This is a genomic window from Citrobacter sp. Cpo015, from assembly GCF_030333035.1.
GTDB lineage: Bacteria > Pseudomonadota > Gammaproteobacteria > Enterobacterales > Enterobacteriaceae > Citrobacter > Citrobacter portucalensis.
In genome coordinates this window covers 57,672-115,342 of record NZ_JAOWGS010000024.1, presented here as the reverse complement: position 1 = coordinate 115,342, position 57,671 = coordinate 57,672, and the positions used below count along the sequence as shown (strand labels likewise).

The window sequence follows — 57,671 nt, the reverse complement described above, 5'->3', positions numbered from 1 at the left end:
CCGCTCATCCCGCCAGCCAACGCTGACCGAGGAAGGTAAGCGGGTGTTGGGCTATGTGCAGGCTATTCTGACGGCCAGCGAACGTCTCGATGAGGCGGCGATCTCGCTGTCGGGTGAAACTGAGGCGCGTCTGACCTTTGTGCTGTCTGACACGCTGCATCCGGATGTGCTGGAAGAGTTGATGGTGCAGTTTGATCGCAAGTTTCCCCATACCGAGTTTGAATGCCTGATTGGTGAAGATGAAGACGTGATCGATCTGCTGCAAAAAGGACGTGCTCAGGTGGGGTTGATCGAGGCGCGGGAAGATTACCCGACCGACATGGGCGTTACGCGTCTGCCGATGCAAACCTGGATGGGATTATACGTTGCAGCGTCGCATCCGCTCGCGGCTCAAGAAAAACTGCAGTGGGAGCAGCTACACACCTGGCGCGAGCTGCGCTTGAATACCTATCTGGAAAGCGGCACCAACGTGGCGCGCGGCCCCGTCTGGTCTGCTCCTAACTATCTGTTATTGCTAAGTATGGCTGTTCAGGGATTCGGCTGGTGCGCGCTCCCTTGTGCGCTGGTGGAGGAGTTTGCGGCAGAAAAACCACTGGTGCAATTAAAGATGCCTGGCTGGCCAAAGGCTATCTCTATCGATCTGTTGTGGAATAAGAAATCACCGCCTGGTGTGGCAGGAAGCTGGTTGCGTGACCATTTACAGCAGAGTGGCGTTCAGATGACCAATAAGTGATACGAATTTCCTTTGTGATAAAAATCACCGTTTTTAAACAACCTTGATAACTATTTTTAACAATCATCTACTATTGCGGTGTTATTTTGCGCTGAGGTAGTGATGAAAGAGGTTGTGATCGTCGGGGCATTAAGGACACCGATTGGCTGCTTCCAGGGGACGCTGGCGCGCCACTCTGCCGTTGAGTTAGGCAGCATGGTGGTCAAGGCGTTACTGGAACGCACGGGCGTGGACGTTCACGCTGTGGATGAAGTGATCCTCGGACAGGTGCTTACTGCAGGCGCCGGGCAGAACCCTGCGCGTCAGTCTGCCATCAATGGTGGGCTACCCACTACCGTTTCCGCCATCACCATTAACGATGTCTGTGGCTCGGGTCTGAAAGCGCTGCATCTGGCGACCCAGGCTATCCAGTGTGGCGAAGCCGACATTGTGATTGCGGGCGGGCAAGAGAATATGAGCCGTGCACCGCATGTCCTTACCGATAGCCGCACTGGCGCACAGCTGGGGAACAGCCAACTGGTCGACAGCCTGGTACATGACGGTCTGTGGGATGCCTTCAACGATTATCACATGGGCGTTACCGCGGAAAACCTGGCGCGAGAATACGGAATCAGCCGCGAATTGCAGGATGCCTACGCGCTGCACTCGCAGCACAAAGCGCGGATGGCAATTGATGCCGGACGCTTTAAAGATGAAATCGTGCCGGTGGTAACACAGCGTAATGGGCAATCGTTCGTGGTGGACACCGACGAACAACCGCGTACCGATGCCAGCGCCGAGGGGCTGGCGCGTCTGGATCCTACCTTTGACAGACTCGGTTCGGTAACGGCGGGTAACGCGTCATCCATCAACGACGGTGCCGCTGCGGTGATGATGATGAGCGAGGCCAAGGCGCAGGAACTTAACTTACCTGTGTTGGCCCGTATTCGCGCCTTTGCCAGCGTCGGAGTCGACCCTGCGCTCATGGGGATTGCGCCAGTGTATGCAACACGCCGCTGCCTTGAGCGCGTGGGCTGGCAACTGGCTGATGTTGATCTTATCGAAGCTAATGAAGCCTTCGCCGCGCAGGCATTATCCGTTGGGAAAATGCTGGAGTGGGATGAACGGCGGGTGAATGTGAACGGCGGGGCCATTGCGCTCGGCCATCCGATTGGCGCTTCTGGCTGTCGTATTCTGGTTTCGCTGGTACATGAAATGGTGAAGCGTCGGGCGCACAAAGGACTGGCAACGCTGTGTATTGGTGGTGGTCAGGGGGTGGCGCTCGCTATCGAACGAGACTAATCCCCGTCATACTTCAAGCTGCATGTGCGTTGGCTTTACTCGCTCACCCCAGTCACGTACTTATGTACGCTCCGGGGAATTCGCTGCGTCGCCGCCTTCCTGCAACTCGAATTATTTAGGGTATATATTTTTCTTCTCGAACAGTTTTCTGCCGTGTTATCTCTTCCTCTATAAAAAAGCCCTCCAACAGGAGGGCAAGGCCAGTTACAGAAACATACACTCTAAACCCTGCCAACATATCAAAACGTTGTTTCATTTCATGTGATTGATAGCGCACTTTGTTAGAAAAGGTGTGTGAATGACGTATGAGCCTGGCTGTATTTTCAATATCTTATCCCTGCCACTAATGATCTACTTTTTTGTGTTTTTATCTATCTAATTGTTTTAAATGATTTTATTTGAACAATTTTTGCGATTTATATGCGCTAGCGTGATCGCACTTACACTTTTGATAATAAGATGCGGAAAAAGTGAAACATCGTTTTAGTTATAATTGAAAACACATTCAGGGAGGGATATCATGAGCGCATAAGATAAAACGGAACAGCGTTTTGCTATTCGTTTAAGCATTCACGGTCAATTTATCACTGGAGGTAAATGTGGACGTAAGACAAAGTATCCATAGTGCGCATGCGAAAACCCTGGACACTCAGGGGCTGCGTAATGAGTTTTTGGTCGAAGAAGTGTTTGTCGCAGATGAATACACCATGGTCTACAGCCACATCGACCGCATCATTGTTGGCGGCATTATGCCAGTGGCCAAAACCGTCTCTGTGGGTGGCGAAGTCGGCAAACAGCTGGGCGTAACCTATTTCCTCGAACGTCGTGAGCTGGGTGTGATCAATATCGGTGGCCCGGGCACGATTACCGTTGACGGCCAGTGCTATGAAATTGGTCATCGCGACGCGCTGTACGTCGGAAAAGGGGCAAAAGAAGTGGTATTCGCCAGTATTGATACGGCGAAACCGGCGAAGTTTTACTACAACTGCGCGCCGGCACACACGACTTACCCAACTAAGAAAGTCACGCCGGCAGACGTTGCGCCAGTGACGCTGGGCGATAACCTCACCAGTAACCGTCGTACCATCAACAAATACTTTGTGCCGGATGTTCTGGAAACCTGCCAGTTGAGCATGGGTCTGACTGAACTGGCACCGGGTAATCTGTGGAACACCATGCCGTGTCATACCCATGAACGTCGTATGGAAGTCTATTTCTACTTCAATATGGAAGAAGACACCTGCGTCTTCCACATGATGGGTCAGCCTCAGGAAACGCGTCATATTGTGATGCACAACGAGCAGGCGGTGATTTCTCCAAGCTGGTCTATTCACTCCGGTGTCGGCACAAAAGCTTATACGTTCATTTGGGGCATGGTCGGCGAAAACCAGGTCTTTGATGATATGGACCATGTTGCAGTAAAAGATCTGCGCTAGTTGCGGGCGACAGCCGTGCCTGCTGCGGCGGGCATTATAAAAAATTAAGGATTTACAATGATTTTGAATGCATTCTCTCTTGAAGGTAAAGTCGCCGTTGTGACCGGTTGTGACACAGGTTTGGGTCAGGGTATGGCGCTGGGCCTGGCTGAAGCGGGCTGCGATATCGTCGGTATCAACATTGTTGAACCGACAGAAACCATCGAACGCGTGACCGCACTGGGCCGCCGTTTTTTAAGCCTGACCGCCGATCTGCGTCAAATCGATGGTATTCCGGCACTGCTGGAGCGCGCAGTGGCAGAATTCGGCCATATTGATATTCTGGTCAACAACGCGGGTCTTATCCGTCGTGACGATGCGATCGACTTCAGCGAAAAAGACTGGGATGACGTGATGAACCTGAACATTAAGAGCGTGTTCTTTATGTCTCAGGCTGCGGCGAAGCATTTTATCGCTCAGGGTAACGGCGGCAAAATTATCAACATCGCCTCTATGCTTTCCTTCCAGGGCGGGATCCGCGTGCCGTCTTACACCGCGTCTAAAAGCGGCGTAATGGGTGTTACCCGTCTGATGGCGAACGAGTGGGCAAAACATAACATCAACGTCAACGCGATTGCACCGGGTTACATGGCGACGAATAACACCCAACAGCTGCGTGCTGATGAGCAGCGTAGCGCAGAGATCCTCGATCGTATCCCGGCGGGTCGTTGGGGTTTACCGAGCGACCTGATGGGGCCTGTCGTGTTCCTGGCGTCCAGCGCATCTGACTATATCAACGGCTATACCGTTGCAGTAGATGGCGGCTGGCTGGCACGTTAATTCACTTTCCAGAACCGTTAAACCCTGCCCTCTGGCAGGGTTTTTTTATATTCGGATTAATAAAATCCATATTGTGGTTATAAATTATTCCATATTAAATTTCATACGTATAAATTTATTGTTTTTAATATCCTTTAATATCAACAAATTAAATTTAATTGAGTGATTGTCGGTAAATTTTAAAATTGGAATATCCATCACATAACCATGTGGTGTAGCTATTTAATCCATATTTTTGCCGTTTCCCGCCTGACGCTTCCTGCAAGGGATCCCTTACTTTCAATGGCATGGTTACTCTGTATCTGGCAGGAAAAAATGGTCTCAATAAATAATGATGCTGCTTTAGCGCCGCGCCCAGTGCGCGATACGCGACGTATGAATATGTTTGTTTCTATCTCTGCGGCCGTCGCAGGGTTGTTATTCGGCCTGGATATTGGCGTGATTGCTGGTGCGTTGCCTTTTATCACCGATCACTTTGTGTTGACCAGCCGCCTGCAGGAGTGGGTGGTAAGCAGCATGATGCTGGGTGCGGCAATTGGTGCGCTGTTTAACGGTTGGTTGTCATTCCGCCTGGGGCGCAAATACAGCCTGATGGCGGGCGCGATCCTTTTCGTCGTCGGATCTCTGGGCTCGGCGTTTGCCTCCAGCGTAGAAATGCTCATTTTTGCCCGCGTGGTGCTGGGCGTTGCGGTGGGGATCGCGTCTTACACCGCACCGCTCTATCTCTCCGAAATGGCCAGCGAAAACGTGCGTGGCAAGATGATCAGTATGTATCAGTTGATGGTGACGCTGGGCATCGTTCTGGCCTTTTTGTCCGATACCGCGTTCAGCTACAGCGGTAACTGGCGCGCTATGCTTGGCGTGCTGGCGCTTCCGGCTGTATTGCTGATTATTCTGGTTGTTTTCTTGCCCAACAGCCCGCGCTGGCTGGCGGAGAAAGGTCGCCACATCGAAGCTGAAGAAGTACTGCGCATGTTGCGCGATACGTCAGAGAAAGCCCGCGATGAGCTGAACGAAATCCGTGAAAGCCTGAAGCTGAAGCAGGGTGGTTGGGCGCTGTTTAAAATTAACCGTAACGTGCGTCGCGCGGTTTTCCTCGGAATGTTACTGCAGGCGATGCAGCAGTTCACCGGGATGAACATCATCATGTACTACGCGCCGCGCATTTTTAAAATGGCGGGTTTTACTACCACAGAGCAGCAGATGATTGCCACGCTGGTAGTTGGCTTAACGTTTATGTTCGCCACTTTTATTGCCGTCTTCACGGTCGACAAAGCAGGACGTAAACCGGCGCTGAAAATTGGTTTCAGCGTAATGGCTATCGGGACGCTGGTGCTTGGTTATTGCCTGATGCAGTTTGATAACGGCACGGCTTCCAGTGGGCTATCCTGGCTGTCAGTTGGCATGACGATGATGTGTATTGCAGGCTATGCGATGAGCGCCGCGCCGGTGGTGTGGATCCTGTGTTCGGAAATTCAGCCACTGAAATGCCGTGATTTTGGTATTACCTGCTCCACCACCACCAACTGGGTGTCGAACATGATCATTGGCGCAACGTTCCTGACGCTGCTCGACAGCATTGGCGCCGCCGGTACGTTCTGGCTCTATACTGCGCTGAACGTCGTGTTTATTGGCATCACGTTCTGGCTGATTCCAGAAACCAAAAACGTCACGCTGGAGCATATCGAACGTAAGCTGATGGCAGGCGAGAAGTTAAGAGATATTGGGGTGTAAGTCAGACAAGCATGCCGGATAGCGGTTCAGCCTTATCCGGCCTGCGAGTGGAGTCTCTTATAGGCCGGGAAAGCGTCAACGCGACCCGGTTTTTTTATTTAGCGCCTTACCCGTGCAGAAAATCTTCGCGAATTGGGGTAAAGGTATCCAGCAGCGTTCCCGGTTTTAAGCAGACGCAGCCATGCATAATGTTGGGCTGTTTATACAGGGTATCGCCCGCCCTAACGATATGCTTTTCTTCGCCGATGGTAAATTCAAACTCACCGGACAACACGTAAGTCAGCTGCTCGTGCGGATGATTGTGCATCGGGCCGATTGCGCCTTGCTCGAAGTTCACCTCAACCGCCATCATGTTACCGTCGTGAGCAAGAATACGCCGGGTAACGCCATTGCCCAGATCGTCAAGCGTGGTCTCTTTATGAAAAATAAACATCCGGCCTTCCTGTAATTAATTAAAACAATGTTTCATTAAAGCTATATCAGAAAATTAAAAAAAGAAATGCACGCCAACAGATGTGGAAAGTTGATCACATCTTTGGTTCACTGGAGAGACAACAACGAGTCAGGGGAAATGATGAAAACGATCGGTCTGTTAGGCGGTATGAGCTGGGAATCTACCATTCCTTATTATCGACTCATTAATGAAGGGGTAAAACAGCGTCTGGGTGGTCTGCATTCTGCGCAGATTCTGTTGCACAGCGTGGATTTTCACGAGATTGAAGTCTGCCAGTCAAGCGGTGACTGGCAGCGAGCCGGTGAGATCCTCGCGCAGGCCGCCACAGGGCTACAGCAAGCCGGGGCGCAAGGAATTGTTTTGTGTACCAATACCATGCACAAAGTTGCAGAGGCGATTGAAAGCGCCTGTGATGTGCCGTTTCTGCATATTGCTGACGCGACGGGGCGGGCGATACAAAAGCAGCAGATGAACAACGTGGCGCTACTGGGTACGCGTTACACCATGGAGCAGGATTTTTACCGCGGGCGTTTACAGACTGAATTCGGCATTAGCACGTTGATCCCTGAAGCTGATGATCGTCAGAAAATAAACCAGATTATTTTCGATGAGCTGTGTCTCGGTGAATTCAGCGAGGCTTCCCGCGATTATTACCTGGGCGTCATCGACCAACTGGCGAAACAGGGGGCGCAAGGGGTGATCTTTGGCTGTACCGAGATTGGTCTGCTGGTTCCCACCGAGCTAAGCCCACTACCGGTTTTCGACACCGCGGCAATCCATGCGCAAGATGCGGTGGCGTTTATGCTTTCGGCTGTGGATGCAAAATAGCCTCCAGCGGGTCAATAAGCCTCGGTAGATGGGCCTGCAGATGCGCCGTAAAAGCATCAACCAGCGCCGAGGCGGGGCGATGAAGCGGGTGAATCAGGCTGACTGTAAAGGGTACCGAAATACTGAAGCGGCGGATAACGACTCCGCTGCTGGCGTAATCCAGCGCGGTAAGTGGGTTCACCACCGAGATCCCCACGCCTGCCCGTACCATTGCACAAATTGAAGCGGCGCTATGGGTTTCAATCACCATGCGGCGCTTCACCTGGTGCTCATTAAACAGGGTATCCAGTAGCTGACGGTAGCTGTCGGTGCGCGACAGGCTGATGTAGTTTTCTCCCTGAAAATCCTGCGGCGTTAACACCGCTTTCTTAGTCAGCGGATGGCCCTGCGGCAGCACGCACACTTCATCCAGCGCCAGCAATTCGGTGCGTTTCGTTCCGGCAGGCGTATGCAGCGTTTCCGTTAACCCCAGATCGTGGCGCTGCGCCGACAGCCACTCTTCCAGCAGCGGTGACTCCTGCGGCACTATCTGAATATTGACTTGTGGATAGCGTGCGAGGAATGGCTGCAGCAGCGGCGGTAAAAAAGACTGTGAGAATACCGGCAGGCAAACAATCGACAATTCGCCCTGGCGAAACTCGCGCAGGCTTTCGGCGGCGCTCACAATTCTGTCCAGGCCATACCACGAACGTTGCACCTCTTCAAACAGACGTAACCCTTGCACGGTTGGGTGCAGTCGGCCACGCGTACGTTCAAACAGCGTTAATCCCAGCACTTTCTCGAATCGGGCCAGTTCCCGGCTGACGGTGGGCTGCGAGGTATGTAGCATGCGCGCGGCTTCTGTCAGATTGCCTGCCGTCATGATGGCGTGAAAAATTTCGATGTGTCGCAGGTTAACGGCGGGCATGGGCAATCCTCAAATGAATCAATCCATATCATTTTTGCATAGACTCACGATAAAACGATATTTTTTATTCTTTTCGGGCTGTGGCGTAATCATAAAAAAGCCAATACCGGAGCACACCATGCCACGCCCACTCAATAGTACTGACACTGACCTGACCGCCGACAACCTGCTGCGCCTGCCTGCCGAATTCGGCTGCCCGGTGTGGGTCTATGATGCGCAGATTATCCGCGCGCAGATTGCCAAATTGAGTCAGTTTGACGTGGTGCGTTTCGCCCAGAAGGCATGTTCGAATATTCATATTTTGCGCCTGATGCGCGAGCAGGGCGTGAAGGTTGATTCCGTCTCGCTTGGCGAAATTGAACGTGCGTTGGCGGCAGGCTTCGTACCGGGGAAAGATGAAATCGTCTTTACCGCCGATATGATTGATGAAGCGACGCTCGCGCGGGTGCATGAATTGAGCATTCCGGTAAATGCCGGGTCGGTGGATATGTTGGAACAACTGGGCCAGGTCTCGCCGGGCCATCGCGTGTGGCTACGCGTAAACCCTGGCTTTGGGCATGGGCACAGTCAGAAAACCAATACCGGCGGCGAAAACAGCAAGCACGGGATCTGGTATAGCGATCTTCCCGCGGCGCTGGAGGTGATTCAGCGCTATAAGCTGAAGCTGGTGGGGATTCATATGCATATCGGCTCCGGCGTGGACTATGCGCATCTGGAGCAGGTGTGCGGTGCGATGGTGCGCCAGGTGGTTGAATTTGGCCAGGATCTGGAGGCGATCTCCGCAGGTGGCGGTTTATCAATCCCGTATCACGAAGGCGAAGAGGCGATCGATACCGATCACTACTTTGGATTGTGGAACGCTGCGCGTGAACAGATTGCTAAACACCTGGGTCACCCGGTCGCGCTTGAGATAGAGCCAGGTCGTTTTCTGGTCGCGGAAGCTGGCGTGTTAGTGGCGCAGGTGCGTAGCGTTAAAGAGATGGGTAGCCGCCACTTTGTGCTGATCGATGCGGGCTTCAACGATCTAATGCGCCCGGCCATGTACGGTAGTTATCACCATATCTCCGCGCTGGCAGGGGATGGTCGCTCTCTGGAACACACCCCACATCGGGAAACCGTGGTAGCCGGGCCGCTGTGCGAATCTGGCGACGTGTTTACCCAGCAGGAGGGCGGAAATGTGGAAACCCGTCTGTTGCCTGCGGTGGTGCCGGGCGATTATCTGGTGCTGCATGATACCGGGGCGTACGGCGCGTCAATGTCGTCAAACTACAATAGCCGTCCGCTGCTGCCGGAGGTTTTGTTTGATAACGGCGTGGCGCGGCTAATTCGCCGTCGCCAGACCATTGATGAGCTGTTAGCGCTGGAATTAATCTGATTACAGCGTTGTGAAATGCCGGATGACGCTACGCTTATCCGGCCTACGAGATTAACTGCGGGGCCTGTAGGCCGGATAAGGCGCTTGCGCCGCCATCCGGCATTTGATTACTTAAAGTATGGCCCGAGCGTTACTGAGTCACGTAGTACCAGTTTGCCGGTAAACGGTGGGATTGGCTCGACGCTCTCGCCGTTGGCCAGCCGAATAGCCTGGTCGATTGCCGTGGTTATCATGGTATCAATCGGTAGATAAACGGTAGACAGCCCCGGCTCCAGCCATTTGGCGCTGGGCGCATCATCAAAACCAAACAGTGAGACGTCCGTTGGGATCCTCAGCCCGGCCTGATGTAACGCTTTTGATGCGCCTAATGCCATGTCATCGTTACAGGCGAACAGGGCGCTAAATTTTACCCCTTCCTCCAGCAGTTCACGGCAGGCCTCATAGCCTCGCGTCATCGTGGAGTCGCCGTATTTGACCTTATCGGGATCCCAGGGAATACCGTTTTTTTCCAGCGCCTTACGATACCCCATCAGGCGGGATTTACCGGTAGGCGTATGACCAGGCACAGTGATACAAGCAATATCGCTATGGCCCTGGGAGATCAGGTAATTGACCGCCTGATAGGCCGCGTCTTCCTGTTCAAAGAAAATTGCGCGATCGCGGGCCTGGCTGACATCACGGTTGATGACCAGCAAGGGCATAGCAATGCTGTTCATCAACGACATAATCGCCTTTTCACTCATATAGCGTGTATAGAGAATAATGGCGTCGCACTGCCTGTCCGCCAGCATTTGCACGGCTTCCTGCTCACGCTCTGGTGTGTCGTGTCCGTCGGTGACGATCAACTGCTTGCCGTGAGATTCCGTCTGGCGTGAAGCCTGTTGCAGCAGGCGGCCAAAGTAGAATCCATCAAATGTGGAAACTACCAGACCAATGCTGTTGCTGGTGCGGTTTGCCAAAGAGCGCGCTAAAAAATTAGGCCGATAATCAAGTGCCTGCATGGCCTTAAACACTTTCTGGCGCGTGCTCTCTTTTACCTGACCCGTGCCATTCAGTACGCGCGAAACGGTCGCTTTTGAGACGCCTGCGTGTCGTGAAACGTCCAACATCGTAGTCATAACGCTATCCTGGTTATTCGTTTGACGATGAATTCCCCGGCTCTGTCAGCGTCGAAACGGAATGGCGACGCACCAGAGTTGGGTTAAAAACGTGGGTAATTTCAGGCACGGGACGCTTCTCCGCCAGCGCGAGCGCCAGTTCGGCTGCCTGGGTTGCCATCGTCACGATCGGGTAGCGCACCGTGGTCAGACGCGGGCGCACGTAGCGGGAAACCAGCACATCATCAAAACCAATCAGCGAGATTTCTCCCGGCACATCAATGCCGTTATCATTCAATACGCCCATGGCACCAGCCGCCATTGAGTCGTTGTAGCAGGCTACCGCAGTGAAGTTTTTGCCACGGCCAAGTAACTCGGTCATGGCCTGCTCACCGCCACTTTCATCCGGTTCACCAAACGTTACTAGTCGATCGCTGACAGGAATATTGCTCTCTGCCAGCGCGTCGTAATAGCCTTGCAGACGATCTTCCGCATCTGAAATCGTGTGATTGGAGCACAGATAGCCAATGCGCGTATGGCCCTGCTGAATGAGGTGTCGGGTTGCGAGCCATGCGCCGAAACGGTCATCAAGGGCAACGCAGCGTTGTTCGAATCCCGGCAGAATTCGGTTAATCAATACCATGCCGGGGATTTGCTTCATGAGTGATGCCAGCTCAGCATCCGGGATAATTTTTGCGTGGACAACAAGGGCTGCGCAGCGGTGGCGAATGAGCTGTTCAATCGCCTGTCGTTCCTTCTGTTCGTTATGGTAGCCGTTACCAATCAGTAAAAAATTACCGGTGTTATACGCCACCTGCTCGACAGCTTTAACCATTGCCCCAAAAAATGGATCGGACACATCACCTACCACCAGACCGATGGTTTCAGTGGATTGTTGTGCCAGCGCACGCGCATTGGCGTTGGGGTGGTAGCTGAGTGATTCCATTGCACTCGTTACGGCCAGGCGCGATGCTTCGCTGGCTTTAGGGGAATCATTAATCACTCGAGAAACGGTGGCGACTGATACACCAGCTAGTCGGGCTACATCCTTTATGGTCGCCATGATAGTACCTGTTGTGGGTAAACGCTTACATTCCGTCAGTGTTACGGAAAATGGCTGGCTGTTCAAGCAGATTGCCCGTCAGAACGTCGCAAATGTGAGCGCACACGAGCGAAGTAAGACAGAAAATAGAAAATGCTAATTTTTGCTTACACTTTGCGATGTGCTGTTGCGATTGTTCGCTGGTGAGGGAACTGAGCAGATTGCTAGAGTTGAGATCCCAGAGGTATTGATAGGTGAAATCAACTTTCGGGTTGATCACTAGAATTACACCAGCCTGCGCAGATGCGCAGGTTTTTTTTTACCTTCAGCCTATCTGTAACAGTAACCGATAATTTACACAACTCGTTGCATTTGGGTTCATTCCTTTGCGTTTTCGCACTGGCGTATCTGGCTGCTGACGACCACAATCAAGATCCCAGAGGTATTGATTGGTGAGATTATTCGGTACGCACTTCGTACCTGTCTCTTGCACCAACCTGCGCGGATGCGCAGGTTTTTTTTCGGATTGTATTTACCAGTTACCTGTCGCGCCCATTCCCCAACTCGTATACTCTCCCACCATTGATGTTTATATAATTAATGGCACAGGGAGTTGAGATGCTATTTGGCTTTTTTCGTAATCTGTTTCGCGTGCTTTTCCGCGTTCGCGTCACGGGCGATGTCAGCGCGCTACAGGGAGAACGCGTTCTAATCACTCCCAACCATGTCTCATTTATAGACGGCATCCTGTTGGCGCTCTTTTTACCGATTCGTCCCGTCTTCGCTGTTTACACCTCGATCAGCCAGCAATGGTATATGCGCTGGCTAACCCCGTTGATTGATTTCGTACCGTTAGATCCAACCAAACCGATGTCGATTAAACATCTGGTTCGTCTGGTCGAACAGGGCCGTCCGGTGGTTATTTTCCCGGAAGGACGTATTTCGACCTCCGGCTCGTTAATGAAAATTTATGACGGCGCGGGGTTTGTCGCCGCAAAGTCGGGGGCGACGGTGGTTCCTGTGCGCATTGAAGGCGCAGAGCTTTCCCGCTTTAGCCGCCTGAAAGGTTTGGTTAAACAGCGATTCTTCCCGCGCATCCGCTTACACATCCTACCGCCCACACAACTGCCGATGCCGGAAGCTCCGCGTGCTCGCGATCGCCGCAAAATTGCCGGAGAGATGCTGCATCAAATTATGATGGAAGCACGCATGGCGGTTCGTCCGCGTGAAACGCTATACGAGTCGCTGCTGGCGGCGAAATACCGTTTTGGCGCAGGCAAAAACTGCATTGAAGATGTTAACTTTACCCCGGACAGCTACCGCAAACTGCTGACAAAGACGCTCTTTGTGGCCCGTATTCTGGAAAAATACAGCGTCGAAGGTGAAAAAATCGGCCTGATGCTGCCAAACGCGGGGATCAGCGCGGCGGTTATTTTTGGCGCCATTGCGCGTCGACGCATTCCGGCCATGATGAACTACACCGCGGGCGTGAAAGGATTAACCAGCGCCATTACTGCGTCTGAAATTAAAACGATCTTCACATCCCGACAGTTTCTCGATAAAGGCAAACTCTGGCATTTACCGGAACAGCTCACCCAGGTGCGTTGGGTTTATCTGGAAGACTTAAAAGCTGATGTGACCTTCAGCGATAAGCTGTGGATTTTCTCACATCTGCTGGCACCTCATCTAGCGCAGGTGAAGCAGCAGCCGGAAGACGCTGCGGTGATCCTCTTTACTTCTGGTTCAGAAGGCCATCCGAAAGGCGTGGTTCACAGTCATAAAAGCATTCTGGCGAACGTTGAGCAGATCAAAACGATTGCCGATTTCACCGCCGATGACCGTTTTATGTCGGCGCTGCCGCTGTTCCACTCCTTTGGCCTGACGGTGGGATTATTCACGCCGCTACTGACTGGCGCAGAAGTGTTTCTTTATCCCAGCCCGCTGCATTACCGCATTGTGCCAGAGATGGTATACGACCGGAACTGCACCGTGTTGTTTGGTACTTCAACGTTCCTCGGCAACTATGCGCGTTTTGCGCATCCGTACGATTTCCACCGCCTGCGCTATGTGGTGGCGGGAGCGGAAAAACTTCAGGACAGCACAAAGCAGCTGTGGCAGGAGAAATTTGGCCTGCGCGTTCTTGAAGGCTATGGCGTGACGGAATGTGCGCCGGTTGTGTCGATTAACGTACCAATGGCGGCAAAATCGGGAACGGTAGGGCGCATCTTGCCTGGTATGGATGCTCGACTGTTGGCCGTTCCGGGAATTGAGGACGGTGGGCGTTTACAGCTGAAAGGTCCTAATATTATGAGCGGCTATTTGCGCGTCGAAAAACCTGGCGTGCTGGAAGTGCCGACAGCAGAGAATGCGCAAGGTGAGATTGAGCGCGGCTGGTATGACACCGGAGACATCGTGCGCTTTGATGAAAACGGCTTTGTACAGATTCAGGGGCGCGCTAAGCGTTTCGCTAAAATTGCCGGAGAGATGGTTTCGCTGGAAATGGTTGAGCAACTTGCGTTGGCGGTATCTGCAGACAAAATGCACGCCACGGCGATCAAGAGTGATGCCAGCAAAGGTGAGGCGCTGGTGCTGTTCACTACCGATAGCGAACTCACGCGTGAAAAACTACAGCAGTATGCGCGGGCGCACGGTGTACCTGAACTCGCCGTACCGCGTGATATTCGCCATCTGAAGCAACTCCCCTTACTCGGCAGTGGTAAGCCGGATTTTGTTACGCTGAAAAGCTGGGTCGATGAGCCGGAAAAACAACATGAGTGAGTCAGTGCACACTAACACTTCAATCTGGTCCAAAGGGATGATGTCCGTTATCGCCGCGCAGTTCCTGTCGGCGTTTGGCGATAACGCGTTGCTGTTTGCTACGCTGGCGTTGCTGAAAGAACAATTCTATCCGGACTGGAGTCAGCCAATCCTGCAAATGGTGTTTGTGGGCGCTTACATCCTTTTTGCCCCCTTTGTGGGACAGGTGGCGGATAGCTTTGCCAAAGGCAGGGTGATGATGTTCGCGAACGCTCTGAAACTGCTGGGCGCGGCGAGTATTTGCTTCGGCATTAATCCGTTTCTTGGGTATACCCTGGTGGGGATCGGCGCGGCGGCATATTCACCGGCCAAGTACGGCATTCTCGGTGAACTGACTACCGGCGACAAACTGGTGAAGGCTAACGGCCTGATGGAAGCCTCCACCATTGCCGCGATTTTGCTCGGTTCTGTCGCCGGCGGCGTTCTGGCCGACTGGCACGTGATTGCCGCGCTTTCTGCCTGTGCCCTGGCCTATGCTGGCGCGGTGGTGGCTAACCTGTATATCCCGAAACTGGCCGCGGCTCGTCCTGGCCAGTCCTGGAATCTGGGGAAAATGACGCGCAGTTTCTTCTGTGCGGCTTCATCGTTGTGGCGCAACGGTGAAACACGCTTCTCGTTGGTGGGAACCAGCCTTTTTTGGGGCGCGGGCGTTACGCTGCGTTTTCTGCTGGTGCTGTGGGTCCCGGTGGCGCTCGGCATCACCGATAACGCCACGCCGACCTACCTCAATGCCATGGTAGCGATCGGGATTGTGGTCGGTGCGGGTGCGGCAGCGAAGCTCGTAACGCTGGAAACCGTGTCGCGCTGTATGCCTGCGGGGATCCTGATTGGCGTCGTGGTGCTGATTTTCTCTCTTCAACATTCGCTGCTTCCGGCCTACGCATTGCTGATGCTTATCGGCGTGTCGGGTGGCTTCTTTGTGGTGCCGCTGAATGCGTTGCTGCAGGAACGGGGTAAGAAAAGCGTCGGCGCGGGTAATGCGATAGCGGTGCAAAACCTGGGCGAAAACAGTGCGATGCTGTTGATGCTCGGTATTTACTCACTGGCGGTGCTGGTGGGGATCCCGGCTGTTGCGATTGGTATTGGATTTGGTGCGCTGTTTGCGCTGGCGATTGCGGCGCTGTGGATTTGGCAGCGCCGCCATTAGTCTGTTGTATGCTGATGCCGGATGGCGGCGTTGCTTTATCCGGCCTACAGGATGCTCACTTTGTAGGCCTGATAAGCGTAGCGCCATCAGGCGCTAACTGTTACGGTGCAGGATAGGTATACACCTGATGCACCGCTTCAATCTCCGCCAGTACTTCTTCGCTCAACTCCAGATGCAGACTTTCAACGTTGGTTTTTAGCTGCTCCATCGTCGTGGCGCCCAGCAAAGTGCTGGCGACAAACGGCTGACGACGCACGAATGCCAGCGCCATTTGCGCAGGATCCAGATTATGGCGCTTCGCGATATCCACATAGGCCGCAACGGCTTTCTGCGTCTGCTCGCCGCTGTAGCGCGTGAAACGACTAAACAACGTATTGCGTGCACCGGCAGGTTTCGCGCCGTTCAGGTATTTCCCGGTTAACGTACCGAAGCCCAGGCAAGAGTAGGCCAGCAGCTCAACGCCTTCATACTGGCTCACTTCAGCCAGTCCAACCTCAAAGCTGCGGTTCAGCAGGCTGTAGGGGTTCTGGATGGTGGCGATGCGTGGCAGATCGTGTTTGTCCGCCAGGTGCAGATAGCGCATCACGCCAAACGCGGTTTCATTAGAAACGCCGATGTAGCGAATTTTCCCGGCGCGCTGAAACTCGGCCAGTGCGTCCAGCGTATCGAGAAGGGAAACGACCGGCGCGGAGTCTGTCCAACTGTAGCCTAACTTACCAAAACAGTTAGTCGGGCGCTGCGGCCAGTGAACCTGATACAGATCCAGATAATCGGTTTTCAGTCTTTTCAGGCTGTCGTGCAGCGCTTCACGGATATTTTTACGGTCAAGCGCCTGATTCGGTCGAATGCCGCTGTCGTTGTTACGTGATGGTCCGCTGACCTTAGACGCAACGATCAGCTTTTCGCGGCTGCCGTGTTTGGCGAGCCAGTTACCTACGTAGGTTTCGGTGAGACCCTGGGTTTCAGGACGCGGCGGTACCGGATACATCTCGGCAACGTCGATCAAATTAATGCCCTGTGCTACGGCATAATCGAGCTGTGCATGTGCGTCGGCTTCGCTGTTTTGTTCACCAAACGTCATTGTGCCCAGCCCCAGTGTACTGACTTCCAGCGAGCTGTGGGGTATACGGTGATATTGCATAGCCGTTTCCTTTTTATAATCACGACATAAGGATTATAAAAATGGCTGAGGGAAGAGAAAAAGGGAAGTAAAATTGTTAAGGCCAGCGCGCTGCTGACCTCAACCATCAGCGTTCAATGATTTGAGACACATCATCACGGTTAATCTGCATCGCATTGCCCTGCTGGTCGTGATAGCTCACCAGACCGGTATCATCGTCAATTTCTGGTTTTCCATCGGTCAGGATCATTCGACCATCTTTTGTCGCCATTACATAATCGCTGCTGCATCCGGAAACGGCAAAAGCCAGTCCTACGGCGGAAATCAAAACTGCCCATTTTTTCATCTGCTTATCCTCACATGGCCTGCGTCTGACAATAGTTTAGTAATAACGCGAAGTTGTGCAGGGTGAAAGCAGTAAAATCTTAAACTGTGAGAAGGGGTAGGTGTGGCTGGCATTCGCTCCCCTTGCGGGGAGCGATGGATTTCATCAGAGCGGATTTTTTTTATTACGCCACAGGTTCAGGGTCTCTACCGCGATAGAGAAGAACATGGCGAAATAGATATATCCCTTCGGAACGTGGACGTCGAAACTTTCCAGAATCAGCGTAAAACCGACCAGAATCAGAAACGAGAGCGCCAGCATTTTCACCGAAGGGTGGCGATCGACAAACTCGCCAATTGGGCGCGCGGCAAACATCATCACGCCTACGGCAATCACCACCGCCGCCATCATAATAAACAGATGATCGGACAAGCCAACCGCAGTAATCACGGAATCCAGACTGAAGATAATGTCTAACAACATGATCTGCACAATCGCGCCCAGGAAAGAAGATACGCGGGTTTTTAACCCCTCTTCCTCACCTTCAATGGATTCGTGGATCTCCTTGCTGGCTTTCCAGATCAGGAACAATCCCCCCAGCAGAAGGATCAGGTCACGTGCTGATATCGCCTCGCCAAACAGCTCGAATAACGGGTTTGTCAGCCGCGTTACCCAGGCGATAGAAGCCAGCAGTGCCAGACGCATGATCATCGCCGCCGCCAGCCCAATACGTCGGGCATGATTGCGTTGCGCTGTCGGGAGTTTGGCTACAACCAGAGAAAGGAAAATAATATTGTCGATCCCAAGAACGATCTCCAGCAGCGTCAGCGTACCGAGCGCAAGCCAGGCGTTAGGATCGGTTATCCATGCAAATAACATCGAACAAAGTCCTGCCAAAAAAAAGAAGCGGTAATTATAGGCCCGTAACGCGGCGGGTGAAAGGCCGGACGGTGCCTATTGCGCCTGGAACAAGAAATGTCGCTCAAGCAATGCGCGGGTGAAGTTCTTTTTCAGGTAAAAGCCGCGTGGCAGGGTCAGGATGGGTTCGCCGTTGGCGCCAATGGCCTCGGTAAGCGCGCGGGCGTTGGCGGCTTTAGGACGCAGTTGCAGTACTTCCCCATGGCGAGCGGTGATGCGTTCGACATGTCCTAACACAATCATGTCCATTAACTCTTCCCAGTCCAGACGCAATTGCCGGTCTTCTTCTTCATTCGGGCTCCACAGCAGGGGAGAGCCGACGCGGCGCTCAGCCAGAGGGATGCTGCGTTCGCCTTCTACCGGGATCCACAGAACACGTTTGAGTTTGTGCCGTACATGGCTGGTTTCCCAGGTGACGCCGGTATTGCCGGTTAACGGCGCCACACACACAAAGGTGGTTTCCAGCGGTCTGCCAAGACTGTCCACAGGGATCGTTTTCAGCTCCACGCCCAGCGCCGCAAAATCCTGCTCTGGTTTACTGCCCGCGATGGCACCGAGCCAGATTTCCAGCAGGACGCCAATCCAGCCTTTATCGCGCTTAAGATCCTTCGGCGTAACGATTCCCGCCATTGCCGCTAATTCTCCTAACGCGTAGCCCGAAAGCTGCCGTGCCTGGCTCAGCAACTGGGCTTCAGATTCAGGGGGAGAAAGCAACGGACGGAGTTCTGGCATCGGGTTAACCCTTAGGTGAAAAAATGAGCAATGATTTTATACCGTGTGGACAGAGTTTATCTTTTTCCACATGCTTTATTCAATTCTATGATTTATATTGGTTTTTAGATTCACGTTCGCAGAGTTGCGCAACAGCGAAGCGGGTTTTCCAATTCTGGTCACTGACAATGAACAGGATCTTACACCATGTTATCCACAGAAAGATGGGATAACTGTGAAAAACCCCCACTACTGTTTCAATTTACAGCCTTGACGTGCGACGAAAATCGAATTTTCACACAAATTGTGCCTAACTTATTGGCATAATCTGTGGATAAAACCAACGCTGGTCGATCTTTCATCAGCGTGAAGATCGTATGCGTGATGCACATCACATTTCTGTGTGTTTATCTGCGTGGATCGGTTTTAACTTTATGAATGTATAAGAGTATTTTTGATATGTGACGAATGTCTTATTCGGACTGTTCTGGGTTTTCCCATAGTAATTCCGTACTTCTTCACAACTATATCCACAGAAAAGGTGAATAAAATCGCCTTGCTTGCCCTTCTTCTGTTTATAACTCGGCCTTTAACTGTGAGTTATTCAATTGTTATTAGAATATCGCACCCTTAACAGAGTGGTTTACCGCCCCTCAGGAGTGTGAAACAATCGTTTGTATATAAGGTTTATGTTGAGGTAGTCCGGTGATTGATGACGATGGCTACCGCCCGAATGTAGGGATAGTAATTTGTAACCGCCAGGGGCAGGTCATGTGGGCCCGGCGATTTGGTCAGCACTCCTGGCAATTCCCACAAGGTGGGATCAACGCAGGAGAGACAGCAGAGCAGGCGATGTACCGGGAACTCTTTGAAGAAGTGGGTCTCAGTCGTAAAGATGTACGGATCCTTGCTTCTACTCGTAACTGGTTGCGTTACAAGTTACCGAAACGTTTGGTGCGTTGGGACACGAAGCCGGTTTGTATCGGCCAGAAACAAAAATGGTTTCTTCTGCAATTGGTCAGCAGCGATGCTGAAATCAATATGCAAACCAGCAGTACACCTGAGTTCGACGGCTGGCGCTGGGTGAGTTACTGGTATCCGGTTCGACAGGTGGTGTCATTTAAACGCGATGTCTATCGCAGGGTGATGAAAGAATTCGCAAGTGTTGTCATGGCGCTTCAGGAGAGCACTCCTAAGCCACAAAGCGCACCTGCGTACAGACGTAAAAGAGGTTAAGCTACGCAAATTATGCTCACCCGCCTGCGCGAAATAGTCGAAAAGGTGGCCAGTGCTCCGCGTCTGAACGAAGCGCTGAATATACTGGTTACCGACATCTGTCTTGCGATGGATACAGAGGTCTGTTCGGTTTATCTGGCCGATCACGATCGACGTTGTTATTACCTCATGGCGACCCGGGGACTAAAAAAACCACGTGGTCGCACTGTCGCACTCGCGTTTGATGAAGGTATCGTTGGCCTGGTTGGCAGGCTGGCGGAACCTATCAACCTCGCCGATGCGCAAAAACATCCCAGCTTTAAATACATTCCTTCGGTAAAAGAAGAGCGTTTTCGTGCATTCTTAGGCGTACCGATCATTCAGCGTCGCCAGCTTTTAGGTGTGCTGGTGGTGCAGCAGCGTGAACTGCGTCAGTACGATGAAAGTGAAGAGTCTTTCCTCGTCACGCTCGCCACGCAAATGGCGGCCATACTTTCGCAGTCGCAGCTAAACGCGCTGTTCGGCCAGTACCGTCAAACGCGCATCCGTGCGCTGCCTGCCGCTCCCGGTGTGGCGATAGCCGAAGGTTGGCAGGATGCGACGCTGCCGTTGATGGAACAGGTCTACCAGGCTTCAACGCTGGATCCTGTGCTTGAACGCGAGCGACTGACCGGTGCGCTGGAAGAGGCGGCGAACGAATTCCGCCGCTACAGCAAGCGTTTTACCGCTGGGGCGCAGAAAGAAACGGCGGCGATCTTTGATCTTTACTCGCACTTGCTTTCCGATACCCGTCTGCGCCGCGAGCTGTTTGCGGAAGTGGATAACGGTTCGGTGGCCGAGTGGGCGGTTAAAACGATCATCGAAAAGTTTGCCGAACAGTTCGCTGCGCTGAGCGATAACTACCTCAAAGAGCGGGCCGGAGATTTACGCGCGCTGGGCCAGCGTCTGCTGTTCCACCTTGATGACTCTATCCAGGGGCCAAATGCCTGGCCGGAACGCTTTGTGCTGGTGGCGGACGAACTTTCGGCGACCACGCTGGCGGAGCTTCCTCAGGACCGGTTAGTTGGCGTGGTTGTCCGGGACGGCGCAGCCAACTCTCATGCGGCAATTATGGTGCGTGCGCTGGGTATCCCTACCGTCATGGGGGCCGATATCCAGCCGTCGGTACTGCATCGCCGTACGCTGGTGGTGGACGGTTATCGCGGTGAACTGCTGGTCGATCCGGAACCGGTATTGATCCAGGAATACCAGCGTCTTATCAGTGAAGAAATTGAGCTGAGCCGCCTGGCGGAAGACGACGTCAACCAGCCAGCACAGTTGAAAAGCGGCGAGCGCGTGAAGGTGATGCTCAATGCGGGTCTCAGCCCGGAACATGAAGAAAAGCTGGGTAGCCGAATCGACGGCATTGGCCTCTATCGCACCGAAATCCCGTTCATGCTGCAAAGTGGTTTTCCTTCGGAAGAAGAACAGGTTGCGCAGTATCAGGGTATGCTGCAAATGTTTAACGACAAGCCGGTGACCCTGCGTACGCTGGATGTCGGTGCCGATAAACAGCTGCCCTACATGCCGATCAGCGAAGAGAACCCGTGCCTCGGCTGGCGCGGGATCCGCATAACGCTCGATCAGCCGGAGATCTTTTTGATCCAGGTTCGCGCCATGCTGCGTGCGAATGCGGCAACCGGAAACCTGAGCATTTTGCTGCCGATGGTAACCAGCATCGATGAAGTGGACGAAGCGCGACGTTTGATTGAACGCGCCGGACGCGAAGTGGAGGAGATGATCGGTTATGAGATCCCTAAACCGCGCATTGGCATCATGCTGGAAGTTCCGTCGATGGTGTTCATGCTGCCGCATCTGGCAAACCGGATAGACTTTATCTCGGTCGGAACCAACGACCTTACCCAGTACATACTGGCCGTCGATCGTAACAACACACGGGTAGCCAGCATTTATGACAGCCTGCATCCGGGGATGTTGCGTGCGCTGGCGATGATTGCGCAGGAAGCCGAAAGAAGCGGTATTGATTTGCGCTTATGCGGTGAAATGGCGGGTGACCCGATGTGTGTAGCCATTCTGATCGGCTTGGGCTTCCGTCATTTGTCGATGAACGGTCGTTCTGTCGCTCGCGTAAAATATCTGCTGCGTCATATCGATTTTGATGAGGCGCAAACGCTGGCGCAGCGCAGCCTGGAGGCACAGATGGCAACGGAAGTACGCCATCAGGTAGCGGCCTTCATGGAGCGTCGTGGCATGGGGGGCTTGATTCGCGGGGGATTGTAGGTCTGATAAGCGTAGCGCTATCAGGTATTACGGGGGAGAGAGATTACCTATACAGATCTTTTACATCTTCCCGGCATCCGCTTCTAACCCCTTGTGCTATCATTCGCACCTTTGGAGCGCCTGCATTATGCAGGCGCGCTTATCAATTGCTGTCTGACTTCAGCGAAATAACAAGAACTTGTGGTGACAGATGACCAGTAGCTATCTGCATTTTCCGGATTTCGATCCGGTCATTTTCTCAATCGGCCCCGTCGCGCTTCACTGGTACGGCTTAATGTATTTGGTGGGGTTTATTTTCGCGATGTGGCTGGCGACGCGCCGCGCGAATCGTCCGGGCAGTGGCTGGACCAAAAATGAAGTAGAAAACTTACTGTATGCGGGCTTCCTCGGGGTTTTCCTCGGTGGGCGTATTGGTTACGTACTGTTCTATAACTTCTCGTTATTCCTCGATAATCCCCTGTATCTGTTCCGCGTCTGGGACGGCGGTATGTCCTTCCACGGTGGACTTATCGGTGTGATCCTGGTGATGATCATCTTCGCCAAACGCACTAAGCGTTCGTTCTTCCAGGTTTCTGATTTCATTGCCCCGCTGATTCCGTTTGGCTTGGGTGCAGGGCGTCTGGGCAACTTTATCAACGGTGAGCTGTGGGGACGCGTTGACCCGAACTTCAAGTACGCCATGCTGTTCCCCGGCTCCCGTACCGAAGATATTTTACTGCTGCAAACTAACCCGCAATGGCAGTCTATTTTTGATACCTACGGCTCGCTGCCACGCCACGCCTCACAGCTTTATGAGATGGCGTTGGAAGGCGTTGTGCTGTTTATCATTCTGAACTTGTACATTCGCAAACCGCGCCCGATGGGTTCGGTATCCGGTCTGTTCCTGATTGGTTATGGCGCGTTTCGTATTATTGTTGAATTCTTCCGCCAGCCGGATGCGCAGTTTACCGGCACCTGGGTACAGTACATCAGCATGGGGCAGATCCTCTCTATCCCGATGATTGTCGCAGGCATTATTATGATGGTTTGGGCGTACCGCCGCAGCCCACAGCAACACGTTTCCTGAGGAACCATGAAACAGTATTTAGAACTGATGCAAAAAGTGCTGGATGAAGGCACACAGAAAAACGACCGTACCGGAACCGGAACGCTTTCCATTTTTGGTCATCAGATGCGTTTTAATCTGCAGGAAGGGTTCCCGCTGGTTACGACTAAACGCTGCCATTTACGCTCGATCATTCATGAGCTGCTGTGGTTCTTGCAGGGCGATACTAACGTTGCCTACCTGCATGAAAACAACGTCTCAATCTGGGACGAATGGGCGGATGAAAACGGTAATTTAGGCCCGGTTTACGGCAAACAATGGCGCGCGTGGCCTACGCCAGATGGTCGCCATATCGACCAGATCACCACCGTGCTAAACCAGCTGAAAAATGATCCGGACTCTCGCCGCATCATCGTTTCAGCATGGAACGTCGGTGAGCTGGATAAAATGGCGCTGGCACCGTGCCATGCGTTCTTCCAGTTCTACGTGGCGGATGGCAAGCTCTCCTGCCAGCTGTATCAGCGTTCGTGCGATGTGTTCCTCGGCCTGCCGTTTAACATTGCCAGCTACGCTTTGCTGGTACACATGATGGCGCAGCAGTGCGATCTGGAAGTGGGTGATTTTGTCTGGACCGGCGGCGACACGCACCTGTACAGCAACCATATGGATCAAACGCATCTGCAGCTTAGCCGTGAACCGCGCGCGCTGCCGAAACTGGTTATCAAACGTAAGCCTGAATCAATCTTTGACTATCGCTTCGAAGACTTCGAAATTGAAGGCTACGATCCGCACCCGGGTATTAAAGCACCGGTAGCTATCTAACCTGTTTCATGCTGTCACAACCGACGCCCATGTGCGTCGGTTTTTTTTGTCTCAAATCGCGTTCTTCGGCGCGGATTCCTGAAATATTGCAACGGCCTGTAACGCGCTAAATATTCCCCATAGCTCGCCGTAGAAACCGAATTTCCCGCTCGTTATTCATTTTCCTCACGCCATACTGGCGACATGAAAAAACAACAAGGTTACACGCTTCTCGAAACCCTGATTGCGATGCTGATTGTCGCGGCGCTTGGTGCATCTGGGCTGTATGGTTGGCAGCGCTGGCAGCAGCAACAGCGGCTGTGGCAGACCGCCTGCCAGGTGCGGGACTACCTGCTGCAACTGCGTGAAGATGCTAACTGGCGTAACCGCGATCACGTGATAAGCGTGATTCGGGATGGCACATCATGGTGTTTTGTCAGCTCTGCGGCTTCGCAAACCACGTGCCGACCCGTTTCGTCTTTGGTTTTTACACCACCCTGGGACGACGTCGAAATGGCAGAGATAACACCTTCACTGGCCTTTTTTGGACTGCGCAATACGGCATGGGCCGGACATATACGCCTGAAAAATGCGACTGGGGAATGGCGCGTGGTGGTGTCTGGCTGGGGGCGAATCAGGCTTTGCGAGCGTGATGAGGCCAGATTATGTCAGTAAATGAACGGGGATTTTCACTGCTGGAGATGCTCATTGCCATGGCGATTAGCAGTATTTTATTGCTTAGCTCAGCACGATTTTTACCGGCGCTACAGCGAGAGATTCTGCGTAACACGCGCCAGTTAGTACTGGAAGATGAAATATGGCAGCGGGTCTACACCGTGGCGAAGCATCTTCAGCGGGCGGGGTATTGCCGGGGAAACTGTGTCGGAGAGGGACTGGTGATATCGGCTAAGGGAGACTGTGTTATTGCCCGCTGGGATGCCAACAGCAATGGCGTTTGGGAAAGCGGTCCCGTGAAAGAGGCTGATTCTATTGGGTTTCGTTTACAGGACAAGGTGTTGGAAACCGTGCGTGGAGCCACCGGCTGCACTGGCAAAGGATGGGACAAAATGACCGATCCGGCCACGATACAGATTGAGGCATTTCAGGTTGAAAGGCTGAATTTCAGCGGATATTCCCCGCTTCTTACGCTGCGTTTGCGTGGAGTGAGCAATGACGAACCACAAAAAGTTGTTGAAGCGGTCTACAGCGTTACGGGATTCAACCTGTGAACCGTGAGCGAGGCGTATCTTCTCTGGCAATGGTCCTGTTGCTGCTGGTGCTCGGTAGTCTGCTGCTGCAAGGCGTTAGCAGACAGGAGGCCAGTTTTGCTGCGCGTGTGGTCACACAAAGTCAGGCGCTGCAGCGTCAGGCGGTAGTGCAATCCGCGATGGAATGGGGGCGTACGCAGCCCTGGCGCTTACAACCCGCCGTACAGTGTCGGCGAGATCCCACGCAGGATGCCGCGGTTTGCCTGCGCCGGCTTACCAATAATTATGTGCTGCTTATTGCCCACTATGAAGGGATATCGTTATGGCGTCAGGGGGGGGTTATTGATGGCAACATAGAATTCTCGGCGCGTGGCTGGAGCGATTTTTGTCCACTAAAGGAGCAGACGTTATGCCAGATCCCCTGAACAGACAGCGTGGCTTTAGTCTGCCGGAAGTGATGCTGGCAATGGTACTAATGATCATGATTGTGACCGCGTTGTCAGGATACCAGCGGGTGCTAATGAACAGCTTTATCATCAGAAACCAGTATCAGCAACTCTGGCGCCACGCCTGGCAGCAAACCCAGCTGTACCCGTTTTCATCGCCTGTGAACTGGCAGGCTAACCGAATGCAGACAACGAGAGCGGGATGTGTCAGCATCAACGTTATAATTTCTTCACCCCTCGGCAGGCAGGGTCAGATGACGCGTCTGCATTGCCCGAATCGTCAGTAGTCAGGAGTCGCTATGTTAAGGGTCTACCACTCCAACCGTCTGGATGTGCTGGAAGCGTTAATGGAATTTATCGTTGAGCGCGAGCGGCTGGACGACCCCTTTGAGCCTGAGATGATCCTGGTTCAAAGTACCGGTATGGCGCAGTGGCTACAAATGACTCTTGCACAGAAGTTTAGTATTGCCGCCAATATCGATTTTCCGCTGCCCGCGAGTTTTATCTGGGATATGTTTGTGCGCGTGCTGCCGGATATCCCGAAAGAGAGTGCGTTCAGCAAACAGAGCATGAGCTGGAAGTTGATGACGCTGTTGCCACAATTGCTGGATAGCGATGACTTCGCATTGCTACGCCACTATCTGACGGACGACACTGATAAACGTAAGCTTTTTCAGCTTTCCTCGCGCGCGGCTGACCTTTTCGATCAGTATTTAGTCTACCGCCCTGACTGGTTGACCCAGTGGGAAGCGGGGCGACAGGTTGAGGGACTTGGCGAGTCTCAGGCCTGGCAGGCACCGTTGTGGAAAGCGCTGGTGGAATACACCGCGGAATTGGGTCTGCCGCGCTGGCATCGTGCCAATTTATACCAGCGATTTATTCAGACCCTGGAAAATGCGTCTGAATGTCCGCAGGGGCTGCCTTCTCGTGTCTTTATTTGCGGTATTTCGGCGCTGCCGCCGGTTTATTTGCAGGCATTGCAGGCGCTGGGTAAGCACATTGATATTCATCTGCTGTTTACCAACCCTTGTCGCTACTACTGGGGGGATATTAAAGATCCGGCCTGGCTGGCGAAGCTGATGGCACGTCAGCGTCGGCACAGCTTTGAAGAACGGCATCTGCCGCTGTTTCGTGATAATCAGAAAGCCGAAGGATTATTTAACAGCGATGGCGAACAGGATGTGGGCAACCCGATGCTGGCCTCGTGGGGCAAGCTGGGGCGTGATTACATTTATTTGCTTTCGGAGCTGGAAAACAGTCAGGAACTGGATGCGTTTGTCGACATTACGCCTGACAACCTTTTGCATAATATTCAATCAGATATTCTGGAACTTGAAAGTCATGCCGTGGCGGGCGTTACGCTGGAAGAATATTCCCGTAGCGACAATAAACGCCGGCTTGAGCTGAACGACACCAGCGTGACTTTCCATGTCTGCCATAGCCCACAGCGCGAGGTGGAAATTCTTCATGACCGGCTGTTGGCCATGCTGGAAGCGGACCCAACGCTGACGCCGCGCGATATTATCGTGATGGTGGCGGACATCGACAGCTACAGCCCATTCATTCAGTCGGTCTTTGGTAGCGCGCCAGCCGAGCGTTACTTACCTTATGCAATATCTGACCGTCGGGCACGCCAGTCTCATCCCGTCTTACAGGCCTTTATCAGCCTGCTGTCGCTGCCGGATAGCCGTTTTGTCTCAGAGGATGTCCTGGCGTTACTGGATGTTCCCGTGCTGGCGGCGCGTTTCAACATTGATGAAGAAGGGTTGCGCTATCTTCGCTTATGGGTCAATGAATCCGGGATTCGTTGGGGAATTGACGACGATAACGTGCGTGAACTGGAACTTCCACCTACAGGTCAGCATACATGGCAATTTGGTTTAACGCGTATGCTGCTCGGCTACGCGATGGAAAGCTCGCAGGGCGAGTGGCAATCGGTATTGCCTTACGATGAGTCCAGCGGCCTGATTGCCGAGCTGGTAGGGCATCTGGCCTCGTTGCTGATGCAGCTTAATCTCTGGCGTAGAGGGTTAGCGCAGGAACGTCCGCTGGAAGAGTGGCTACCCGTTTGTCGGGAAATGCTTAATGATTTCTTCCTACCGGACGCGGACACCGAAGCGGCAATGACGCTGATTGAACAGCAGTGGCAGGCCATTATTACCGAAGGTTTAGGGGCTGAGTACGGCGATGCTATACCGCTCTCTCTGTTGCGTGATGAGCTAGCCCAGCGCCTTGACCAGGAACGCATCAGCCAGCGCTTCCTGGCGGGGCCCGTTAACATTTGTACGCTGATGCCGATGCGCTCCATTCCGTTCAAAGTGGTGTGCCTGCTGGGTATGAACGATGGGGTTTATCCGCGTCAGCTTGCGCCGCTGGGCTTTGATTTAATGAGCCAAAAACCGATGCGGGGTGACCGCAGTCGTCGCGATGATGACCGCTATTTGTTCCTCGAAGCATTAATCTCGGCACAGCAGACGCTCTACATCAGCTACATTGGCCGCTCTATTCAGGATAACAGCGAGCGCTTCCCGTCGGTGCTGGTGCAAGAACTGATGGACTACATTGGACAAAGCCATTATCTGCCGGGCGATGAATCGTTGACCTGTGATCAAAGCGAGGCAAGGGTAAAAGCGCATATAACCCGTTTGCATACCCGTATGCCCTTTGATGCACAAAACTATTTGCCGGGCGAACAGCAAAGCTATGCCCGGGAATGGCTGCCTGCGGCGAGTCTGTCAGGAAAAGCGCACACGGATTTTGTGCAGCCTCTTCCCTTTGAAATGCCAGAAACGCTAACGCTGGAAACGCTGCAGCGATTTTGGGCACATCCGGTACGCGCCTTTTTCCAGATGCGTTTAAGGGTCAACTTCCGCTCTGAAGAGAGTGAGATCCCGGATACGGAACCTTTCACTCTTGAAGGGTTAACCCGCTACCAGCTTAATCAGCAATTGCTTAATACGCTGGTTGAAGAGAACGATGCTGAACGACTGTTCCGCCGTTTTCGTGCGGCGGGCGCGCTACCCTATGGGCCGTTTGGCGAAATTCTGTGGGATACGCAGCGTCAGGAAATGCAGTCGCTGGCTGAACGCATTATCGCCTGTCGTCAGCCCTGTCAGAGCATGGAAATCGATCTTAACTGTCACGGCGTGCAAATCACCGGCTGGCTGCCGCAGGTGCAAGAGGACGGTTTGTTGCGCTGGCGCCCATCTTTGATAAGCATTGCGCAGGGTGTGCAACTTTGGCTGGAACATCTTGTCTATTGTGCCAGTGGCGGTAGGGGAGAGAGCCGATTGTTCCTGCGTAAAGACGGTGAATGGCGTTTTCCGCCGCTGGATGCAGAACAGGCGTTGCTGTACCTGTCGCAACTCATTGAGGGGTATCGGGAAGGCATGTCGTCACCGTTGCTGGTATTGCCCGAAAGCGGTGGTGCATGGATAAAAACCTGTTATGACACCGCAAATGATGCCATGTTAGATGACGATGCAACGTTGCAAAAAGCGCGCAGTAAGTTTCTGCAAGCCTATGAAGGCAACATGATGGTACGTGGCGAAGGTGATGATATCTGGTATCAGCGTCTTTGGCGTCAACTGGATGCTGATACGCAGGAGGCTATTGTTTTACAGTCTCAGCGCTACCTGTTACCGATTTTTCGCTTTAATCAGTCATGATGATTGTATAAAAATTGCGCAATTCGATGGCTTCCACTATGATGCGCATTCTGTCACGGACTGATTCTTACAAAGAGAAGATGCTGGCTCGTTCAGCACATAGTCTTGCCCTGTTCAGATCATGTATTTATGCGTGGTTTGTAGTGAACAGGTGAATACGTTAATGATGAGGTTTGTGAATGCCCCGCAGCACCTGGTTCAGCGCATTACTGTTGTTCGTCGCCCTTTGGGTTCCCGTAAGTCAGGCAGATACCGGTTGGCAGCCTTTAGCTGAAACCATCCGTAAAAGCGATAAAGACACCCGTCAGTATCAGGCCGTGCGCCTTGATAACGGCATGGTTGTGCTGCTGGTATCCGATCCTCAGGCCGTGAAATCCCTTTCTGCACTGGTAGTCCCCGTGGGCTCGCTGGAAGATCCGGACGATCATCAGGGGCTGGCGCACTATCTCGAACACATGTGTCTGATGGGCTCGAAAAAATACCCACAGCCGGACAGCCTGGCTGAATTCCTGAAAATGCACGGCGGTAGCCACAATGCCAGCACTGCGCCTTATCGTACGGCCTTCTATCTTGAAGTCGAAAACGACGCGCTGGTGGGGGCGGTGGATCGCCTGGCGGATGCTATTGCCGATCCATTGCTGGATAAAAAATATGCCGACCGCGAGCGTAACGCGGTTAACTCCGAGCTGACACTGGCGCGTACCCGAGACGGGATGCGTATGGCGCAGGTGAGCGCTGAGACGATCAACCCGGCGCACCCAGGTTCGCGTTTCTCTGGCGGGAATCTTGAGACATTAAGCGATAAACCGGGCAACCCGGTGCTGCAGGCATTACAAAAATTTCATGAAAAGTACTACTCTGCGAACCTGATGAAGGCGGTGATTTATAGCAATAAACCGCTGCCAGAGCTGGCGTGGATAGCGGCTGACACCTTTGGGCGCGTACCGAACAGGAATATCGCAAAGCCTGAGATTACCGTCCCGGTCGTCACTGATGCGCAAAAGGGCATCATCATCCACTATGTTCCGGCAATGCCGCGTAAAGTATTGCGCGTCGAGTTTCGTATCGATAACAACAGCGCGCAGTTCCGCAGTAAAACCGATGAACTGGTGACCTACCTGATTGGCAATCGTAGCCCGGGCACGTTGTCTGACTGGCTGCAAAAGCAGGGCCTGGTTGAAGGTATTCGCGCAGACTCCGATCCGGTGGTCAACGGGAACAGCGGCGTATTAGCCATTTCCGCGACGTTAACCGACAAGGGGCTGGCGAACCGCGATGAAGTTGTCGCGGCAATCTTTAGCTACCTCAATTTGTTACGCGAGAAAGGTGTCGATAAACGCTATTTTGACGAGCTGGCGCACGTGCTGGATCTCGATTTCCGTTATCCCTCCATCACCCGTGATATGGACTACGTGGAATGGCTGGCTGATACCATGATTCGCGTTCCCGTCGAGCATACGCTGGATGCGGTGAATATTGCTGACCAGTACGATGCGAAAGCCGTTGAGCAACGTCTGGCAATGATGACGCCGCAGAATGCGCGTATCTGGTATATCAGCGCGAAAGAGCCACATAATAAAATCGCTTATTTTGTCGATGCGCCTTACCAGGTGGATAAAATCAGCGACAAAACCTTTGCCGACTGGCAGCAAAAAGCGCAGGGCATTGCGCTGTCGTTACCGGAGTTGAACCCCTACATTCCGGATGATTTCACGCTGATTAAGACGGATAAAAAATACGCTCACCCAGAGCTGATTGTTGATGAGCCGGATTTACGCGTGGTGTATGCCCCGAGCCAGTATTTTGCCAGCGAGCCGAAGGCTGACGTCAGCGTGATCCTGCGTAACCCGAAAGCCATGGACAGCGCCCGCAACCAGGTCTTATTCGCCCTGAACGATTACCTGGCAGGGATTGCGCTCGATCAGTTAAGTAACCAGGCATCGGTAGGTGGAATTGGTTTCTCTACCAACGCTAACAATGGGTTGATGCTTAACGCCAACGGCTACACCCAACGTTTGCCGCAGCTTTTTCAGGCGCTGCTGAGCGGCTATTTCAGCTATACCTCAACGGACGAACAGCTGGAACAGGCGAAATCCTGGTATGCCCAGATGATGGATTCCGCAGAAAAGGGTAAAGCTTACGATCAGGCTATTATGCCGGTGCAGATGCTTTCTCAGGTGCCGTACTTCTCCCGCGACGAGCGCCGTAAGCTGCTGCCTTCCATCACCCTGAAAGAGGTGATGACCTACCGCGACGCCTTAAAAACCGGTGCGCGACCTGAATTCCTGGTCATTGGCAATATGAGCGAAGCTCAGACGACGAGCATGGCGCGGGATATCCAAAAACAGCTTGGTGCGAACGGATCACAGTGGTGTCGCAACAAAGATGTGGTTGTGGACAAGAAGCAGTCCGTCATCTTCGAAAAAGCAGGCAGCAGCACGGATTCAGCGCTGGCCGCGGTATTTGTGCCAACCGGATACGATGAATACGCCAGTTCAGCCTACAGCGCTATGTTAGGTCAGATTGTTCAGCCGTGGTTCTACAATCAGCTGCGTACTGAAGAACAGCTAGGCTACGCCGTATTTGCTTTCCCGATGAGCGTTGGTCGTCAGTGGGGAATGGGGTTCCTGCTGCAAAGCAGTGATAAGCAGCCGTCTTACCTCTGGGAGCGTTATAAAGCGTTCTTCCCGACGGCGGAAGCGAAGCTGCGGGCGATGAAACCTGAAGAGTTCGCGCAAATTCAGCAGGCGATTATTGCGCAAATGCTGCAGGCGCCGCAAACGCTGGGGGCAGAAGCCTCACAGTTAAGCAAAGATTTTGATCGCGGCAATATGCGCTTCGATTCACGTGATAAAATAGTGGCTCAGATTAAACTGCTGACGCCGCAAAAACTTGCCGACTTCTTCCATCAGGCGGTGGTTGAGCCGCAAGGCATGGCGATATTGTCACAGGTTTCCGGCAGTCAGAATGGGAAAGCAGAATATGTGCACCCGGAAGGCTGGAAAGTGTGGCAGACCGTCAGCGCGTTGCAGCAAACCTTACCCCTGATGAGTGATAAGAATGAATGATGCCGCTGAGTCCCTTGATCCACTGCGCTTGCCCCTGACGGGCGAGCGTCTGATTGAAGCCTCTGCGGGCACCGGTAAAACCTTTACCATCGCCGCCCTGTATTTACGTTTACTGCTTGGACTGGGCGGCTCTGCCGCCTTTCCTCGTCCTCTGACCGTCGAAGAACTACTGGTGGTCACCTTCACCGAGGCGGCTACCGAAGAGTTGCGCGGTCGAATTCGTAGCAATATTCATGAACTGCGAATTGCCTGCCTGCGTGAAACCACCGACAACCCGCTATATGCCCGTTTGTTAGATGAAATTGCCGATAAAAAACAGGCCGCGCAGTGGCTGCTATTGGCTGAAAGACAGATGGATGAAGCGGCGGTGTTTACCATCCACGGCTTTTGTCAGCGTATGCTCAGTCTCAATGCCTTTGAGTCAGGCATGCTGTTCGAACAGCAGCTGATAGAAGATGAATCGCTGCTGCGCTATCAGGCCTGCGCGGACTTCTGGCGTCGGCACTGCTACCCGCTGCCCCGCGACATTGCGCAGGTGGTTTTTGAAACGTGGAAAGGACCGCAAGCGCTGCTGAGAGATATCGATCGCTATCTGCAGGGGGAAGCGCCGGTTATCAAGGCGCCACCGTCTGATGACGAAACGCTGGCCTCCCGGCATGAACAAATTCTCGCGCGCATTAACCAGATCAAGCAGCAATGGCGTGATTCTGTTGATGAGCTGGATGGCCTGATGGAAGCCTCCGGAATTGACCGGCGTAAATTTAATCGCGGTAATCAGGGCAAGTGGATCGAAAAGATCAGCGCGTGGGCGCAGGAAGAAACACAAAGTTACCAGCTTCCTGACGCGCTGGAGAAATTCTCACAGCGTTTTCTGGAAGAGCGAACCAAAGCGGGCGGGATAACCCCTCAGCACCCGCTGTTTGTCGCTATTGATGAACTGCTTAGCGAACCGTTAACTCTCCGCGATCTGGTGATCACCCGGGCGCTGGCGGAGATCCGCTCGGCAGTTGTCGAGGAAAAACGTCGCCGCGGCGAGCTGGGTTTTGACGATATGCTCAGCCGGCTGGATGCGGCGTTGCGCAGTGAAAGCGGCGATGCGCTGGCGACGGCTATTCGTACTCGTTTTCCGGTCGCCATGATCGATGAATTCCAGGATACCGATCCACAGCAGTACCGTATTTTTCGTCGGATCTGGCAGCATCAGCCGGATACCGCACTGCTGCTAATTGGTGATCCGAAACAGGCAATTTACGCGTTTCGCGGCGCGGATATCTTCACCTATATGAAGGCGCGCAGCGAAGTCAGCGCACACTATACGCTCGATACCAACTGGCGTTCGGCCCCCGGCATGGTCAATAGCGTGAATACGCTTTTCAGCCAGATGGACGACGCCTTTATGTTCCGCGAAATCCCTTTCAGCCCGGTAAAATCCGCAGAAAAAAACCAGGCGTTACGGTTTGTTTTGCACGGCGAAACGCAGCCAGCTATGAGTATGTGGCTGATGGAAGGAGAAAGTTGCGGCGTAGGCGATTATCAGAGCTACATGGCCCAGGTGTGCGCCACACAAATTCGCGACTGGCTTAAGGCTGGGCATTCTGGCGCTGCGCAACTGGTCAGTGGCAAAGCATCCAGCCCGGTACTCGCGTCGGACATCAGCGTACTGGTGCGTAGCCGCCAGGAGGCGGCGCTGGTCCGTGATGCATTGACGCAACTGGTCATTCCCTCTGTCTACCTCTCCAACCGTGACAGCGTATTTGAAACGCTGGAAGCGCAGGAGTTGCTATGGGTGCTGCAGGCGGTGATGACGCCGGAACGTGAGAACACGTTGCGTAGCGCGCTGGCGACCTCAATGATGGGTCTGAATGCGCAGGATATTGAAGCGTTAAATACCGACGAGAATGCCTGGGATGCGGTGGTCGAAGAATTCGCCGGCTATCGTCAGATCTGGCATAAACGCGGCGTGATGCCGATGCTACGTGCGCTGATGACGGCTCGACAGATTGCAGAGAACCTGCTGGCGACGGCGGGAGGCGAACGTCGACTGACCGACATTTTACATATCAGCGAACTGTTGCAGGAAGCGGGCTCGCAGCTGGAAAGCGAGCATGCGCTGGTGCGCTGGTTGTCCCAGCATATTCTTGAACCCGACAGCAACGCGTCCAGCCAGCAGCTCAGGCTGGAAAGCGACAAGCATCTGGTCAAAATCGTCACCATCCATAAATCGAAAGGGCTGGAGTATCCGCTGGTCTGGCTGCCGTTTATCACCAATTTCCGCGTTCAGGATCAGGCTTTCTACCACGATCGTAGCTCTTTTGAAGCCGTGCTGGATCTCAGCGATGCTGAGGAGAGCGTTGAGCTAGCCGAAGCAGAGCGTCTGGCGGAAGATCTGCGTTTGCTGTATGTCGCGCTAACCCGTTCGGTATGGCACTGCAGCCTTGGCGTTGCGCCGTTGGTACGACGTCGGGGCGATAAAAAAGGGGATACCGATGTGCATCAGAGCGCGCTTGGTCGCCTGTTGCAAAAAGGTGAGCCGATGGATGCCGTGGGTCTGCGTAGCGCGATTGAAGCGCTTTGTAGCAACGATATTGCTTGCCAGACTCCCGCGCAGCCTGACGGTGAACCCTGGCAGGTTGCGCAGGCTGTTAGCAGCGAACTGAGTGCGAAAATACTGCAGCGTAAGCCCGGCGATAGCTGGCGCGTGACCAGTTATTCCGGTCTGCAACAGCGTGGACAGGGTATCGCGCAGGATCTGATCCCAAGACTGGATATCGATGCCGCAGGCGTCGGTGAGGTTATTGAAGAACTAGGACTCACACCGCACCAGTTCCCGCGTGGCGCTTCGCCGGGTACGTTCTTGCATAGCCTGTTTGAAAATCTCGATTTTACGCAACCGGTGGATCCGCATTGGGTCGAGGAGCAACTGGCGTTGGGCGGTTATGACGCGCACTGGACGCCGGTTTTGACCGAATGGCTGGACGCCATTTTGCAGGCGCCTCTCAACGAGACGGGCGTGAGTTTGAGCCAGCTATCCGCGCGTGAAAAACAGGTGGAGATGGAGTTTTATCTGCCGATTTCGCAGCCGTTGATGGCCAATCAGCTTGATGCGTTAATTCGCCAATACGATCCGCTCTCGGCGGGGTGCCCTGCGTTGGACTTTATGCAGGTTCGCGGCATGCTGAAAGGTTTTATTGACCTGGTATTCCGCCACCAGGGGCGTTATTACCTGCTCGATTACAAATCGAACTGGCTGGGCGAAGACAGCTCCGCCTATACGCAGCAGGCGATGGCCTCTGCCATGCAGGCGCATCGCTACGACCTTCAATACCAACTTTATACCCTCGCGCTGCATCGCTACTTACGCCATCGCATTGCTGATTACGATTATGAACGCCATTTTGGCGGCGTTATCTATCTCTTCCTGCGCGGCGTTGACAGTGAAAATCCGCAGCAGGGAATTTACGCGACCCGACCTGACGGAGAGTTGATTGCGTTGATGGACGAGATGTTTGCCGGTGCGGTGCAGGAGACGATGTTATGACAATCCAGAAACGATTTCTGGAGGCTGTTGAGCAAAAACAGCTCCGGCCTCTGGATGCTCAGTTCGCGCTGGCGGTTGCCGGAAGTGACAACCCTGCCGTTGCGCTGGCTGCGGCGTTGCTCAGTCGTGAAGCGGGAGAAGGGCACGTCTGCTTACCGCTTTCACGGTTATCTCTGAGCGAGGACGCGCATCCTCTGTTAAGCGCCTGGCTCGCTGAAACGGGCGAACCAGAAGACTGGGCGGAATGTCTGCTGGCTTCCAGTGCGGTAAGCCGTGGCGAGCAACCCACGCCGCTGGTGCTGTACGGCGATCGCTTGTATCTGAACCGGATGTGGCACAACGAACGTACGGTGGCTCGCTTTTTCAGTGAAGTGAACCACGCCATTGAAGTGGATGAACAACGGCTGACCCACACGCTGGCGGCGCTGTTTCCGCCATCGGAGGGGGTTAACTGGCAAAAAGTAGCCGCTGCTGTTGCGCTCACCCGCCGGATATCGGTGGTCTCCGGCGGACCGGGGACGGGAAAAACGACAACGGTCGCAAGGCTGCTGGCGGCGTTGATTCAAATGGCCGACGGTGAGCGCTGTCGTATTCGACTGGCGGCGCCAACGGGAAAAGCGGCTGCGCGCCTGACCGCCTCACTGGGAGCGGCGTTACGAGAGCTACCGCTAACCGATGAGCAAAAGAAACGCATCCCCGATGACGCCAGTACGCTGCATCGATTATTAGGCGCTCAGCCTGGCAGTCAGCGCCTGCGTCATCATGCGGGAAACCCGTTGCATTTGGATGTGCTGGTGGTGGATGAAGCCTCGATGATTGATTTGCCGATGATGTCGCGCCTTATCGATGCGCTGCCGCCGCACGGACGGGTGATTTTTCTGGGCGATCGCGACCAGCTCGCTTCCGTCGAAGCGGGGGCCGTGCTGGGGGATATCTGTGCTTTCGTCGGTGACGGGTTTACCCCGGAACGCGCCCGCCAGCTCAGTCGCCTGACCGGGAGTGCTATTCCTGCCGGTTCGGGAATTCAGGCAGCAGCGTTGCGCGACAGTCTGTGCCTGCTGCAAAAAAGCTACCGTTTCGGCAGCGATTCCGGAATCGGTCAGTTGGCTGCGGCGATTAATCGCGGCGACAAAACTGCGATAAAAACGGTGTTCCAGCAGGGATTTAGCGACATCGAAAAACGCACTCTACACAGCAGCGAGGATTATGCCGCGATGCTGGATGAGGCGCTGGCGGGATATGGGCACTACCTGGATTTGTTGCACGAGGGTGCCGAGCCGGGGGCTGTCATTCAGGCCTTCAATGAGTATCAACTGCTATGCGCCCTGCGGGAAGGTCCGTTTGGCGTTAGTGGTTTGAATGAACGCATTGAGCAGGTGATGGCGCAAAAACGTAAAATTCATCGTTCGACGCATAGCCGCTGGTATGAGGGAAGGCCGGTGATGATCGCGCGCAATGACAGTTCGCTGGGATTATTTAACGGTGATATCGGCATTGCCCTTGACCGTGGACAGGGCCTGAGGGTGTGGTTTGCGTTGCCGGATGGTTCTATCAAATCGGTGCAGCCCAGCCGCTTGCCTGAACATGAAACCACCTGGGCGATGACGGTGCACAAATCGCAGGGATCTGAGTTTGACCACGCGGCGTTGATTTTACCCAGCCAGCATTCACCCGTGGTTACCCGCGAGCTGGTCTATACCGCCGTTACCCGCGCGCGCCGCCGCCTGTCGCTGTATGCCGATGAGCGGATACTGAGCCGCGCCATTGCCACCCGTACCGAACGTCGCAGCGGACTGTCAGCATTATTTAATGACGGCATGATGTAGATGTAGGCCGGATAAGCGTCAGCGCCATCCGGCCTAAAAAAGATGTGCCAGCGACGTAGGCCGGATAAGGCAGTTATGCCGCATCCGGCAACGACTCTTACCCCAAATCCGCCATCAGCACTTTTGACCGCCGCTGATAGTTGTACATCTCTTTCTTGCTTTCCGGCAGCAGGTCGATATCCACTGGCGTGAAGCCGCGCTCCTGGAACCAGTGGATGCTGCGTGTGGTTAACACAAACAGCTTGCTCAACCCCATTTGCCGGGCCTGCGCGGCGATTCGTTCCAGCAACACTTCCCCGCGTGACGAGCTACGGTAGTCCGGATGCACTGCTACACACGCCATTTCGCCAATCCTCTCTTCCGGGAAAGGGTACAGAGCGGCACAGGCGATGGTCAGGTTATCACGCTGAATAATGGTGAATTTGTCGATCTCCATTTCCAACTGCTCGCGCGAGCGGCGCACCAGAATACCTTGCTGCTCCAGCGGGCGGATAAGCTCCAGAATCCCGCCGATATCGTTAATGGTAGCGCGACGGATCTGCTCGGCGCTTTCCATTACGATCTGCGTACCGATCCCGTCGCGGGAGAACAGTTCCTGCAGCAATGCACCATCTTCCTGATAGCTGATCAGATGGCAACGGCGTACGCCACTGCGACAGGCCTTCACTGCCCCACGCAGGAAGCGCACCGTGCCGGAGCTGTAATCGCCTTTCTCTTCCTGCAACTCAACGCGAGCCTGAGCTTCGTTAGGAAACAGCTCGGAAATAATATCGCCGTCATCGTTGGTGACACCCTGAGAGGAGCAAAAGCCGATCATTTTCTCGGCCTTCAGTTTGATAGCCAACTGCGTGGCGACCTCTTCTGACGTCAGGTTAAAACTCTCACCGGTGACGGAAACGGCGACCGGGCCCATCAGCACAATTGCGCCGCTGTCTAACTGGCGGTGAATGGCATCTTCATCAATACGACGAATACGCCCGCTATGGCAGTAATCTACGCCGTCATCAACGCCCAGCGGCTGGGAGATAATAAAATTACCGCTGACCACATTGATGTGAGCACCCTGCAATGGCGTATTATTCAGGCTCATCGACAGGCGGGCGGTAATATCAAGCTGAAGTAAACCCGCAGCCTGTTTGACCAGCTCCAGCGTTTTAGCGTCGGTAACGCGCGTATTTTTGTGGTACACCGGCTCATGATGATGCGCCGCAAGATTGGCATCAATCTGCGGTCGTGCGCCATAGACCACGACCAGGCGGATGCCGAGGCTATGAAGAAGACCAATGTCATTGACGATACTGGAAAAGTTTTCATGCTCGATGGCTTCGCCGCCCAGCATAATGACAAACGTTTTTCCCCGATGGGTATTGATATAGGGAACAGAATGGCGGAATCCCTGTACCAGTTCGGTTCTACGCTCCTTCACCACGGCACACCCTCATTGCATGATTATTCGTAATTTGTGTATTTTTATTCTGTTTTGGCGCTGTGCGCAAGCGTAATTTTTACCCATGCCGAAGATTTTTCTCAGTAATGCCGTGAATATAAAAAGAATGTTTACCCTTTTATAGATGACAGATTATGCGTCATTCGCTAAAGTTTCCGGTCAATTCGGACGTTTTACGTATTACCTCTTAAAAAGATTTCTTTTGCTCGGGAGAAGCATGTCGGGATCCAATTCAGCAATCAGTCGCCGCCGTTTATTGAAAGGTGCGGGTGCTATGTGGCTTTTGAGCGTCAGCCAGGTGGGTCTGGCGGCCGTGAGTCAGGTCGTTGCCGTACGTATCTGGCCTGCGTCCAGCTACACTCGCGTCACGGTAGAATCTAACCGTCTGCTGAAATACAAACAGTTTGCCCTGAGTAATCCTGAGCGTGTGGTTGTGGATATTGAAGACGTTAATTTGAACTCGGTGCTCAAGGGCATTGGGACGCAGATTCGTCCTGACGATCCGTATATTAAGTCGGCGCGCGTTGGCCAGTTTGATCCAAAGACCGTGCGGATGGTGTTCGAGCTGAAACAGAATGTGAAGCCGCAACTTTTTGCTCTGGCTCCGGTGGCAGGCTTTAAAGAACGTCTGGTGATGGATCTCTATCCCGCGAATGCCCAGGACGTTCAGGATCCGCTGCTGGCATTGCTGGAAGATTACAACAAGGGCGATCTGGATAAACAGGTGCCACCTGCACAAAGTGGCCCGCAGCCGGGTAAAGCGGGGCGCGATCGTCCCATTGTCATTATGCTCGATCCAGGCCACGGCGGAGAAGACTCCGGTGCGGTGGGGAAATACAAGACGCGTGAAAAGGATGTGGTGCTGCAGATTGCCCGCCGCCTGCGAGCCCTCATAGAGAAAGAGGGCAATATGAAGGTCTTTATGACACGAAATGAAGATATCTTCATTCCGCTTAAAGTCCGCGTGGCGAAAGCGCAGAAGCAGCGTGCTGACCTGTTTGTCTCTATTCACGCCGATGCCTTTACCAGTCGACAACCCAGCGGTTCGTCGGTGTTTGCGCTCTCGACCAAAGGCGCGACAAGTACCGCCGCGAAATATCTGGCGCAGACCCAGAACGCCTCGGATCTCATTGGTGGCGTCAGTAAGAGCGGTGACCGCTACGTCGACCACACCATGTTCGACATGGTGCAGTCGCTGACCATCGCCGACAGCCTGAAGTTTGGTAAAGCGGTATTGAACAAGCTTGGCAAAATCAACAATCTGCACAAGAACCAGGTTGAACAGGCCGGGTTTGCGGTACTAAAAGCGCCGGATATCCCGTCTATTCTGGTCGAAACGGCTTTTATCAGTAACGTTGAGGAAGAGCGCAAACTCAAAACGGCGACCTTCCAGCAGGAAGTTGCAGAGTCGATTCTGGCAGGGATTAAAGCCTACTTTGCCGATGGGGCGACGCTGGCGAGAAGGGGATAACAAAAAAGCGCTGAAAAGCGCTTTTTTTATGGGCGACAGAAACAAAAAAACACCCGTTAAGGTGTTTAATGTGTTGGTTGCGGGGGCCGGATTTGAACCGACGACCTTCGGGTTATGAGCCCGACGAGCTACCAGGCTGCTCCACCCCGCGTCACCGTACTGCTTATATTTTATCAAATTTGATTGGTTGCGGGGGCCAGATTTGAACTGACGACCTTCGGGTTATGAGCCCGACGAGCTACCAGGCTGCTCCACCCCGCGTCCGTCTTTTTGCTTCGTATTTCAAACCACATCAGCGTTGGCTTTCCTCGTTCACCTCAGTCACTTACTGGAGTAAGCTCCTAAGGATTCACTGCGTCGCCGCCTTGCTGTGATTCGAACTACTTTGCAAAAATCTTACATCAAATTTTAATTGGTTGCGGGGGCCAGATTTGAACTGACGACCTTCGGGTTATGAGCCCGACGAGCTACCAGGCTGCTCCACCCCGCGTCCGTGGATGCGCACTATACTCTGCTCGCATTTTCATGCAACCCTTTTTTCACCTTGATCACGTTTTTAGGGTGAAAATGAACAAAAACAACGCATTCTGGATTATTTTTTGCTCAAAATTTGCGTTCGGGTATGTATACGCATTTCATTAGGTTCGGGGGTTTGTTATCTTCGTCTCGCATTCAGGCAACATAAGACGAGAACAATGAAAGGACGTTGGGCAAAATATCTTCTGGCGGGAGCTGTAGTCGCGATGCTCGCCGCGTGTTCCTCAAAACCCACCGATCGTGGGCAGCAGTATAAAGACGGGAAATTTACCCAACCTTTCTCACTGGTGAACCAGCCTGATGCGGTTGGCGCGCCAATCAATGCCGGTGATTTCGCCGAGCAGGTTAATCAAATTCGCAGCGCTTCGCCACGTTTGTACGGCAACCAGAGCGACGTCTATAACGCTATCCAGCAATGGTTACGTGCGGGCGGTGATACGCGCAGTATGCGCCAGTTTGGTATTGATGCCTGGCAAATGGAAGGGGCGGACAACTACGGTAACGTCCAGTTTACCGGTTACTACACACCGGTTATCCAGGCGCGCCATACGCGCCAGGGCGAGTTTCAGTATCCTATCTATCGCATGCCGCCAAAACGTGGGCGCTTACCCTCTCGTGCCGAGATCTACGCGGGCGCGCTAAGCGACAATTATATTCTGGCATACAGCAACTCCCTGATGGATAACTTCATTATGGATGTTCAGGGCAGTGGCTACATCGATTTTGGCGATGGCAGCCCGCTCAACTTCTTTAGCTATGCCGGGAAAAACGGCCACGCCTATCGCAGTATCGGTAAAGTGCTTATCGACCGTGGCGAAGTGAAAAAAGAAGATATGTCGATGCAGGCTATTCGCCACTGGGGTGAAACGCACAGCGAAGCCGAAGTGCGTGAGCTGCTGGAGCAGAACCCATCATTTGTCTTCTTTAAACCGCAATCTTTTGCTCCGGTGAAAGGGGCCAGCGCGGTGCCGCTGATTGGCCGCGCGTCCGTAGCTTCTGACCGTAGTATCATTCCTGCGGGCACAACGTTACTGGCGGAAGTCCCGTTACTGGACAATAACGGCAAGTTTACCGGCCAGTACGAACTGCGCCTGATGGTGGCGTTAGATGTGGGTGGGGCTATTAAAGGGCAACACTTCGACATCTATCAGGGTATTGGCGCTGACGCCGGACACCGTGCCGGGTGGTATAATCACTACGGTCGCGTATGGGTACTAAAAACAGCGCCGGGTGCGGGTAACGTGTTCAGCGGTTAATGACCGGATGGCGCTTCGCTTATCAAGCCTACATTATTGAGTAGGCCTGATAAGGCGTAGCCGGCATCAGGCAGTCAGACTGCTCGGTATTAATGAATTTGAGGTTCTATGTCTGTGGTTATTAGCGATGCCTGGCGCCAACGTTTTGGCGGTACGGCACGTCTGTATGGCGAAAATGCGTTGCAGCTGTTTGCCCAATCGCACGTTTGCGTGGTTGGGATTGGCGGAGTAGGGTCATGGGCGGCGGAAGCGCTGGCGAGAACCGGTATTGGCGCTATCACACTCATTGATATGGATGATGTGTGCGTCACCAATACAAACCGCCAGATCCATGCGCTGCGTGATAACGTCGGTCTGGCAAAAGCTGAAGTGATGGCGGAGCGTATCCGACAGATTAACCCGGAGTGCCGGGTGAACGTGGTCGATGATTTTGTTACCCCAGATAACGTTGCTGAATATATGAATGCGGGATTTTCGTACGTCATCGATGCGATTGATAGCGTGCGCCCAAAAGCGGCACTGATCGCGTACTGTCGGCGTAACACAATTCCGCTGGTGACCACCGGTGGTGCGGGCGGACAGATCGATCCTACGCAGATTCAGGTCGTTGATTTGGCAAAAACCATCCAGGATCCGCTGGCGGCCAAGCTACGTGAGCGGCTGAAAAGCGATTTTGGCGTGGTGAAAAACAGCAAAGGCAAGCTGGGCGTGGACTGCGTGTTCTCGACCGAAGCGCTGGTTTACCCGCAGGCGGATGGCTCGGTATGTGCGATGAAAGCGACGGCGGAAGGGCCGAAGCGTATGGATTGCGCGTCCGGGTTTGGCGCGGCCACCATGGTGACAGCCACCTTTGGCTTTGTTGCTGTCTCCCATGCGCTGAAGAAGATGATGGCGAAGGCCGCGCGTCAGGCCTGATTGTGTCGGATGTCGCTACGCTTATCCGACCTACAGTTCGTGCAGTGTTGTAGGCCGGATAAGACATACCAGCGTCGTCATCCAGCTTTCTGGGCCGCCTCGAGAATCGCCTCGTTCAGAGCATGTAGTCCCTGGCTACGCGAGGCGCTGAGCTGAGCGCGTAAACCCAGTTCGTCAAATAACGCCATCGGAGAACGCGCCAGTAACTCGGCTGCCGTTTTACCTTCAACCGCGGTGAGTAATACCGCCAACAGTCCACGTACTATTCGACCTTCGCTGTCGCCGAAGAAATGCAGAGTGCCATTCTCATGAAGAGTATGCCCCAGCCAGACGCGGTTTTCGCAGCCCGCAATTTCTTTGGCCTGCGCCTTTAGCGCATCCGGGAGTGCCGGCAACTGCTTACCCAGCAGAATCAGCTGGCGATATTTATCTTCCCACTGAGTAAGCGGGATAAAGGTATTGCGTAACGTCTCTTCGGTTACGGTTGTGCCAAACGGGTGTCCGGCGAACTGAGGGCTTGTCATTAATCCACCAATATTTCCAGCGCGCGGTCGACGGCTGCGACCAACGCATCCACATCGCTTTGGGTATTATAAGGGGCAAATGAGGCGCGTAGTGTTCCGGATACGCCAAGTTCCGCCAGCAGCGGTTGTGCGCAGTGTTGCCCCGCGCGCAGCGCAATGCCATATTCGGCCAATAGAGTGACCATATCGCTGTGATGAACACCCGCGAAATCAAAGGCTAACAGACTGGAGTCCTGGCAGCGGAAGGAACGAAAGCCAGGGCGTTTCGCGAGGGCATCTTCTGCCAGCGTCGCCAGACCCCGGCTCCAGTTTTCGGCCTGCGCAACGTCGACGTCCGCCAGCCATTCGAGCGCCGCGCTTAGCCCGATAACGCCTGCAACGTTAGGCGTACCGGCTTCCAGCTTCCATGGTGCGGGCTGAGTGGTGAAACCGTCAAAACTGACTTCGCTAATCATCTTACCGCCCCCAAGCCAGGGATACATGGCTTCCAGCAGTTCCGGCTTACCGTACAGTACGCCAATACCGGTGGGGCCATATAGCTTGTGGCCTGAAAACGCATAGAAATCAATATCCAACTGCTGTACATCGGCAGGGTAATGCACAATCCCCTGGGCACCATCAACCATCACCACCATGCCAGCCGCATGGGCGAGCGTAATGGCGCGGGTAAGATCCGGGCAGCCACCGGTGACGTTCGACATTTGCCCGAGCGCCAGAATGCGGCTGCGCGGGGTGATGAGCTGTGTGAGGCGCTCAACGTCTGGCAATAAATGGGGGGTGAGTGGGAGTTTGACAACCTTAGCCCCCGTTTGCTCCGCGACCATCAGCCAGGGAACGAGGTTGGCGTGATGTTCCGCTGCGCTAACGATAATCTCATCACCCGGTTGAAGGCGTGGACGCGCATAGCTTTGGGCAACCATGTTGATCGCTTCCGTTGTGCCGCGGGTCCAGACGATGGTTTTGTCATCCGACGCATTAATCAGGTGTGCGACTTTTTCCCGCGCGGCTTCATAGCGTGCGGTCAGGCGCTGGGCTTCAGCAAACTGGCTGCGATGGACGTTCCCGGCACTCAGGCTATAAAACTGATGGGTAGCTTCAATGACCGCCTGTGGCTTCAGCGCCGTAGCAGCACTGTCGAGATAGACGCCAGCATCGTTGAGTGCGGGAAATTGTGCGCGAAACTGCGCGGGGTTAAAAGCGTTCATGGTATTCCTCAGTTCAGTAAACCGATCGTGGCGCAAAAAGGGCATTGATACAAGGGTTGCGCTAACCATCGGAATACTCTGGATATCCTGGCAAAGCCCGTTCAGTGTCTTATGCTAAATAGCGTTAGGCGAACAATTTTGCCTGTTACGGAGTATGTTTTTAATAGCATAAATCGCTTTAAGGAGAAGAAGATGAAAAAGACTGCCGCCATTATTTCTGCCTGTATGCTGACTTTTGCCCTGAGCGCCTGTTCTGGTTCGAATTACGTGATGCACACCAATGATGGTCGATCAATCGTAGCTGATGGTAAACCACAGACCGATAATGAGACGGGGATGATTTCGTATAAAGACGCTAACGGCAACAAACAGCAGATTAACCGCACTGACGTGAAAGAGATGGTAGAACTGGAGCAATAATAGCCGGTCGGCCATCGACGAAATGTGGACAAAAAAAAGCACCGCAATTTGGCGGTGCTACATTAATCACTATGGACAGACAGGGTAAATGTACAGGAAGTGAAAAAGGGTAGCTTTGCTACCATGGTCTGAATCGCAGACCAATTGCAAACACAACAACACAACATCACAACCGTAAGCCAAAAGCCCACCAGAACACGCATTCCGATAAAACTTTTCGTTCCGGCTTCAGGAAGTGCCGCCACTATAGGTATTTGCTGGTAGAACCTCAACGGACAATTTATAATGGCTCAGATAAAAAAAACTAATAGGTTACAGCCTGTTAGCTAATTGTTAAATTCATTTAACATCAAAGCCTAAAAGTCATGTCAAAACGATTACCACCCTTAAATGCGTTACGTGTTTTTGATGCTGCAGCGCGTCATTTAAGCTTTACTCGCGCAGCAGAAGAGCTTTTTGTGACGCAGGCCGCAGTAAGTCACCAAATCAAGTCACTTGAGGATTTTTTGGGGCTAAAACTGTTTCGTCGACGCAATCGATCTTTGCTGTTAACGGAAGAAGGTCAAAGCTACTTTCTCGACATTAAAGAGATTTTTTCGCAATTAACCGACGCGACGCGTAAACTTCAGGCACGCAGTGCAAAAGGTGCGCTTACCGTTAGTTTATTGCCCAGTTTTGCGATCCAATGGCTGGTGCCCAGACTCTCTAGCTTTAACTCAGCTTATCCGGGAATCGATGTCAGGATCCAGGCGGTAGACCGTCAGGAAGACAAACTGGCTGATGATGTTGATGTGGCGATTTTCTACGGACGCGGCAACTGGCCGGGTCTGCGCGTTGAAAAATTGTACGCAGAATATTTATTGCCGGTCTGCTCTCCGCTGTTGCTTACCGGTGATAAACCGCTAAAGACACCGGACGACCTGGCAAAACACACTTTATTGCATGATGCGTCGCGACGAGACTGGCAAGCCTATACGCGCCAGCTTGGCCTGAATCATATCAACGTGCAGCAGGGACCTATCTTCAGCCATAGCGCCATGGTGCTACAGGCTGCAATCCATGGTCAGGGGATCGCACTGGCTAACAACGTCATGGCGCAGTCCGAAATTGAAGCCGGACGTCTGGTCTGTCCGTTTAACGATGTTCTGGTCAGCAAAAACGCATTTTATCTGGTTTGTCATGACAGTCAGGCAGAACTGGGTAAAATAGCCGCCTTCCGTCAGTGGATTCTGGCGAGAGCGGCCACGGAACAAGAAAAATTCCGCTTTCGTTATGAACAATAATTTACGTAGGGTATTCAAATGACCAGCCGTTTTATGCTGATTTTTGCCGCCGTAAGTGGCTTTATCTTTGTGGCGTTGGGAGCCTTTGGGGCACATGTTCTGAGCAAAACCCTCGGTGTTGTTGAAATGGGGTGGATTCAGACCGGCCTTGAGTATCAGGCGTTTCATACGCTGGCTATCTTTGGTCTGGCCGTCGCCATGCAACGGCGCATTAGTATTTGGTTTTACTGGAGTAGCGTGTTTCTGGCATTAGGTACAGTGCTGTTTAGCGGCAGCCTGTATTGTCTCGCGCTCTCTCATTTACGCCTGTGGGCGTTTGTTACCCCTGTCGGCGGCTTCAGCTTCCTCGTAGGCTGGGCGCTGATGTTAGTGGGCGCTATTCGATTGAAACGTAAGGGCGTTAGCCATGAATAAGGTTGTATTGTTGTGTCGCCCAGGTTTTGAAAAAGAGTGCGCCGCAGAAATTACGGATAAAGCAGGACGCCGGGAAATCTTCGGTTTTGCCCGCGTGAAAGACAATGCGGGTTACGTCATCTTCGAATGCTATCAGCAGGACGATGCTGAAAAGTTAGTGAAAGAGCTGCCGTTTAGTTCGCTGATTTTTGCTCGTCAAATGTTTGTGGTGGGCGAGCTGCTGCAATACTTACCGCCGGAAGATCGTATTACACCGATCGTTGGCATGTTGCAGGGCGTGGTGGAAAAGGGTGGCGATCTGCGAGTAGAAGTTGCCGACACCAATGAAAGCAAAGAGCTGGTTAAATTTTGCCGTAAATTTACCGTACCGTTGCGTGCAGCGCTGCGCGAAGCGGGCGTACTGGCAAAGTATGAAACGCCAAAGCGTCCGGTGGTTCACGTCTTCTTTATCGCCCCTGGCTGTTGTTATACCGGCTATTCCTGGCCTGACAATAACTCACCGTTTTACATGGGGATTCCGCGTCTGAAGTTTCCAGCCGATGCGCCGAGCCGTTCAACGCTCAAGCTGGAAGAAGCGCTGCACGTGTTTATCCCTGCCGATGAATGGGATGAGCGTCTGGCGAACGGAATGTATGCGGTGGATTTAGGCGCCTGCCCGGGCGGATGGACCTATCAGCTGGTTAAACGCAATATGTGGGTTTACTCCGTGGATAACGGTCCGATGGCGCAAAGCCTGATGGATACCGGACAGGTCACCTGGCTACGTGAAGACGGATTTAAGTACCGTCCGAATCGCAATAACATTTCGTGGATGGTCTGTGACATGGTGGAGAAGCCGGCGAAGGTTGCCGCGCTGATGGCACAATGGCTGGTCAACGGCTGGTGTCGTGAGACGATCTTCAACCTCAAGCTGCCGATGAAAAAACGCTACGAAGAGGTATCACAGAACCTGGCTTACATTCAGGCCCAGCTTGATGAACATGGTGTAAATGCCCAGATTCAGGCGCGTCAGCTGTATCATGACCGTGAAGAAGTAACCGTTCACGTACGTCGTCTGTGGGCTGCCGTCGGCGGTCGTCGCGACGAGCGATAAGGCTACAATCCTGGCCGGATGGCGGCGTAATCGCCCTATTCGGCCTGGATTGCTTCAATCAGCTGTGTATCTGAAACAATATGCGTCACATCATCCAGATGCCCAATTCTGGCCTCTCCCGAACGATTAAATTTACTTTTATCGATCAGTAATAAAGACTGCGATGCACGCTTAAGCAGAATGGATTTGAAGTCTGCGTTGGTTGCATTTGAGTCCCAGAGCGCACCGTCGCTGTCGATCCCTTCGCAGGAAAAAATAAACAGGTCAATCTCGAGTGGTTTTAGCTGCGAGATAAGCGAGGGATTAACGTAGCAACCGTATTTGCGCTCAAGGCGACCGCCGGAGCTGATAAGCTGAATATGTTCACGTTTAGCCAATTCCTGGCAGATGGGCTGGCTGTTGGTAAAAACGTGAATGTTGATGTCCGGTAACTGTCGCGCCAGATACCAGCAGGTAGAGCTGGCGTCTAAGGCAATCACCATACCTTCTTCGATCCATGCCAACGCTTCACGGGCGATATCCGCTTTGTGCGCATAGTGGCTTTTGAGTCGAATATGAAATGGGTCACCGCTGTCCTGATTTTCCCGGTGAATAACTTTGGCCCGACCGTGATTGCGTAACACTTTTCCCTGGGTCTGTAACTCGCTGAGATCGCGGCGGATGGTCTCTTTGCTGACGTTAAGCTGCAAAGCCAGGGCTTCGGTTGTCAGGCTTTTGTGGTTAGTAAGCAGATCTACGATTGCCTGCTGGCGCGCCGCTTTCATGTTCTGATCCTCATCTAATGATGAATGCCCGTACCTGACGGGCATTCTGACCAGAGATTACGGCGTTACCCCTTTTTTTAAAAGAATATTCCCGTACTTTGCCCGCTCTCCTGTGATAACGATCGCAAACGCCTTTTGTGCTCGTTCGTAAAAGGCATAGCGGTCAATACGCGTGATGTCCGGGCAGGGGGTCTGTAATGAAAGCGCCTGACGATAGCGAGTCTCAACGTCAGGATCGAGAGTGTCGCCTTCAACCGCAGCCATCATCACCAGCGGTGGGGCGTAGCTGTCCAGTTCAAATAGCGGAATAAGCGCCTGCAGCAGATCGCTGACCAGCAGACCGTCAGCGCGGATGACCTGTGGCCCCATGCTGTTGGCCGGGAAGTGGGCATCGGAAAAGATAATCTCATCGCCGTGTCCCATTTCGGCCAGCACTTTCAGTAAGTCGGGGGAAATTAAGGGAGATATCGTTTTAAGCATGTTACTCGACTCCTGTGAGTTCGGATTCGGTTTGCGGATAGAAGTAACGGTACTGATAGCGCACCTGTTCGCGCGCCTGCTCCGGGGAGGTAAATTCCCCGATGCCTGACCAGGCAAACATTGCGGCGCCTGCCACGGTGGTTTCGGCATCATCCAGCACTTTGACAGGGATCCCGAGAACGTTCGCTTTGATTTGGTTCCACAAGATGTTGCGGCTGCCCCCGCCAACTAATAGCAGTTCAGTGGCCTGGAAATGGCCGATTTTTTCCAGCGTTTGCAGATTCCGCTGCAGCTGTTCTGTCAGTCCTTCCAGCGCGGCGCGATAAAAGTGTCCACGGGTAGTATTGAGGGTAACCCCTTGCCAGCCCGCATTCTGACAGGCCAGCAGGTCGCAGTGCATCTTCACCCCTTCGGCACCAGCGGGAATATCCCGAGCTTCATCAATCAACGTTTGCCAGGGCGTGTCCGCGGTCCATAACAGCTTACGAACCCATTCAAGCACGCCGGAGGCCAGCCACTGCATACCGGGATTGTTAAGCCCAGCCTGACTATCCAGCTCACAGGTGGAGCCCGCATAATGACTGAGCAGGGAGGTATTTACCTGCGCACTGCGTACCATCAGAATTTCCCATGTGCCGGAAGAGAGTACCGGTTCATCCTGTTGGGCTCCTGCGCCAAATAGCGCAAACTGTGTGTCGTGTCCGGCAGAGATGACTGGAATACCCTCTGGAAGTCCGAGCTGGCTGGCGGCCTCGCGTTGCAGTACCCCAATTTGTTCGCCTGCTTCAACCAGGCGCGGAAACAGGCGACGCGGTATGCCTGTTGCTTGCAAAATGTCCTGGCTGAAATCACGTTGCTGGATATCCAGCATCTGGCTGGTTCCCGCCATGGTGATGTCAGTTGTGAACTCGCCGGTTAAACGTTGGTTGATAAGCGACGAGATAAACAGCCAGGCGTGCGCCTGTTCCAGTAATTGTGGGTGGTTCTCTTTCAGCCACACCAGTTTGTACAGCGTATTGAAGCTAAACGCCCCAACGCCGGAGATTTCCTGCAGTTGCTGCGGTGACATGTAGCGATGGATATTCTCCATTACCGCTGCGGTACGTGGGCATTTCCAGCTGATCACCGGATACAGTTGTTTGCCGTTCTTATCCACCAGCGCGCCGTCCACGCCGAAGGTGGTGACGGCGATCCCGCGAATTTGGCAGGCGGCCAATTGTGAGGAGAGCCGCTGACAGCAGTCGGCAAAGCGTTGCAGAATGGCCTCCAGCGACCATTGGTGCCAGGCACTGTTTTCTGCGGCGATGTCACTGGCGTTCGGGGTCGCTGCGCGGGCGACAATCTTTCCCTGTCGGTCAACGGCAATGGCCCGTACGTTGGTCGCGCCACAGTCGAGAACCAGAATAACCTCTTGTTTCATAATTGCTCCTGGGAGATTACCTATTGCCGGATGGCGGCTTCGCCTTATCCGGCCTACAAAACCGTGTGCTTCGTAGGCCGCGCCGCCATCAGGCAATCGCTCGATGTTTAACGCTTATACAGCGGACCGTAGTTCTGACAAGCGCGGTAATCCTGACCTTCCGTATCCATACCGTGGGCGGCCCAGGAGGAAGGACGATAAATTTTCTCGTCTTCCACGTTGTGCATGCACACCGGGATACGCAGCATGGCAGCTAGAGTGATAAAGTCCGCACCTACGTGACCAATCGTCAGCACCCCGTGGTTAGCGCCCCAGTTAGCCATGACGGAATAGACGTCGCTGAACGGGCCCTTGCCGGTTAAGCGCGGAGCAAACCAGGTGGTTGGCCATGTGGAGTTGGTACGCGCATCAAGCTGGTCGTGCATATCTTTCGGCAACTCCACGCTCCAGCCTTCCGCGATTTGTAGCACCGGCCCCAACCCTTTGATGATGTTGATACGGCTCATGGTGAACGGCACACCGCCTTCAGTCAGGAAGCGAGATGAGTAACCGCCCCCGCGGAAGTATTCGTGAATAGCCGGGCACCATTCGGTTGCCGCCAGGCATTCATCCGCCTCTTTCTGCGAGATTTCCCAGTGTGGTTTCATGGTCGGTTTACCTTCGCTGTCGCGCTGTTTGCAGGAACCGTCCAGTGCCGCAGAACCGGAGTTAATCAAGTGAATAATGCCGTGCTCAGCAAGACCGGTCAGCGGTTTACCCGTGACGCGTTCAACCGCCTCTGGCGACCAGTAGGTACGCACATCGGCAAAGACCTGGGCCGTGCCGGTGAGTTGATGGCCGAACAGCATCGCCACGCCGTTCAGGCTGTCGTTTTCGGTTGCGACAACGAACGGTTCACGAACGCCATTCCAGTCAAAGGAGCTGTTGAGCAACGCTTCGGCGGTATCGCCATTTGGGTATTGATCGGTCCAGTGACGTTGCCCCTGGAAGCCCGCGGCGATCGCGTTATAGCCCAGGGATTCTTCGACCAGACCTTTGTCTGCCAGCTTTTTGTTACCCTGCATCATGTCGCGAATACACATCGCCATCAGCAGGCTTTCTTTCAGCACCGCGCGGCTTTGTTCAGCGTTACGCTTATATTGCTGCGCGTTCTGATCTTCGCCGTAGCGGAAGTTTTTGTCCGCCCACGCCAGCGCCATTTCCAGCTCGGTTTCATCATAGATTTTCTGGTCAATGCGACGACGCAGCTCGGTCATATCAACCGCCTGCACCTTCATACCCAGCCAGGATTCAAAGAAGTTATGGTCGACGATAGAACCGGCGATGCCCATTGATACACCACCGACAGACAGGTAGCTTTTCCCTTTCATACTGGCGACCGCTAAGCCGGCACGGGCAAAGCGCAGCAGTTTTTCTTCAACATCGGCAGGGATAGATGTGTCGTCTGCATCCTGTACGTCATGACCATAGATGGAGAAGGCAGGAAGGCCTTTTTGGCTGTGAGCTGCCAGTGCGGCGGCCAGGTAAACCGCCCCCGGACGTTCCGTGCCGTTGAAGCCCCAGATCGCTTTCGGGCGCATCGGATCCATGTCGATGGTTTCACTGCCGTAGCACCAACATGGGGTAACGGTAATCGTCACGCCAACATTCTGGCTGCTGAATTTTTCTTCACAGGCTGCGGATTCCGCCATGCCGGCGATACAGGTATCGGCAATCACACATTCAATTTGTGCGCCGCAGGCATGACGAAGTTTTTCAGTGATAAGCGCTGCGGTAGCTTTAGCCATATTCATGGTTTGCTCTTCGAGCGACTCACGTACACCCATACGACGTCCGTCAATAACCGGGCGAATACCAATTTTTGGTAAGCTGATTTTTTTCATCACAGATTCCTCACGTTATTCGGATAAATATTCAGTTGGCTGCCGTTTGTGAACGGAAGCGGGCAAAAATAAAGATGATGGCGAAGCAAAGCGCCGGGACCAGTTCAGCGGTCGGGATATTGCCAGCGGCATCGCTGACAAAGCCCATCACCGGGGTCACAATGCCGCCGCCAATGATGGTCATGACGATAAAAGACGAGCCGTATTTGGTGTCTTGTCCCAGATTTTTGATCCCCAGAGAAAAAATGGTTGGGTACTGAATCGACATAAATGCGCTGCACAACGTCAGGGCCAGCAGGCCGATCTGGCCACCGGTGAAGGCGGAAATCAGGCACAGAATCATGGCAAGCAGGGCATATGCGGCCAGCACTTTATGCGGCGCAAAGCGACTGATAAGCCAGGTGCCGGAGAAACGACCGATAAAGAAGCACACCATGGTGCCGGTCAGGTAGTTGGCGGCGAAACCTGGCGTCATGCCTGGGATCTCTTCGATTGCGTAGCGAATCAGGTAGCTCCAGCAGGCAGTTTGTGCACCGACGTAGCAGAACTGCGCCAGTACCGCCCAACGCCAGTGGCGAATGCGCACCAGGCGGGAAAGGGACGCGGAGAATGAACTCTGAGCGTTGTCACTGTGATCGTCACTTTGCAGGGTCGGAAACTTGGTAAACATGATCAGCAGGGCGACCAGCAAAACGACCGCGACGATGATCATATAAGGGGTTTGAACCGATAACACCAGGCTGTGCTTGTAGGCGCTTAGCTGTTCTGGCGCCATCTTATCGAGTACGTCTTGAGATTGATGTGGCACATTAGACAAAATAAGACTTTGCCCAAAAACAACCGCAATAATGGCACCAAATGAGTTAAAAGTTTGCGCGAGATTTAATCGGAAGTGACCGCCGCTTTCCGGGCCCAGTACGGTTACAAAGGGGTTGGCAGCCGTTTCCAGACAACCTAAGCCCGCCGCAATAATAAATAGGCCGATCAGGAATAAGGTGTAATTCATTACCTCAGCCGCTGGCCAGAATAATGCTGCACCGATGGCATATAAAAATAATCCGGTAATAATGCCTGCTTTATAACTAAGTTTTTTCATCAGGATCCCGGCTGGGATTGGAATGACGAAATAACCAAAATAAAAAGCAGATTGAATCAGACCAGCCTGAAAGTTTGTTAATGTAAAAGCTTGCTGAAATTGTGGTAATAAAATGTCATTAAGATTATTGGCAACCGCCCAAAGAAAAAACAGTGAACAGAGTAACGCGAAGGGAATGACATAATTTTTTGTCTGCCCCCGCTCTACCGCATGAAAACTTTGTGTTTGTATTGATGTGTTTCCCATAGCATCCTCATCAGTTCATAAGCATGTTCAACAGCTTAAGAGTACGATTGGTGATTTTCACCAACCTGCTAATCCAGGTGAGTTCCGGTAACCTGCCAGATAAAATTGGCCTTCATGAATGAACTCATGAATTCATTTTCAAATAAAAACCGGCCATTAATATGATGGTGGTCACATTTATGCTCAGGGGGTGGGTTTATGTGATTATCATCACTTTAATTTCTTTAAAACAATGACCGTTTGAGAAAAATAAATTAAAAAGCCACAGGGATAATGCCCGAATTAATTAGTTAAGTGGAAAACGGGCAATGGTAACAATTTATTCGCAAATGACCGTTTTACAATGGTTTTATTAAGAACGGACATTTTGCAATTTTAATATTATGCCTGCATGTTTTTATTCAGCGTTATTAGTTGATGAACATCACAAAATCCAGTGCTAAAAATTCCCTTCTCTTTATTCAGCATGATGATAGTTAGCAAATACCCGCTTAAATCAACAGAGCGTCGAGGTATTAGCAATGTTCTGTTGTCGCATTTTGACTCACTGAGAGAGGTAAGTAATGGAACGAAATACGCTGGCACGGCAGATTATCAATACCTGCCTGGAAATGACCCGTCTGGGGTTGAATCAGGGGACTGCGGGTAATGTAAGTGTGCGTTACCAGGACGGGATGTTAATTACCCCGACGGGTATTCCGTATGACAAACTCACCGAATCCCACATTGTGTACATCAACGCTGAGGGGCAGCACGAAGAAGGGAAATTACCTTCCAGCGAGTGGCGGTTCCATATGGCCGCTTATCAGACGCGTCCCGATGCTCAGGCGGTGGTCCATAATCATGCCGTGCATTGTACTGCTGTTTCTATTCTCAATCGGCCAATCCCGGCAATCCATTACATGATTGCGGCGGCTGGCGGTAACTCAATTCCCTGTGCGCCATATGCGACGTTTGGTACGCGTGAGCTTTCCGAGCACGTTGCGGTAGCGCTGAAAAACCGAAAAGCAACGCTGTTGCAGCATCATGGGCTGATCGCCTGCGAGGAAAATCTGGAAAAAGCCCTGTGGTTAGCGCATGAAGTGGAAGTGCTGGCGCAGCTTTATCTCAGCACGCTGGCGATTACCGATCCGGTTCCGGTACTGGACGATGAGGCTATTGCTATTGTGCTGGAAAAATTCAAAACATATGGATTGCGTATTGAGGAATAGGAGATAAAACGATGGCGAACAGAATGATTCTGAACGAAACGGCATGGTTTGGCCGGGGAGCTGTTGGCGCATTAACCGATGAAGTTATTCGTCGTGGTTATCGCAAAGCATTGATTGTGACTGATAAAAATCTGGTGCAGTGCGGCGTTGTTGAGAAGGTGACTTCCCGAATGGATGCTGCAGGTCTGGCATGGGAAATCTATTCAGGCGTTGTTCCTAATCCAACCATTGCGGTAGTGCAGGAAGGATTGAGTGTCTTTCAGCAAAGCGGCGCAGACTATCTGGTCGCCATTGGCGGCGGCTCCCCGCAGGATACCTGTAAAGCGATTGGCATTATTAACAATAACCCGGAGTTTGCGGATGTACGCAGCCTTGAAGGGTTATCGCCGACACGCTTCCCGAGCGTGCCAGTTATGGCTATACCAACCACTGCGGGAACGGCGGCGGAAGTGACCATTAACTACGTTATCACTGACGAAGAGAATCGGCGTAAGTTTGTTTGTGTCGATCCACATGACATCCCGCAGGTGGCGTTCATTGATGCTGACATGATGGACGGCATGCCTGCTGCATTAAAAGCGGCTACTGGCGTAGATGCACTGACTCATGCCATTGAAGGCTACATCACGCGGGCTGCGTGGGCGCTTACCGATGCGCTGCACATTAAAGCCATCGAAATTATTGCCGGGTCATTACGCGGTTCCGTTGCGGGCGACAGCCAGGCGGGGGAAGCGATGGCCCTGGGCCAGTACGTTGCCGGGATGGGTTTCTCCAACGTAGGTCTGGGATTAGTGCATGGCATGGCACACCCGTTAGGCGCGTTCTACAACACGCCGCACGGCGTCGCGAATGCCATTTTGCTGCCACACGTGATGCACTATAACGCCGAATTCACCGGGGAAAAATTCCGCGATATCGCCCGGGTAATGGGGGTTAAGGTTGAAGGACTGACGCTGGCAGAGGCACGCAAAGCGGCGGTGGATGCCGTCTTCGCCCTTAATCGCGATGTAGGTATCCCACTGCATCTACGCGATGTTGGCGTCCGTAAAGAGGATATTCCTGCGCTGGCGCAAGCCGCATTTGACGATGTTTGTACCGGGGGAAATCCGCGTGAAGCGAGCCTTGGGGATATCGTTGAGCTGTACCATACCGCCTGGTAATCACCTGGCGCTTATCCGGCCTACAGGGTTGTACAATAAGTAGGCCGGATAAGCGCAGTGCCATCAGGAAATAAGGCTACCGCGCCAGTCGTAGCTGCTGTAGGTTTCCGTCGATATGTAAGTCTGTTTGCAGCCGCGCGATATCGCGGCACAAAAATGCCATCTCCCGATGTTCTTCGAGTTTCTTGCGCCATTTCTCCGGTACATCATCCAGGTGTTCATACAGCGCTTCCAGCGTTGGAAACTGTGCCAGCAGTTGTGTGGCGCTTTTAGGACCAATACCGGCAACCCCCGGTATTTTAGAACTGCTGATCCCGGCCAGTCCCCAGTAATCAGGCAGCAGTTGCGGCAGTACGCCAAACTCTTTCTCGATAAACGGCGCATCCAGCCAGCGTTTCTGGAAATAATCACGAATACGCAGCGTCGGGGAGAGTAGCTGACAGTAGCCTTTATCGGTTGAGACGATAGTCGCCTGGTGTCCCGCCTGGCTAACTTTCACCGCCAGAGTGGCGGCTAAATCATCGGCTTCATTCCCGCTGGATACCCAGCAGCAGACGCCGCGCTGTTCAAAAGCGGCGCGTAAGGCGGGCATTTCCTGGTGTAAATCGTCAGGCATCGGCGGGCGACCGGCTTTGTAGTCAGGTAACCGTTGGTGACGCCAGCCGCTGTTACGCGCTTCGTCATCAAATACCGCCACGGCGTGCGTGGGCTGACTGTGCACAATCAGCTGATCGAGCGCGTGCTGGCATGTCTCCACGCAGGGGGAGCCCTGTACGGCGTGAATACGGCGGATGAGATTCAGTGCATCAACAATGAGCAGGTGGACGGCCACGGTGTTCTCCCTAACAAATTAGTCTGTAGGGTAACATTCACGACGAGTGGAGACGAGCATTGCGAAAGAGCGCTATCCGTAAGCCTGATAAGCGAAGCGCCATCAGGCAATAAAAGCCGGATGCGGCGAGCGCCTTATCCGGCCTACAGATACGAAAATGTGCTGAGAATTAATC

The 57,671-nt window shown here is 53.2% G+C and carries 48 protein-coding genes and 3 tRNA genes (2 of these 51 cut by a window edge); 30 read left to right on the top strand and 21 right to left on the bottom strand.

Going from position 1 to position 57,671, the window contains the following annotated elements; translation table 11 throughout:
- The 5 genes from OGY67_RS08125 to araE all read left to right on the top strand — a co-directional run.
- Nucleotides 1-733: the 3' portion of a LysR family transcriptional regulator gene (locus OGY67_RS08125; protein ID WP_008785722.1), read on the top strand. It extends 152 nt beyond the left edge of the window; 733 of the gene's 885 nt are visible here — the last part of the coding sequence; its start codon lies off the left edge, out of view; the stop codon is at nucleotides 731-733.
- Nucleotides 734-835: 102 nt separating this feature from the next.
- Complete coding sequence (locus tag OGY67_RS08120) at nucleotides 836-2,014, top strand: acetyl-CoA C-acetyltransferase (RefSeq protein WP_286573851.1); 1,179 nt, start codon at nucleotides 836-838, stop codon at nucleotides 2,012-2,014.
- Nucleotides 2,015-2,613: 599 nt separating this feature from the next.
- Nucleotides 2,614-3,450: a 5-dehydro-4-deoxy-D-glucuronate isomerase gene (gene kduI / locus OGY67_RS08115; RefSeq protein WP_008785720.1), complete on the top strand. Its 837-nt coding sequence runs from the start codon at nucleotides 2,614-2,616 to the stop codon at nucleotides 3,448-3,450.
- 57 nt (nucleotides 3,451-3,507) lie between these two features.
- Nucleotides 3,508-4,269 carry a 2-dehydro-3-deoxy-D-gluconate 5-dehydrogenase KduD gene (gene kduD / locus OGY67_RS08110; protein ID WP_003033923.1) on the top strand — a complete coding sequence of 254 codons (762 nt, stop codon included), beginning with the start codon at nucleotides 3,508-3,510 and terminating at the stop codon, nucleotides 4,267-4,269.
- A gap of 315 nt (nucleotides 4,270-4,584) precedes the next feature.
- Nucleotides 4,585-6,003 (top strand): arabinose-proton symporter AraE, encoded by a 1,419-nt coding sequence (gene araE, locus OGY67_RS08105; RefSeq protein WP_003033926.1) that lies wholly within the window; start codon nucleotides 4,585-4,587, stop codon nucleotides 6,001-6,003.
- Nucleotides 6,004-6,109: 106 nt separating this feature from the next.
- Here the strand turns inward: araE and OGY67_RS08100 are convergent, their stop codons facing one another.
- Nucleotides 6,110-6,436: a cupin domain-containing protein gene (locus OGY67_RS08100; protein ID WP_048225407.1), complete on the bottom strand. Its 327-nt coding sequence runs from the start codon at nucleotides 6,434-6,436 to the stop codon at nucleotides 6,110-6,112.
- Nucleotides 6,437-6,577: 141 nt separating this feature from the next.
- On the opposite strand from OGY67_RS08100, the gene OGY67_RS08095 reads away from it, so the two are divergent.
- Complete coding sequence (locus OGY67_RS08095; protein WP_032944864.1) at nucleotides 6,578-7,285, top strand: aspartate/glutamate racemase; 708 nt, start codon at nucleotides 6,578-6,580, stop codon at nucleotides 7,283-7,285.
- On the opposite strand, the gene OGY67_RS08090 is transcribed toward OGY67_RS08095, so the two are convergent.
- Nucleotides 7,257-8,192: a LysR family transcriptional regulator gene (locus tag OGY67_RS08090; protein ID WP_008785717.1), complete on the bottom strand. Its 936-nt coding sequence runs from the start codon at nucleotides 8,190-8,192 to the stop codon at nucleotides 7,257-7,259. The two genes, OGY67_RS08095 and OGY67_RS08090, sit on opposite strands and share 29 nt — an antisense overlap.
- 118 nt (nucleotides 8,193-8,310) lie before the next feature.
- On the opposite strand from OGY67_RS08090, the gene lysA reads away from it, so the two are divergent.
- A complete protein-coding gene (lysA, locus tag OGY67_RS08085) occupies nucleotides 8,311-9,567 on the top strand; it encodes a diaminopimelate decarboxylase (protein WP_286573850.1) in 1,257 nt (418 codons plus the stop codon).
- Nucleotides 9,568-9,674: 107 nt separating this feature from the next.
- Here the strand turns inward: lysA and OGY67_RS08080 are convergent, their stop codons facing one another.
- Entirely contained in the window at nucleotides 9,675-10,685 is a 1,011-nt protein-coding gene (locus OGY67_RS08080; RefSeq protein ID WP_008785715.1) for a LacI family DNA-binding transcriptional regulator, read from the bottom strand.
- A 13-nt stretch (nucleotides 10,686-10,698) separates the two neighbouring features.
- Complete coding sequence (galR, locus tag OGY67_RS08075; protein ID WP_048215625.1) at nucleotides 10,699-11,727, bottom strand: HTH-type transcriptional regulator GalR; 1,029 nt, start codon at nucleotides 11,725-11,727, stop codon at nucleotides 10,699-10,701.
- Nucleotides 11,728-12,324: 597 nt separating this feature from the next.
- On the opposite strand from galR, the gene aas reads away from it, so the two are divergent.
- Nucleotides 12,325-14,484, top strand: coding sequence for a bifunctional acyl-ACP--phospholipid O-acyltransferase/long-chain-fatty-acid--ACP ligase (aas, locus tag OGY67_RS08070; protein WP_286573849.1), 2,160 nt, complete (start codon nucleotides 12,325-12,327; stop codon nucleotides 14,482-14,484).
- Complete coding sequence (gene lplT / locus OGY67_RS08065; RefSeq protein WP_071446044.1) at nucleotides 14,477-15,670, top strand: lysophospholipid transporter LplT; 1,194 nt, start codon at nucleotides 14,477-14,479, stop codon at nucleotides 15,668-15,670. The genes aas and lplT overlap by 8 nt, the downstream gene beginning before the upstream one ends.
- Before the next feature lie 100 nt (nucleotides 15,671-15,770).
- Here the strand turns inward: lplT and OGY67_RS08060 are convergent, their stop codons facing one another.
- From OGY67_RS08060 to mutH, 4 genes are all read right to left on the bottom strand, one after another.
- A complete protein-coding gene (locus tag OGY67_RS08060; protein WP_003825597.1) occupies nucleotides 15,771-16,811 on the bottom strand; it encodes an NADP(H)-dependent aldo-keto reductase in 1,041 nt (346 codons plus the stop codon).
- Between the two features lie 106 nt (nucleotides 16,812-16,917).
- Nucleotides 16,918-17,136 (bottom strand): lipoprotein YgdR, encoded by a 219-nt coding sequence (ygdR, locus tag OGY67_RS08055; RefSeq protein ID WP_000758660.1) that lies wholly within the window; start codon nucleotides 17,134-17,136, stop codon nucleotides 16,918-16,920.
- A gap of 144 nt (nucleotides 17,137-17,280) precedes the next feature.
- Entirely contained in the window at nucleotides 17,281-17,994 is a 714-nt protein-coding gene (locus tag OGY67_RS08050; RefSeq protein WP_003033961.1) for a TerC family protein, read from the bottom strand.
- A gap of 75 nt (nucleotides 17,995-18,069) precedes the next feature.
- Nucleotides 18,070-18,765: a DNA mismatch repair endonuclease MutH gene (gene mutH, locus OGY67_RS08045; protein WP_219987657.1), complete on the bottom strand. Its 696-nt coding sequence runs from the start codon at nucleotides 18,763-18,765 to the stop codon at nucleotides 18,070-18,072.
- 684 nt (nucleotides 18,766-19,449) lie between these two features.
- Between mutH and rppH the strand changes: the two genes are divergently transcribed.
- From rppH to recD, 12 genes are all read left to right on the top strand, one after another.
- Nucleotides 19,450-19,980, top strand: a complete 531-nt coding sequence (gene rppH, locus OGY67_RS08040; RefSeq protein ID WP_003825602.1) for an RNA pyrophosphohydrolase — start codon at nucleotides 19,450-19,452, stop codon at nucleotides 19,978-19,980.
- 12 nt (nucleotides 19,981-19,992) lie between these two features.
- Nucleotides 19,993-22,239 carry a phosphoenolpyruvate--protein phosphotransferase gene (gene ptsP / locus OGY67_RS08035; RefSeq protein WP_198801783.1) on the top strand — a complete coding sequence of 749 codons (2,247 nt, stop codon included), beginning with the start codon at nucleotides 19,993-19,995 and terminating at the stop codon, nucleotides 22,237-22,239.
- Nucleotides 22,240-22,429: 190 nt separating this feature from the next.
- Entirely contained in the window at nucleotides 22,430-23,305 is an 876-nt protein-coding gene (lgt, locus tag OGY67_RS08030; protein WP_100271949.1) for a prolipoprotein diacylglyceryl transferase, read from the top strand.
- Nucleotides 23,306-23,311: 6 nt separating this feature from the next.
- Nucleotides 23,312-24,106: a thymidylate synthase gene (thyA, locus tag OGY67_RS08025; protein ID WP_003033990.1), complete on the top strand. Its 795-nt coding sequence runs from the start codon at nucleotides 23,312-23,314 to the stop codon at nucleotides 24,104-24,106.
- Nucleotides 24,107-24,289: 183 nt separating this feature from the next.
- Entirely contained in the window at nucleotides 24,290-24,760 is a 471-nt protein-coding gene (locus OGY67_RS08020) for a prepilin peptidase-dependent protein (protein ID WP_060683297.1), read from the top strand.
- Nucleotides 24,751-25,314 (top strand): prepilin peptidase-dependent protein, encoded by a 564-nt coding sequence (locus tag OGY67_RS08015; RefSeq protein WP_137377707.1) that lies wholly within the window; start codon nucleotides 24,751-24,753, stop codon nucleotides 25,312-25,314. Before OGY67_RS08020 ends, OGY67_RS08015 begins: the two co-directional genes overlap by 10 nt.
- Nucleotides 25,311-25,718, top strand: coding sequence for a DUF2509 family protein (locus OGY67_RS08010; protein WP_167820634.1), 408 nt, complete (start codon nucleotides 25,311-25,313; stop codon nucleotides 25,716-25,718). The genes OGY67_RS08015 and OGY67_RS08010 overlap by 4 nt, the downstream gene beginning before the upstream one ends.
- The gene (locus OGY67_RS08005) at nucleotides 25,703-26,026 is read left to right on the top strand and encodes a prepilin-type N-terminal cleavage/methylation domain-containing protein (RefSeq protein WP_048236697.1); all 324 of its coding nucleotides are present in this window, start codon (nucleotides 25,703-25,705) and stop codon (nucleotides 26,024-26,026) included. Before OGY67_RS08010 ends, OGY67_RS08005 begins: the two co-directional genes overlap by 16 nt.
- A gap of 12 nt (nucleotides 26,027-26,038) precedes the next feature.
- Nucleotides 26,039-29,407, top strand: coding sequence for an exodeoxyribonuclease V subunit gamma (recC, locus tag OGY67_RS08000; protein ID WP_286573848.1), 3,369 nt, complete (start codon nucleotides 26,039-26,041; stop codon nucleotides 29,405-29,407).
- 179 nt (nucleotides 29,408-29,586) lie between these two features.
- On the top strand, nucleotides 29,587-32,475 hold the full coding sequence (ptrA, locus tag OGY67_RS07995) for a pitrilysin (RefSeq protein ID WP_286573847.1): 2,889 nt from the start codon (nucleotides 29,587-29,589) through the stop codon (nucleotides 32,473-32,475).
- Complete coding sequence (recB, locus tag OGY67_RS07990) at nucleotides 32,468-36,013, top strand: exodeoxyribonuclease V subunit beta (protein ID WP_286573846.1); 3,546 nt, start codon at nucleotides 32,468-32,470, stop codon at nucleotides 36,011-36,013. The genes ptrA and recB overlap by 8 nt, the downstream gene beginning before the upstream one ends.
- Nucleotides 36,010-37,839 carry an exodeoxyribonuclease V subunit alpha gene (gene recD / locus OGY67_RS07985; RefSeq protein WP_286573845.1) on the top strand — a complete coding sequence of 610 codons (1,830 nt, stop codon included), beginning with the start codon at nucleotides 36,010-36,012 and terminating at the stop codon, nucleotides 37,837-37,839. The genes recB and recD overlap by 4 nt, the downstream gene beginning before the upstream one ends.
- Nucleotides 37,840-37,936: 97 nt before the next feature.
- On the opposite strand, the gene argA is transcribed toward recD, so the two are convergent.
- Complete coding sequence (gene argA, locus OGY67_RS07980) at nucleotides 37,937-39,268, bottom strand: amino-acid N-acetyltransferase (RefSeq protein WP_008785703.1); 1,332 nt, start codon at nucleotides 39,266-39,268, stop codon at nucleotides 37,937-37,939.
- A 235-nt stretch (nucleotides 39,269-39,503) separates the two neighbouring features.
- Between argA and amiC the strand changes: the two genes are divergently transcribed.
- Entirely contained in the window at nucleotides 39,504-40,757 is a 1,254-nt protein-coding gene (gene amiC, locus OGY67_RS07975) for an N-acetylmuramoyl-L-alanine amidase AmiC (RefSeq protein ID WP_003034016.1), read from the top strand.
- Between the two features lie 74 nt (nucleotides 40,758-40,831).
- On the opposite strand, the gene OGY67_RS07970 is transcribed toward amiC, so the two are convergent.
- The 3 genes from OGY67_RS07970 to OGY67_RS07960 all read right to left on the bottom strand — a co-directional run bounded on the left by OGY67_RS07970 (nucleotide 40,832) and on the right by OGY67_RS07960 (nucleotide 41,247).
- Nucleotides 40,832-40,908 (bottom strand) — tRNA-Met (locus OGY67_RS07970).
- Between the two features lie 33 nt (nucleotides 40,909-40,941).
- Nucleotides 40,942-41,018, bottom strand: a tRNA-Met gene (locus OGY67_RS07965).
- A 152-nt stretch (nucleotides 41,019-41,170) separates the two neighbouring features.
- Nucleotides 41,171-41,247: transfer RNA gene (locus OGY67_RS07960), tRNA-Met, on the bottom strand.
- A 205-nt stretch (nucleotides 41,248-41,452) separates the two neighbouring features.
- Between OGY67_RS07960 and mltA the strand changes: the two genes are divergently transcribed.
- A complete protein-coding gene (gene mltA / locus OGY67_RS07955) occupies nucleotides 41,453-42,550 on the top strand; it encodes a murein transglycosylase A (RefSeq protein WP_008785702.1) in 1,098 nt (365 codons plus the stop codon).
- A gap of 108 nt (nucleotides 42,551-42,658) precedes the next feature.
- Nucleotides 42,659-43,465, top strand: a complete 807-nt coding sequence (gene tcdA / locus OGY67_RS07950; protein ID WP_286573844.1) for a tRNA cyclic N6-threonylcarbamoyladenosine(37) synthase TcdA — start codon at nucleotides 42,659-42,661, stop codon at nucleotides 43,463-43,465.
- A gap of 77 nt (nucleotides 43,466-43,542) precedes the next feature.
- Here the strand turns inward: tcdA and csdE are convergent, their stop codons facing one another.
- Together csdE and csdA are read right to left on the bottom strand one after the other, a co-directional pair.
- Nucleotides 43,543-43,989, bottom strand: coding sequence for a cysteine desulfurase sulfur acceptor subunit CsdE (csdE, locus tag OGY67_RS07945; protein WP_048236692.1), 447 nt, complete (start codon nucleotides 43,987-43,989; stop codon nucleotides 43,543-43,545).
- Nucleotides 43,989-45,194 (bottom strand): cysteine desulfurase CsdA, encoded by a 1,206-nt coding sequence (csdA, locus tag OGY67_RS07940; RefSeq protein ID WP_286573843.1) that lies wholly within the window; start codon nucleotides 45,192-45,194, stop codon nucleotides 43,989-43,991. Before csdA ends, csdE begins: the two co-directional genes overlap by 1 nt.
- A gap of 192 nt (nucleotides 45,195-45,386) precedes the next feature.
- On the opposite strand from csdA, the gene OGY67_RS07935 reads away from it, so the two are divergent.
- The 4 genes from OGY67_RS07935 (at nucleotide 45,387) to rlmM (ending at nucleotide 48,404) form a co-directional block, all read left to right on the top strand.
- Nucleotides 45,387-45,614 (top strand): YgdI/YgdR family lipoprotein, encoded by a 228-nt coding sequence (locus OGY67_RS07935; RefSeq protein WP_003825635.1) that lies wholly within the window; start codon nucleotides 45,387-45,389, stop codon nucleotides 45,612-45,614.
- A gap of 365 nt (nucleotides 45,615-45,979) precedes the next feature.
- Nucleotides 45,980-46,897 (top strand): glycine cleavage system transcriptional regulator GcvA, encoded by a 918-nt coding sequence (gene gcvA / locus OGY67_RS07930; RefSeq protein WP_286573842.1) that lies wholly within the window; start codon nucleotides 45,980-45,982, stop codon nucleotides 46,895-46,897.
- 18 nt (nucleotides 46,898-46,915) lie between these two features.
- A complete protein-coding gene (locus tag OGY67_RS07925; RefSeq protein WP_003034037.1) occupies nucleotides 46,916-47,311 on the top strand; it encodes a DUF423 domain-containing protein in 396 nt (131 codons plus the stop codon).
- On the top strand, nucleotides 47,304-48,404 hold the full coding sequence (rlmM, locus tag OGY67_RS07920; RefSeq protein ID WP_003034040.1) for a 23S rRNA (cytidine(2498)-2'-O)-methyltransferase RlmM: 1,101 nt from the start codon (nucleotides 47,304-47,306) through the stop codon (nucleotides 48,402-48,404). Before OGY67_RS07925 ends, rlmM begins: the two co-directional genes overlap by 8 nt.
- 35 nt (nucleotides 48,405-48,439) lie before the next feature.
- Here the strand turns inward: rlmM and fucR are convergent, their stop codons facing one another.
- From fucR to fucP, 5 genes are all read right to left on the bottom strand, one after another.
- On the bottom strand, nucleotides 48,440-49,168 hold the full coding sequence (gene fucR / locus OGY67_RS07915) for an L-fucose operon activator (protein ID WP_003825642.1): 729 nt from the start codon (nucleotides 49,166-49,168) through the stop codon (nucleotides 48,440-48,442).
- Nucleotides 49,169-49,225: 57 nt separating this feature from the next.
- The gene (gene fucU / locus OGY67_RS07910; protein WP_048236690.1) at nucleotides 49,226-49,648 is read right to left on the bottom strand and encodes an L-fucose mutarotase; all 423 of its coding nucleotides are present in this window, start codon (nucleotides 49,646-49,648) and stop codon (nucleotides 49,226-49,228) included.
- 1 nt (nucleotide 49,649) lies between these two features.
- The gene (fucK, locus tag OGY67_RS07905; protein WP_008785697.1) at nucleotides 49,650-51,068 is read right to left on the bottom strand and encodes an L-fuculokinase; all 1,419 of its coding nucleotides are present in this window, start codon (nucleotides 51,066-51,068) and stop codon (nucleotides 49,650-49,652) included.
- Nucleotides 51,069-51,175: 107 nt separating this feature from the next.
- Nucleotides 51,176-52,951, bottom strand: a complete 1,776-nt coding sequence (gene fucI, locus OGY67_RS07900; protein WP_003825648.1) for an L-fucose isomerase — start codon at nucleotides 52,949-52,951, stop codon at nucleotides 51,176-51,178.
- A 31-nt stretch (nucleotides 52,952-52,982) separates the two neighbouring features.
- Complete coding sequence (fucP, locus tag OGY67_RS07895; protein ID WP_008785696.1) at nucleotides 52,983-54,293, bottom strand: L-fucose:H+ symporter permease; 1,311 nt, start codon at nucleotides 54,291-54,293, stop codon at nucleotides 52,983-52,985.
- Between the two features lie 563 nt (nucleotides 54,294-54,856).
- Here fucP and fucA point away from each other — a divergent pair.
- Together fucA and fucO are read left to right on the top strand one after the other, a co-directional pair.
- Nucleotides 54,857-55,504 (top strand): L-fuculose-phosphate aldolase, encoded by a 648-nt coding sequence (gene fucA, locus OGY67_RS07890; RefSeq protein WP_003825656.1) that lies wholly within the window; start codon nucleotides 54,857-54,859, stop codon nucleotides 55,502-55,504.
- Between the two features lie 11 nt (nucleotides 55,505-55,515).
- Nucleotides 55,516-56,664 carry a lactaldehyde reductase gene (gene fucO / locus OGY67_RS07885; protein WP_032944838.1) on the top strand — a complete coding sequence of 383 codons (1,149 nt, stop codon included), beginning with the start codon at nucleotides 55,516-55,518 and terminating at the stop codon, nucleotides 56,662-56,664.
- Between the two features lie 76 nt (nucleotides 56,665-56,740).
- Here fucO and xni read toward each other — a convergent pair whose 3' ends face one another.
- Together xni and OGY67_RS07875 are read right to left on the bottom strand one after the other, a co-directional pair.
- Nucleotides 56,741-57,496 (bottom strand): flap endonuclease Xni, encoded by a 756-nt coding sequence (xni, locus tag OGY67_RS07880; RefSeq protein ID WP_286573841.1) that lies wholly within the window; start codon nucleotides 57,494-57,496, stop codon nucleotides 56,741-56,743.
- A 169-nt stretch (nucleotides 57,497-57,665) separates the two neighbouring features.
- On the bottom strand, nucleotides 57,666-57,671 hold the final stretch of the coding sequence (locus OGY67_RS07875; protein ID WP_003034070.1) for an L-serine ammonia-lyase. It continues 1,362 nt past the right edge of the window; 6 of the gene's 1,368 nt are visible here — the last part of the coding sequence; its start codon lies off the right edge, out of view; it ends in the stop codon at nucleotides 57,666-57,668.

What these genes read in the sequence shown, in the direction of transcription:
- OGY67_RS08080 (WP_008785715.1), bottom strand. Translation starts at nt 10,685, where the DNA reads ATGACTACGATGTTGGACGTTTCACGACACGCAGGCGTCTCAAAAGCG.
- aas (WP_286573849.1), top strand. Translation starts at nt 12,325, where the DNA reads ATGCTATTTGGCTTTTTTCGTAATCTGTTTCGCGTGCTTTTCCGCGTT.
- fucO (WP_032944838.1), top strand. Translation starts at nt 55,516, where the DNA reads ATGGCGAACAGAATGATTCTGAACGAAACGGCATGGTTTGGCCGGGGA.
- mutH (WP_219987657.1), bottom strand. Translation starts at nt 18,765, where the DNA reads ATGCCAGAACTCCGTCCGTTGCTTTCTCCCCCTGAATCTGAAGCCCAG.
- OGY67_RS08005 (WP_048236697.1), top strand. Translation starts at nt 25,703, where the DNA reads ATGCCAGATCCCCTGAACAGACAGCGTGGCTTTAGTCTGCCGGAAGTG.
- fucI (WP_003825648.1), bottom strand. Translation starts at nt 52,951, where the DNA reads ATGAAAAAAATCAGCTTACCAAAAATTGGTATTCGCCCGGTTATTGAC.
- fucR (WP_003825642.1), bottom strand. Translation starts at nt 49,168, where the DNA reads ATGAAAGCGGCGCGCCAGCAGGCAATCGTAGATCTGCTTACTAACCAC.
- lplT (WP_071446044.1), top strand. Translation starts at nt 14,477, where the DNA reads ATGAGTGAGTCAGTGCACACTAACACTTCAATCTGGTCCAAAGGGATG.
- ptsP (WP_198801783.1), top strand. Translation starts at nt 19,993, where the DNA reads ATGCTCACCCGCCTGCGCGAAATAGTCGAAAAGGTGGCCAGTGCTCCG.
- tcdA (WP_286573844.1), top strand. Translation starts at nt 42,659, where the DNA reads ATGTCTGTGGTTATTAGCGATGCCTGGCGCCAACGTTTTGGCGGTACG.
- fucK (WP_008785697.1), bottom strand. Translation starts at nt 51,068, where the DNA reads ATGAAACAAGAGGTTATTCTGGTTCTCGACTGTGGCGCGACCAACGTA.
- OGY67_RS08020 (WP_060683297.1), top strand. Translation starts at nt 24,290, where the DNA reads ATGAAAAAACAACAAGGTTACACGCTTCTCGAAACCCTGATTGCGATG.
- ptrA (WP_286573847.1), top strand. Translation starts at nt 29,587, where the DNA reads ATGCCCCGCAGCACCTGGTTCAGCGCATTACTGTTGTTCGTCGCCCTT.
- OGY67_RS08015 (WP_137377707.1), top strand. Translation starts at nt 24,751, where the DNA reads ATGTCAGTAAATGAACGGGGATTTTCACTGCTGGAGATGCTCATTGCC.
- gcvA (WP_286573842.1), top strand. Translation starts at nt 45,980, where the DNA reads ATGTCAAAACGATTACCACCCTTAAATGCGTTACGTGTTTTTGATGCT.
- kduD (WP_003033923.1), top strand. Translation starts at nt 3,508, where the DNA reads ATGATTTTGAATGCATTCTCTCTTGAAGGTAAAGTCGCCGTTGTGACC.
- lgt (WP_100271949.1), top strand. Translation starts at nt 22,430, where the DNA reads ATGACCAGTAGCTATCTGCATTTTCCGGATTTCGATCCGGTCATTTTC.
- OGY67_RS08050 (WP_003033961.1), bottom strand. Translation starts at nt 17,994, where the DNA reads ATGTTATTTGCATGGATAACCGATCCTAACGCCTGGCTTGCGCTCGGT.
- thyA (WP_003033990.1), top strand. Translation starts at nt 23,312, where the DNA reads ATGAAACAGTATTTAGAACTGATGCAAAAAGTGCTGGATGAAGGCACA.
- OGY67_RS08090 (WP_008785717.1), bottom strand. Translation starts at nt 8,192, where the DNA reads ATGCCCGCCGTTAACCTGCGACACATCGAAATTTTTCACGCCATCATG.
- fucP (WP_008785696.1), bottom strand. Translation starts at nt 54,293, where the DNA reads ATGGGAAACACATCAATACAAACACAAAGTTTTCATGCGGTAGAGCGG.
- recB (WP_286573846.1), top strand. Translation starts at nt 32,468, where the DNA reads ATGAATGATGCCGCTGAGTCCCTTGATCCACTGCGCTTGCCCCTGACG.
- recC (WP_286573848.1), top strand. Translation starts at nt 26,039, where the DNA reads ATGTTAAGGGTCTACCACTCCAACCGTCTGGATGTGCTGGAAGCGTTA.
- OGY67_RS08060 (WP_003825597.1), bottom strand. Translation starts at nt 16,811, where the DNA reads ATGCAATATCACCGTATACCCCACAGCTCGCTGGAAGTCAGTACACTG.
- araE (WP_003033926.1), top strand. Translation starts at nt 4,585, where the DNA reads ATGGTCTCAATAAATAATGATGCTGCTTTAGCGCCGCGCCCAGTGCGC.
- rlmM (WP_003034040.1), top strand. Translation starts at nt 47,304, where the DNA reads ATGAATAAGGTTGTATTGTTGTGTCGCCCAGGTTTTGAAAAAGAGTGC.
- fucA (WP_003825656.1), top strand. Translation starts at nt 54,857, where the DNA reads ATGGAACGAAATACGCTGGCACGGCAGATTATCAATACCTGCCTGGAA.
- csdE (WP_048236692.1), bottom strand. Translation starts at nt 43,989, where the DNA reads ATGACAAGCCCTCAGTTCGCCGGACACCCGTTTGGCACAACCGTAACC.
- OGY67_RS08095 (WP_032944864.1), top strand. Translation starts at nt 6,578, where the DNA reads ATGAAAACGATCGGTCTGTTAGGCGGTATGAGCTGGGAATCTACCATT.
- csdA (WP_286573843.1), bottom strand. Translation starts at nt 45,194, where the DNA reads ATGAACGCTTTTAACCCCGCGCAGTTTCGCGCACAATTTCCCGCACTC.
- recD (WP_286573845.1), top strand. Translation starts at nt 36,010, where the DNA reads ATGACAATCCAGAAACGATTTCTGGAGGCTGTTGAGCAAAAACAGCTC.
- OGY67_RS07925 (WP_003034037.1), top strand. Translation starts at nt 46,916, where the DNA reads ATGACCAGCCGTTTTATGCTGATTTTTGCCGCCGTAAGTGGCTTTATC.
- amiC (WP_003034016.1), top strand. Translation starts at nt 39,504, where the DNA reads ATGTCGGGATCCAATTCAGCAATCAGTCGCCGCCGTTTATTGAAAGGT.
- fucU (WP_048236690.1), bottom strand. Translation starts at nt 49,648, where the DNA reads ATGCTTAAAACGATATCTCCCTTAATTTCCCCCGACTTACTGAAAGTG.
- OGY67_RS08100 (WP_048225407.1), bottom strand. Translation starts at nt 6,436, where the DNA reads ATGTTTATTTTTCATAAAGAGACCACGCTTGACGATCTGGGCAATGGC.
- OGY67_RS07935 (WP_003825635.1), top strand. Translation starts at nt 45,387, where the DNA reads ATGAAAAAGACTGCCGCCATTATTTCTGCCTGTATGCTGACTTTTGCC.
- ygdR (WP_000758660.1), bottom strand. Translation starts at nt 17,136, where the DNA reads ATGAAAAAATGGGCAGTTTTGATTTCCGCCGTAGGACTGGCTTTTGCC.
- lysA (WP_286573850.1), top strand. Translation starts at nt 8,311, where the DNA reads ATGCCACGCCCACTCAATAGTACTGACACTGACCTGACCGCCGACAAC.
- galR (WP_048215625.1), bottom strand. Translation starts at nt 11,727, where the DNA reads ATGGCGACCATAAAGGATGTAGCCCGACTAGCTGGTGTATCAGTCGCC.
- OGY67_RS08120 (WP_286573851.1), top strand. Translation starts at nt 836, where the DNA reads ATGAAAGAGGTTGTGATCGTCGGGGCATTAAGGACACCGATTGGCTGC.
- mltA (WP_008785702.1), top strand. Translation starts at nt 41,453, where the DNA reads ATGAAAGGACGTTGGGCAAAATATCTTCTGGCGGGAGCTGTAGTCGCG.